This window comes from Deltaproteobacteria bacterium HGW-Deltaproteobacteria-4, assembly GCA_002841765.1.
Lineage (GTDB): Bacteria > Desulfobacterota > Desulfuromonadia > Desulfuromonadales > UBA2197 > UBA2197.
This window is the reverse complement of sequence record PHAV01000002.1, coordinates 172,239-229,909: the sequence shown is the minus strand read 5'-3', so window position 1 is coordinate 229,909 and position 57,671 is coordinate 172,239. Positions and strand designations below refer to the sequence as shown.

Below are 57,671 nucleotides of genomic sequence, written 5' to 3'. Positions count from 1 at the left end.
CGATAAACATGGAGATAGGCCTCAGCAACCGATTTAAGGGAGTACTCTTCTGTAATTCTTGTACATCCGTCTTTGCCCAGTCTGCTGGCGCGTTCATTATCAACCAGAAGCTCCCCAATGGCGTCGCTGAGTGATTCTGGTTGTTCGGGATCGACCAGAACACCAACACCAGGTAACACATCTTCAATCGCACCACAGCGGGTAGCAATGCAGGGGAGTCCAGTGGCCATCGCCTCCAAAAGAGCGTGGGCGTCATGTTCCACATGCCAAGGGAGGATGCGCGGCGGCATGACGAAAAGATCGAGCCCCTTGAGAAATTGAGCTACTTCTGCGTGAGGGATGGGAGGAAGCAAATACAGCCAAGGGGTATGTCTTGCCCGTGCGGCCAGCTCTTCACGCATCGGCCCGTCCCCGAGCAGTGCCAATCGATAATCCCTCTGGGATCGGGACCTCAGGAGTTCAACGGCAGTGACAAGATCAGAAACTCCCTTATAATCGACCAAGCGGCCGCAATAGCCAATCAACGCCGCCCCGCGTTCAAGAGAGAAGTGAGAGAGAGATTTTTTCCGCGCTACATCGTCCCAGGGGGAAAAGAGCTCGGTATCGACTCCAAGGTGGGTACAATAAGTCATCCTTTCGGGATCAGCACCGAACCGATCCCGATAAATCTCAGCCACGCCCCGATTCACGGTGATAAAGCGATCAACATGAGGGACTAACTGCCTAGTGACAAAGTCCTTGATTGCATCGCCCAGCATCCCCCTGCTGGTATAAGTATTTTGTTTGACGGTACAAACTATCTTTGCCTGTGCCGACCAGAGTCGGGCATATAGAAACGATTGCAAAAAAAACGGTGTAAAGGGATCCCCCTCGATATGCACCACGTCAGGTTGGAATTTTCGTAGCCCAAGGGTCAGCGATTTAAAGATATAGGCAGCCTCAGGAAATTTTGGTGGGACCAACTTGTCATAAAGACGGATTCTCCATCCCTGCCCTAAAATGGCATTTTCAGCTACATCGTAGTTAAAAATCATCCCTCTGCTGGTGCGAGGTGAAGCCACCTCCACAGTGACATGCTGACTCAAGCTTGTTAGCTGTTTCTGGTTTTCTTCGGCCAAGTATGAATGACCGATGAGCAGAACCTTCATCGGCCCCCATCCTTTTCTTTTGCAATATCAGTGCACACCTCCAGTAAATCCCTCAGACGGTCGTTGTAGCTGTACCCTGAAGTTAGGCACCTCTGGCGTCCCGCAGCAGCGATGGCGCGACGCTGCTCCTCATTTTTAAGATAGTAATGAATCTTTTCGAGTAGTTCTCGATCATCTCCGAAGTACGCGGCCTCTTTCCCCTCTTTGAAAAGGTTTTGCTGAGCTACGGTCCTTTCCGCTAGGAGAAAAGCACCGTAGGCCGGAATTTCCATAGATCGGGTAGTCTCAACGTCCCGATTCACCTTGCGCAGAAAACCGAGGAGAATCTTCGAAGCGCAAACGACCTTACCGTAATCCTCACCGTACGCCGGCCTTTTTTCAAGCCTCAGTCGGGGATGAGGATTAATGAATTTGTGCCAATTGTTCCCCCATACCCGGACCTCCACCCCAGCATCAGCCAGATAATTCAACGTCTGCGCCCGGTCGTATTCATACCCGCCGACAAAAGACACCTCACTTCCGTACGCTTCCCGTTCCTGGGTGGAACAAGTTATCGGCCGATGCACACAGGGGGAATAGGCGTTGCCGGTGAGTTCCACTCGACGAGCACCACAGGCCAATAATTCGTCAATGTTGTAGGTCTTGGTGGTGAAGTGGATATCATAAAGGGGCAGACACTTAAGATAATACCGGGACTGATTCGCAGGGTTCATCATGTCGTCGAGGCTGTAGCAGACCAATACCGTCCTGGGGCACACCTGTTTCAACCGCTCAAGGGTCGATGGACGCAGTGTCAGCCCCTTCTCGATAAAAATTATGTCCGGTTGAACGCTTATTGCCATTTCCAGCAGCGTCCTATTCTCGGCGCATTGCTCCGCAGGACACCCGATTCGCCGGCGCAGTGCACGATAAACTCTTCTGGGCAGACTAAGCCTCTCTCCCATACGACTATAATAAACGATATCGACATTGTGGCCAAGATCCCGGAACGCCTGTATGCGCTGCCAGGATGTGGCAATATCCTGAGGGCCAAAGTGAATAATATTCATGAAATTACCGCGACAGAACAGCATCCAGCACAGGCTGGAACTGGGATTCATAACTAAGTGCTGAGGCAAAATGTTCTTTTGCCCGGCTAGCAATTGCCTCTCTCAGACTTGCATCCTTTAAAAGTAGATTGAGACCCGCGGCAAGGGCTTGTGGTGAACTGTTGTCAACAAGAAGCCCCACCCCGTGATCTTCGATATAGCGTCGATAAGCCTCCGAGACGGGAACCACCACCGGCAAACCACAGGCCATGTATTCGGCAAGTTTATTCGAGGCACCAGCTAAATAGAGGATATTGAGACAAGGGTCATCATCAATTGTCGCCATGACCCCAAGACCGATGTCACATGCCATGGTGAAGCTGGGTAAATCAAGATACGGGATGGTCGACTTGATGAGAATCCGGCTTTCCACACCGATAGAGCGGGCCAGTGCCAGGGCATCATTAGGAAAGGTGGGTTGTAATTCCGCACCTCCGACCAAGAGAAGGCCAGCAGGAACCTCCCAGTGGGGCATCGATTCAATGACTCGACGCAGCCCCCTCATCCAGTTCAGGCCTCCCTGGTAGACGACAACCTGTTCGCAACGATTCCTGAATTCGACAATCTCATGATCTAGTTCAGCACCAACTGTCCAACTGCGGCGCGGGCCATTCCCCACAACCAAAGGGGGGATTGCAAGACCTGCGACTTTTCTGAAAAGATCCGCTCGTTCTTTTTGCGGAAAGACAACCAGATCCGCGCGCTTGGCAGTCCATTTTTCCACCCATTTCAAAAAGGGATAGAAACCGAATTTTTTCGAGACGGGTGTCATGTCGTGGTTGTGATAAAGCCAACGCGCCCCCGATAACTGCGCAGCCAAATATCCGGGCAACACACCGGTCATATTGTAAGAAAAGATCCAGGAATATTGTGCTGCCCTTGCAGCGAAAATGACCTGTGCGCAAAATTTGACAAAATCGATCCGAAAATGGATTCCCTTGCGTAGATTTCCCAAGTATTTGATCGTCACCCCCGGTGCTGGTGCTATTTGATCCCCGGTTCGGTAGTGAACCCCAAAGATATCAACTTCGTAGCCATGTTCCGCCAGAATTGCCGCAGCATTCATGGTCGGCGGGTAGATCATGGGATCGCTAAACAGGACAAAGGCTATTTTTTTCTTTTGTACCAGCATTACTTAGATTCACATTTCAGTTGGTGAAGCTGTTTGCTTTTTCGCCTTTTTGCCTTACAAAAAAACCAATTGCCCAAGGCTACGGCAAGTGACTCTTTCCTCTCGACCCCCATCATGCGACACAACATCCGGTGGGACAGAGAACCGACGACCGCCTTGGTCCCCGCAAACTGTTGTGACCTTTCAAGACAATCCCGGGCCAAAGAGCGATCAGTCACAAAATTATTCCGCGCCAGTTTGTGGTAAGCCTGCCCGAGAGGAGCCGCGTAACGCTCGAAAATTCCCACCTCTTTCATCCTGGTAGTCACCTTTTCCAATACCCGCACCCGCGATCGAAAAGCCCGAAGTGATCCGAGGGTGCTGCTCACCGAAACCCGTGTCGTGCCATGATGACGATACCAGGCCATCCCCTTTGCTGTGAGGTGAATTTTTGCCCCGTTCAGCAAAGCTCGCAATATCAAATCGCCGTCCTGGTTGGCGGCCAGTTCTTCATCCCAACCACCGGTGGCCTCGTAGACCTTCCTAGACCACAGCAGTGCACAGGGGGGAAGGTACCAGCCAGACAGCCAGCCAAGGAAGAAGTCTCCCTCGGGGGGAGTAGCCGAAAGGCCGGAGGGTAACCGAACCCAGCTATTACCTTGCTGCTCCAGACGCTGCCAAGGACAGGCAGCAATACCGCCCTTATTGTCAAAAATTTGGACAAGGTGCTCCAGCGCATCGGGGGCGAGCACGTCATCGGCATCGAGAAACATGAGATAGTCACCGGTCGCCAGCCCCGCCCCCCGGTTGCGGGCAGCGCACCCACCACGATTTTCCTGTTGCACGGCTTGAACAGAGTCGCCAAAGGAGGTGATCACCTCCCAGCTACCGTCGGAAGAGCCGTCGTCAATAACGATGATCTCAACGTTGCCGTAGTTTTGTGACAAGACCGATTGTATGGTCTCTGCGACATAATCGACCGCGTTATAACAGGGGATGACGACCGATACTTTTGCGCTACTCATCAACACCCCTTTTCTGGTTGTGTCGAGTGAAAAACGACTTCTCTGAGTATGGCGTGAATCGCCGCAACCCGTTGCTCTATTCGAAAATTCTCGGCAACACGCAACCGTCCGACGGCCCCCATTTTTTCAGCTAACTCGTGATCGATTAATAACCGAATAATGCGTTCGGCCATTGCCTCAAAGTCATATTCTGGAACCAGGAAGCCAGTTTTTCCATCGAGAACATTCTCGGGGATACCGTCATGGAAAGTTGAAACCACCGGCAAGCCGCAGGCCGCCGCCTCCAGCATCGAGACCGAAAACCCCTCCTGGTCTCCTTGCGAGTCGGTAACGCAGTGTTGAGCATAGATGCGGTGTTGCTGCAACTCTTCAAGAACAGAATCATGCGCAAGAGGTCCAGCCATTCGTACTGAGGCACCAAGACCAAGAATCGCCACCCGATCCTCCAGCTGCGACCGTAGCGGACCGTCGCCAATAAACGTTAAAGTCGCTTCGGGAATGTGTTTGGAGACGATGGAGAAGGCATGAAGCAGGGCAATCGGTTGCTTCTTCTCGACCAGTCTGCCGACGTGGATGACCGAAAATGGCAAACCCCGGCGCTGTTCCCATTGCGGCTCCGGGATGCGATTAAAGTCAACTCCAAGGCTGACATGACGGATTTTCTCCGGCGGGCATCCCGCCAATACGAGACGCCGCCCGATATGATGCGAAGCGACGATCACCGCCAAAGCATCACAAAAAACATTGCGTACTTCGGCTTGGTAATCAGTGGAAGCCAGCAACTTTGAAGCATCACGGCCGTGGAAGTGAACGACAAAAGGTACACCGAGTTCAACCAATGCTTCGCGGGCGAGAATAGCATTATTGCCGTGATCGATATAGGCGACTTCAGCCCCGAAGCTCTGTAGAGCTGGCAATAAAATTTTTCTGGCGGAACGCCGACCTAGCCTTGCCTCTAAACCACTACCGCCAAGCAACCTCTCACAACGGCCAAGCCAACGCGTTGAGAATTGGCCTTTATGGCAAAAGGGGGTTTCACAAAGATCGAACCCACCGTATGGTGTTGCGAAGGACTTGTCGGTGAAGACTCTTCCAACTATTCCCTCTTGGCCGAGACCTGTCACCAAATCAGTGACAAAAGTTTCTGAAAGTTGACCGTAATTTTCAACAATATAGGCAAGTTTCATGATTTGACCGTAACTAAGTCTTGATGGACCTGTAATAGTGACTGATACCATTCTTGTCTATCTGGCAATTTAGTCAACTGATTCCGCCACTCATCAAGTATTCTGGGATTTTCGACAATTTCTTGTAAAATTTTTGCCAAGACAATTGCATCACCGCTGGGAAAGATGCGACCGCTGATCCCGTCGCAAATCAAATGGCGGTTGCCGACCGAATCGGAAACGATAGTCGGAACTCCCTGAGCCAACGCTTCAAGGTGAACGCGAGGGCTATTGTCGTGACATATGGAGGGAATCACCATAACATCCAACTGTGCGATCTGCGCGGCTAAGCGGGCACCAGCGAGATCATTGAAGAGCCTTACTCTTCCTGCATCCACGGCTTCATCGCCGAACAAGGCTTTTACCGACTGTAAATCAGCCCCTTTGGCAATCAGCCATACTTCAACATCATTTTCGCCAAAAGTTCGGCATGCGTCGCTGAGTACTTCAATCCCTTTTTCTGCCGACCAGCGACCAACATAACCAATCCGTATAGGACGATCCGTCCCCGGGACCCCGCTGGCTTTCGGATAATGAACGAGTTTTTCTTCGCCTATGAATTGCTGGACAAAGTAGCAACGCTCTTCAGGGATGCCGCACGATGCGAGAATTCCAGGAGCCAACGGTGTTTGCACGATATAGCGATTCACAACAGAGCGCAGATGTTCCATAAAAATGAAAGATTCCTTGACGGCGCGATCGAGCTGGAAATTGATATGTCTTTCCCGACCCAAAAGAAGCCCGGTTCCAGGAAAAGCTGTCAACGAACTAAAAAAGCGAAGTCTCGAACCGGCTGTTTGCTTAATACATTTATGACATAATTGTGGTTGTGGCCCGTTACAGACAGACCCGTCGGAATGTTGCAGATACTTTTTCAGGCAAAGCATGGCGTAATCATGCACCATCAACACTACAGGTATTTTTCTCTCTGCTGCCTCAAAAATAAACTCACCCATCCGCATGAAAACACCGACATGCAAGACATCTGGTTTCCAACTCTCAAAAATCGTGGCCGCCAGTCTACGGTTGTGCACGTCTGGGAATCGACCATCGAGAAGTCTTTGGAATCCCTTCGCTTGTGGTGGTAGCTGCACTTTAGTGACAGTGTAACCGTCGACCTCAATTGTTCCTGCTTCCTCTTCACCAGAAATAACCCGAACCTCATGTCCGCCTTCGACCAAGGCTTTGGCGAAGGTCTGAACATGTTGTGCCGAACCATGAAAACTTGGAGGAGCACAGTAACGTGAAACTATAAGAATTTTCATAAAAAATATTCCATTAACACTTTATATGCGTCGATTTGCCGTACAATTTAACCTGCATGAGCTCTAAAATTTCCAGATAAATTTTAATTCGGAACAGATGTAGGGTGCCGACGTACAGCACTCCTCCCAACAATATTTGCGTGATTAGAATCAGCCAAACAGCATTGTCCGTGAAGATGAGTTTCGGCAATATCCAGACCGGACCCGCCATGATCAAAGAACAAGTAAAGGCTGGAGCCAATGTTTTAAGGTACTCGTTAAAACCCATCCCAATGAGGCGACCGGCTATGCGGATAGTGGGATAGACGTTCACCAGTGTCACCAAACCGTAGCAAAGAGCTACCCCAAAGGCTCCCCACCGCAGACCGAGTACAATGCCAGCGACAACTGTCATTTTAAGGATCAATCCGAGACGAAAATGGAGACCCGATTCACCTTGTGAAAGAAAGATGTTTGCGGTCAACGAACCAGCTGCCGTCGTCAGACCAAGCAGGCAAAGGGCACGCACGATCGGCACCATCTCCATCCAGCGGGCGCCGAGTAAGGTCAAAACAAAGTTGTCTGCTGTCGCAAAGAGACCTACCGTCAGTGGAAAGGTAACCAACGCTATGGCACCGATTGTCTTAAGAAAGATCTTTTTGACCCTTTCTTTGTCATGCTGTATCCCGGCAATGGCTGGAAAGAAAACTCTGGAAACAATCCGAGAGACACTGTTAATTCTGAAAACAAGAAAGGAATAAGCGCGGGAGTAAAGTCCGAGGACTTCTGAACCAAAAAATTTTCCGATAAGAAGATTATCGATATTGCGCGTCCAGTAATCGAGAGTATGGGTGCCGATAACATACCCTCCAAAACGCATCAGGCCACGAATCGAAGCAAAACTAAAACAAAATCGGGGACGCCAGGTGCTACGTTGCCAGAGGATTATGTTGCTGACAACAGAAATGATCAAAGTTTGCCAAACGATGCTCCAGTAACTGTACCCCTGATAGGCTAAGAAGAGGACAATGCCACCAGATATTAGAGTCGATGCAACTTCTGAGATTGCTAATGTCTGAAAGTCGAGTGCCTTGGTGGCGAGTATCCGTTGAACAATGGTTAACGCATTGATAATAAAATTTAACGCGACAACTATCGTGATGCCCAACAAGAGAGGTTCATTATAAAAATCGGCAACCAAAGGGGCAGCCAACACAAAGACAGCTGTGAGTACCACACCAAGGAACAGGTTAAGCCAAAAGACCGAGGATAACTGTTCGTCGTCTATCTTCTGTTGATGAATCAAAGCGGCGCCAAGCCCCATTTCGGCAAAGATGCCGACGAAGCCTGAAATTGCCGTTACCATCGCCACTAATCCAAACTCACGGGGCGACAACAACCTAGTGAGCAGGATCATGATTAATAATGAAACAACTTGTGTAACCCCTTGACTCATGAAGTTCCAGGAGAGACTGGAGACAATTTTATTTTTAAGATTAGACACTTGACCTCAAAAAAAGATAACTTTTATACTGCGACATTCACCTGATCTTAGATTTGCTGCTGATTGTCCAGAATATAAGGAGTGATGGAGATTTAATCAAAAACGTATTTTACAATCCCGCTTGCAGTGAGTCTTCACTTTTTTCACAAACAACAAAAGGACTATCTTGAAAATAAAACAAACCCCGTCTAATAAGACGGGGTTTGTTCATGAACAACTATATAACAGACTTAACAACTACCAGCTACAATTATTACTGCCAGTGGTGAAACCACTTTGTGTGAAGTTCGTTGCGGTCACCGATACGCGGAACTGATAGTTACCAGGTGCTGGCAGTGTGATGGTTGGTTCGCGTCCGCTGTTATTAGAGCCGATACTCGACCAGGTCAAACCGTCGGTACTGTATTCGACAAGATAAATAGCACCCGGCGTCGGTGAGGTAGCGGCCAGAACCGTGACCTTCCCGATCGTTGTAGTTAAAGGCACAGACAGTGTCGCTGGTGCCGTTGCAGGTACAATCACCCAATTGCAGTTATTGTTACCGGCAGTGTAAGTGCTTTGTGCATATCCTGCGGCTGTCACCGAAACACGGAACTGGTAGTTGCCAGGGGCAGGCAGGGTGATAGTTGGTTGGCGTCCGCTGTTATTTGAGCCGATACTCGACCAGGTCAAACCGTCGGTACTGTATTCGACAAGATAAATCGCGCCCGGCGTTGGCGAGGTTGCGGCCAGTACCGTAACCTTTCCATCGGTTGGCGCTACGGGTACAGACAGGCTTGTTGGCGCCGCTGCCTGGACTACACCTGACCAATAACAGTTGTTACCGCCCATTGTGAACGTACTTTGTGAAAAGGCTGCTGATGTTACTGAAACCCGGAACTGGTAGTTGCCAGAAGCCGGCAGGGTTATGGTTGGGTTAATATTTGTACCGCTATAGCCAGTACTCCAAGTCGAACCGTCAACACTGTATTCGAACAAATAAATAGCACTAGGTGTCGCAGAGATTGACGCCAACAATGCAACTGTTCCGTTGGTTGATATTGCAGGGACACTTAAAGACGACGGTGCTGTAGCAGGAGGTGCTACCCAGCTGCAGTTGTTGCTACCAAGGGTGTAACTGCTCTTCGTAAAATTGCTTGCTGTCACTGAAACCCGGAACTGATAGTTGCCAGGTGCCGGCAGTGTGATGGTTGGCCCGCGATTAGTGCTATTGGAGCCGATACTCCAGGTCGATCCGTTAGTGCTGTATTCGACAAGATAAATAGCACCCGGCGTCGGTGAGGTTGCGGCCAGGACCGTGACCTTCCCATTCGTTGAAGTCAGGGGTACAGATAGCGTTGAAGGTGCAGTTGCTGGCACGACTACCCAGTTGCAGTTATTAGTGCCAGATGTGTAATCGCTCTGCGTAAAATTGGTTGCTGTCACTGAAACCCGGAACTGGTAGTTGCCGGGTGCCGGCAATGTGATTGTTGGCCCGCGATTAGTACTATTAGAGCCAATACTCCATGTCGCCCCGTTAGTACTATATTCGAAAAGATAAATTGCACCGGGCGTCGGCGAGGTCGCAGCCAGAACAGCAACCTTGCTGTTGGTTGGAGCTACGGGAACAGATAATGTCACCGGTGCCGTTGCTTGGACAACAACCCAATTACAATTATTACTTCCAGCGGTGTATTTGCTCTGCTGATAGCCTGTAGCTGTCACCGAAACCCGGAACTGGTAGTTATTCGGAGCCGGTAAGGTGATGATTGGCTCGCGATTGGTGCTATTAGAGGCTACAGTCCAAGTCGAACCGTCAGTGCTGTATTCGAAGAGATATATTGCACCAGGTGTTGGCGAGGTTGCTGCCAGAACGGTGGCCTTCCCGTTAGTTGGGATCGCAGGTACGCTGAGTAATGCAGGAGCTTGAGCACCGACAAATATACCATTCCCATCAACAGTCCAATTACTAGCTACCATTGGGGCTTTCACAGCCGAGACGCGATAGTAATATGTCCCGCCAGACTTTCCCATAATATCAAATGATGTCGTTGCCCAATTAGATGGCAGATGTGACGTCACGACATCAAAAGTATTTGTCGTAGACTCTTCCAGCACATAAGTCACTTCACTCGTCGCCGAGGCTCCCCACGATACTGTATAAGTCCCGGTCGGACTAGTGGTTGGCACAGAAATCAAACCAGGAGCAGCAACCTGCGTGTTCAATGACAACGACAACACCGCCGAAGTCGCTGACATGCCATTGCTGTAAAGAGCCACAGCCGTCACACCCTTTGCACCACCCGTCGCCGGTACCCAGGCCAAGCTGTACGGTGCAGTGTCATCAAAGCCAATGGGTGTGCCATTTTCATAGTAGGCAACAGCGACAACTGTCGGTACAGGAAAAACCCCGACAACGGCTGCCGGTGTGACATTCAAGGTGATGGTGCCACCAAGATCATAGATTGCGCTGCTTGTGGTCAGGACCGGTGCATCGACCCCGGCAATTGCAATCGCCACATCAGATGAAGGCGATACTGCGCCACCAACATAAGTCGTGGTCGCGGTCAGGAGGTGGGCGCCACTGGTCGGGTTGTAAGCGACGGTATAAGGTGCGCCATCGCTGTCCGTACCGATCAGGACACCGTTTTCGTAAAACGCCATGCTGGCGACAACATAACCAGTCGGGGTGGTCGCAGTCCCGACAATGGCCGTCAACTGGCCGGGATTGAAGTTTGCGCCGTTGACAGGGTCAGTTATGGCCGTGATCAGAATAGCGCAGGGGTTATTACCAGCGGTCCAGGTACTGGGGACGGTGGCGACGGCGATGGTTTGGACACGATAAAAGTAAAGACCACCGGTCTTGCCGGTAATCGCTTTTGAGGTGGTGGTGAGTCCGGAAGCGACGACGGTGGCGTTAGTAAAATTGCTATCCGTCGCTTCTTCGAGGGTGTAGGTCGCGCCGACGATGGTTGCCGGAGCCCAGGAGATGGTGTAGCTGCCGGTCGAACTGTACGCCGGAACAGTGATGGTTGCCGGAGCATCAGCATTCGGTGCCGGCCCGACACTTAAAGTTGTATCAGCCGTAGCAAACGCACCACCTGAATCCGTCACTTTAAAGGTGATCGGATAATCGCCCGAGCCAAGTAAAGGCTGGATAACGGAATACCTGATCGTCCGATTGGGCGAATATTCAAATGTTCCATCACCATCAATATCCCAGGCATAGGTGAAAGCGGTGTTGCAGGGATCGAGAGCATCAGCACCGGAACCTGTAAGAGCAACGGTCCCATTAAAATTGAGCGTGTACGGTCCACCGGCATCGGCGGTCGGGGGATGATTGACAATTTCTACATCTTGGGTCACCGATGCGACTTCACCGCTGGTGCCGGTGACTTTCAGGGTGACAGGGTAAATCCCGGCCGGAAGGACGGGGAGGTCAGGATTTTGCGTGGTGTAAGTCACGCCGTTGACCAGCCATTCCCAGGCCGTAGCGGTGCCACCGGTGCTGGCGTCATAAAGGGTGCTGGTATCACAAACGCCGATTTCAACGCCGTTATTGACGGTGAAATCAGCAGCCAGACCACTGGTGTTGACATCGACTGTCAGTGTATCAAAAGCCTCAAGGCCTTTCTCTGTCGGTGTATCGGTCGTGGCTCTCGCCTTTAAATCGAAAGACCCTTGCTGCATCCCTGTTAAAGTGACCGTGTAAGGAGCGTCAAGATCAGTGCCGATCAGGGTGTCGCCGTTGAAGAACTCCACCTTGGTGACGCTCTGGAGCAAGGGCTGTGTGACGGTCGCCGTCAGGGTGAATGTGGCCGGGGCAATAAAGCCGCCATCAACAGTAAGGGAGACCGGACTCACCCAGGAGAAGGTCGAGCCGCTGGCGTTGAAAGCTTCGATGACATAATCGTCAGCAATGGAGCCGTCTTTATCGTTATAGGTGGTCTGGTTGGCAAGAGCTGCGCCGACCTTGGTGTAAGGGCCGGTAGCGCCGGCGGAGCGCCAGATTTTGAAACCGATTTCGTTGTCAGGATTGCCGAAACCGCTATTATTTTCATAATCAACCGGGGTCGGATCCATCCAGGTGACATCGACACCCTGCGGAGCAGTGCCAGGGGCCGGGGAGCTGAAATCACTCACTTTGGCGGTAGCGACATTCAGCACGATCGGCCGCATCATATCCATCTCTTCATGGCTGAGGATGTGGCAATGCCAGACATACTCCCAACCGAAGTTGTACAGGACATTGGTGACCGCTTCGTTTCTCGCTTCGCCGGTTTGCCAGTCGACGCTGTTGAAGCCCATCGGTGAATCGATCGGGATGGCTGGATTGAGCGGGCGCAGACTGTTGGTGATGCCGAAGGGGAGTGCCGGAGCACGGGGCCGTACGGCAACGATGGTGTCCATGAGCGGGCTGACTTTGATGGTGTCTTTCCAGCCAAGCTCGTTCTCTTCGGGGAGGGCAATCTGGCCATCCCAGCCGACGCGATTGATCAACTGCACGTCGAAGATATGGAAGTGAATCGGGTGGGTATCGACCCCGTTGTGCGAAATCTTCCAGATCTGGGTGCCATCGGCCAGGGTGGTGGTGCCGGGGACAATACTGACATCCAGCTCTGTCGAGTTTTCGATGACTTCGGTCGGAATATCCGAGAAGCCATAAAGGATCAGCAGGGCATTGAGGGTGGTGGGGTTGGGCAACTGCATGGCGAGGTTACCGCTCATCCGACCGTAGATCGGGTCGAAAGAAGCGCCCATTTCATCATGAATCCCTTTGGGCTCCTGAATGGCGACAACATGCTGCGGGTTGTCAACGGTGTTATTGACCGTCACGAAATTAAGCATCTGGTCGTTAATCTGGGAGACCCCTTCCCAGGGGAAGTTGGTCGGGAAGTAGGAATCAGGATACACATCCTGATAAGCCGCTTGACCGACAATGATCGGCTCTTGGGCCCGGGAGAAGAGACTTTCGGTTTCCGGATCAGTGGGGACAAACACTTCATGCAGGGCAACCGGGTCGAATTCGTAGGGTTCATCGACAGCCTCCAAGCCGGAGGTGCCGCCGGTGACGACGATCTGCATGACCGTCCGGGTATTCGGGGCATAACCGGGCAGAATGCCGTGGCCGCCTTCCCATTCACCGGTGATCGGATTGTAGACTCCGCCGGCACCGTAACCGCCGCCGGAACGCAGATCTTCTGCGCCGGTGAAGTAATCGTAGCTGGCCACGCGAGCTGGCCACGCGGCCGGTGCATCGTTGTAAAGGATGAGGGTTTTGCCGGCATACGCGCTGAAGTCAACGATAACGTCGGCACGCTCGGCCGGGCCGAGGGCCAGACCGGTTTTGTCAACCACGCCGACCCAGAAAGCGGTGGGATCGCTCATCCAGGTGACCGGCTGCGCCTCGCGGATGGTCGGTTTCGGCAGGAAACCGCCTTCGGTCCCGATCTGCAGAAAGCTCGGACCCTTGGTCGCGGGGTCGGGGACGCCGCCGTCGCGGCCGTCAACCGGCCAGTTTTCCGGCCAATTGTTCTGCTTGGCGAGATCAATGGAGGCCGGCAGGATTTTGACTTCGGTTCTGTTGGAACGACCGGGCAGATAACTCGGGGAAGTCGGGTCGAGGCGTGGATCGGGGCTGATATTGTTCGGGTCAGAGTCGGCTTCATAGAATGAGAGATTCCAGAAGCGGTCGCTGGCCGCATTAAGAATGCGGAAACGATAAGCCCGGGGATCGACCGTCAGGGTCGGGAAAGCTGTCCCGTTCACGACGACGCTATCCTGAAAAGCTTCCATCCCCATCGAGGTGTTGGGAGTGCCGGGGATCTGTTCCGGCTGGCCGGGAGTTTGGCAGTCGGCAAGGATATAGGGGACTGTGCTGCTGCAATCCGGATCGTAATAGGGGTTGGCAACCGGTCCTTTTTCCACGGCTGTCGCCGGGTAGAACCAGGGGCCATACATCCAGCGCCCGAAAGGATTGACGCCGCCGAAGCCGGCGATCGAGGTTTGGGCAGGCATATAGACATGCGGCAGCCAGAGGTCGCCTTCGACCGGCTCGCGGACTTTGGTCACCGGGTCAACGGCGCCGCTGCCCCAGTTCCAGAGGGGATCGTATTTGCGAATCTCGGACGCATCGACAAAAGTTTTATCCTGCAGCACCAGAGGGATCTGGTCTTCGGGGATAAGACCATCGTTAATCAACTCCTGTTCATACTCATCGGTGATCAGGTATCCGGCGGCTCCACCGACATAAACGTTGAGGCGGGTAATGCCGAAGGAATGGTCATGATAGAACATCAACCGGGCGCTTTGCTGGTTGGTGAAGTAATAGGTCGATGCGCCGTCCCCCGGATCGGGCATATCCGGAACATTCTGCAGACTTACCCCTTTAACGAAGGGGGTATTCTCATCGGCGGGAGTAATCCACTGATGCGGCGTCCCGTCACTGATCCAGGGAGTGCGTCCGCCATGCATATGGATGTTACCGCGATTCTGCGGATACGTAGCGCAGCCATTCGGTTCGACATCGTTGTTGCAAGGCTCACCTAAACCGCGACTGACCCCCATATAAGCCGGGCCGGTCCCGGCGCCCATGACCGAGGTGTCAACCGGGATAAAGAGATCGCCGCCGGCTCCGGTATTCGGGAGACGGTTGGTGAACTTGATGCGGACCGGACGGTCTCTTTCGGAGACGATCACCGGACCGAGATAAAGAACCGGCATGGGATCATTACACTCGACGCCAGTCTCGTTCCCACAGGCCGTGTTGCTTCCCCCATTGACGTTGGCCTGCACGTAACCACGGAGCTTGGTCCCTGATTTGGGGAGGTCGGAGTGCATTTGCTGATTGTATTCGACGAGATCGATCTCGTAATAGTCCGAGCCCGGATAAGTCACGGTATCCGGGACCGCAACCGGCAGATATTTGCCGAGATTGTTGGCATTGTCCGGGCCAAGACCCGGCAGGGTATCGACAAATTTCGCCAAAGGGGGACTGTTCGCCCAGTTGGCGGTGGTGTAGTAGTCGGGAACGGACGGTTTGCCATTGGCGTCAAAGGGGCCGGTGGGGATGGCTTTGAAATCAAGCACTTCGATCCCTTTGGCCGGAGCGCCATCCTTCGACTTGGCGACCGCCTTTTTGGCTTCATAGACCTGTATGCGCAAAGCCTTGAGGGCCGCCGCTGCCTGGGCCCGCTCTTCATCGGTGACGCGCTGCTCCATCTGGCTATAAACCTGAGCGGTTTTCGCAGCGAGAATCGGATCCTCGACTGTGTCAGCCGCAAACGCCAGCCCCCCTCCAAGGGTTGTCAGGGCGGTGAACAGCCCCAGCCTCCAAAAAACTTTCGACACTTGTTTCTTCATTAAAATACCTCCCAAATCTTTGTTGTTTCTAAAAATCTTTGGCTATCGACGACAGTGTCAACAGACCAGTTTTGCGCCATTTATAACTATTCAGGACGACTTTGTCCCATAAGTGGTCTTTGTGTTGTTCCTGCGCGTTTTTTACTTAATGCATCACCCACTCACTACGGGGGATTAACTGCGGATCCGCTCCTGCGCCGAGCTGCAGGATGTAACATCCCTTAGAGGTGTAGCGTTGTCCGGGACCAAAACTGAGACGTTCATAATCAAAGACGATTTGATCCATCTGCATGCTCATGACATCCAGTAAATAATCGCGAAAAAGGTTGTCGTAAAGGAGTTTTAACCCCTGCAGAGCGGACTGCTGCAGCATGGTCTCGGTGCGACTGGTGATCCTGCGGTCACCGAAATCTTTGGCGGTGGTCAGAGTCGGAACCTTGGCGTCAAAACTCTCTTTGGAACCGACAAAAGGGGTCAACCGAAACGGAAAGGTAATAAAGACCCGGCTCCGGATTGATTCGGCGATCAAGGAGGTTTCTTTGCCGAGGAAGGTCGATGAAACAAAGATCTGCGCTCCGGCCGCCAGCTTGGAGACGATGGCCGGCAGCGCCGGGACCAGATCGCCGTCGCCCCAGAGGAGCAGGACATCGGCTTTATTCTTTTTCAACAGGGCCGCCAAAAACTTTTGGTCAAGGAGCTGTTCTTTACTGAGGAGGAGAGTCTTGGCCGCCGGGCGCTGCAAGTTGCTCCAGGTATTGTCAAATCCGGCGGACAGAGCCTTGCCGGCGAGGGAATCCTGCACCAGCTGCAGAATTTTGTCATCTTCGGAGAAGTCTTCGCTATTCTTCAGGTAAAGGGCCGCCCCCTCCCCTTCCTGATAAAAACCTTTGTTGAAATAGACGGTGTACCAATCCGTTTCGGAGACCACCGGGTAATTGGTGATCGGGTAGAGACAAGGCAAACGCTGCGCTTCGCAAAATTCGTGGATCGGGCGCCAATCGCTATTGGATATCCCGCCAAGGATGGCAAAGACCGGTCCCTTGTCGTAATAGGCCTGCAACTGGTCCGGCCAGGTCTCCGGCGGCCCCTTGAGCTCCCAGACGGTCAGCGACGCCGGACGGAAGGCATACTTCATATCGTTCGTCGGGGTATAACCGAACTTGATGAAATCGTCATACATCCGGACCTGCTGATTTCTTGCGGCGACAAAGCGCTCGAGGGGGACGAGCAAGGCCTGACGGTCTTCGGCGCTGACATCGTCGGTGATAATCGTCGCAAAAGAAAAAGAAGACCCGGTCACTCCGGGTGAATCGTTCGCCGAGAGCTCTTCGAGATAGCGGATCAAAATATCCATATCGCGCTCAGACAGCAGATAACGCGGCATGACCGGATTGAACTCCTGGCCGCCCGGGTCGATGCCATTCCACAGAGCAATCGCCAGACTCTCTTTGCTATAAGCGCCGCGATGCGGGATGGTCTTGGCATAAACATAACGGCCGGCCTGGTCAATGACGTCATCAAAGGAGGGGGGCCGCCGATAGGGTTGATAAAGCCGGCGCCCGGTGGTCGGCGGGGTGACGACACCCCCTTCATAAGATCCCAGTCCGGCGCGCAGATGGCAGCTGGAGCACGAAAAAGCCGTGCTGTCGACGGGAATATCGCCACGAATGAAGGCTTCCATCGGTTCACCGGAAGGGAGAAGGCCATACCGGTACATCTGTTCGCCGAGACGCATGATCTCGGCATTGCTGAGCTTGGTCGTCATCCCCTGGTCCTCGGCCTGAGCGCGCGGTCCGAAGGAGATGAAAAACCAGACAAGCAAGAATATCCCGATGCGGGTCATTTCCCTGTCACCTGTTGATACTCGTCTATAAACTCTTTGCCGCTCATGATGCCGAAGAGACGCACCCAGCTGCCGTCCTTGGGGGAACGGATGAGGTTGATCGGATAGTGCGACATCTTGTCGGGAATATAGGCATCAAAGGCCCGCATCACCGTATTGATGTCCGCACGACTGCCGGTCAGGAAATCCCAGCCCGGCTTGGCGCGATAACGCTGCAGATATTCTTTCAAGATCTTGGGGTTATCATTTTCCGGGTCGATCGTGATCGAGACCAGCTTCACCTTGCCGCCGCTGGCCGTGACTTTCTTTTGCAGATTGAGAAAACCGACAGAGAGAACCGGACAGATGGTGGTACAGGTGCCATAGATAAAGTCGACAACAACGGGATGGTCGGCTTCAAGGAGGGACTTCAGCTGAACTTTTTTGCCATCCTGATTGGTCAGGGTCACATCCGGAATCGTATATTTCTCTACCGAACGTTTATATCTGGTGTCAGCTGCGTGACAGAGGCTGGACGGCAGCAAGCCGCCAAGGAGGGCAAGGAGGATAAAACCCCGCAAGAATAGTGAACGCATGAAACCTCCCTGAATTAAAATAATTCAATGCAATAAAAAGTCAATCAGCACTAAACTGCCCAACCGGCAGAAATTAGCTCACAACGCGACGGGTAGATTCCCCAGTCAAAAGTAGGGGATTTACTTAATCAAACTATGGGGGGAAAGAGCAGTTTTATGCAAGGGGGGGAGGAGTTCAGGATGTTTGGCGGGGCAAAACAATTTTTTCTAACTTAGCAATATTGCTAATGTAGACTATATGACTTATATTTTAATTTGAAAAAAATAATTTAGAAAATCCTTTACTTTTCCCCTTACAGCAACTAAAGCCAATAAATATATAAGATTATGAATACTTAGGTTTAAATCAAGAGACGCAGACTCCCGAATCTATGAAAATCTGAACCAGTACCATGGGACGCTGATCAAAACTGATAACTTCCGATTGGTCTAAACATTTAACTCTATGCTTAATCATGCCTCTTCAGATGTTATCTGCGCCCTGTTAATCTCTTGTCTGCTTGTCTGGTTTACAGCCGCCAAAAACGGATCCCCGCCCCTTGCACTGCGACCGGATCACAAATCGACTTGACATCGATGAGGACGGGATTTTCTTTCATCAGTTTCTTGAGCTGTTCGACCGAAAGAGCGCGATACTCCTGGTGCGCCACCGCCACGACGACGGCGGCAGCCGGTTGCAGTTCTGCAAAGGGAACGAGGAGGACATTGTATTCGTGGAGAGCCTCAGCGACGTCACCGTGGGGGTCATGCACCTGGACAGTAATCCCGTAATCCTCCAATTCGTGAATAATGTCGATGACCCGCGAATTACGCAGATCCGGGCAATCCTCTTTGAAGGTCAGGCCGAGGACGGTGACAACGGCTTTGCCGGGACAGTGTCCGACCAGACTCATCTCCTTGACGGTGCGCTGGGCAATAAACTTGCCCATGCCGTCGTTGATGCGACGGCCGGCAAGGATGACCTGGGGGATGTAGCCGATCTTTTCGGCTTTATGGGTGAGATAATAAGGGTCGACGCCGATACAGTGGCCACCGACCAGCCCCGGTGAAAATTTGAGGAAATTCCACTTGGTGCCAGCGGCTTCAAGGACATCGCGGGTATCAATCCCCATGCGGTCGAAGATGATCGCCAGTTCGTTCATCAGGGCGATATTGAGATCGCGCTGGGTATTTTCGATCACTTTGGAGGCCTCGGCGGCTTTGATCGACGGGGCGCGGTGGATGCCGGCGGTAACGACCGAACCGTAAACTTCGGCAACGATATCGAGAGTGGCGGCATCCTGACCGGACACGACCTTGGTGATTTTGGTGAAGGTGTGTTCCTTGTCACCGGGATTGATCCGTTCCGGTGAATAGCCGACGGTGAAGTCGCGGCCGCAACACAGTCCCGAGAACCGCTCCAGTACCGGCACGCATTCGTCTTCAGTGACGCCGGGGTAGACGGTCGATTCATAAACCACAATATCCCCCTTCTTCAGGGCTTTGCCGACAGTCTCGGAGGCGCGCAGCATCGGCGTCAGATCAGGTTGTTTGGCATCGTCAACCGGTGTAGGGACAGCGACAATATGAAAATCCGCCAGGGAAAGTTCGCTGATTTGATTGGTAAAGAGGATATCGGCGGCCGCCAAGTCGTCGGCGGTGACTTCATCGGTGCGGTCGTGTCCGGCTTTGAGCTCGGCGATGCGGGTGGGGTTGATATCAAAACCGACGGTTTTGCGGCATTTGCCAAAGGCGACGGCGACCGGGAGGCCGACGTAACCAAGACCGACGACTGAAATAATCCGTTCTTTCATTGAGTCATTCCTCCACGTAAATGATCTGCTTTGCGAGCTCTACATATAATCTTAGCGGTTGAAAGCAAGGTCTGAATCAATTTTGTCGCGGTGAGATTCTGTGAAAATCTGTAGGGACGAAAACTATATCTTGTTTTTGGTTGCCTTAAGTCCCCCCCCTTCCTTCCAAGGAGGGGTTAGGGGTGGTTGCTTTGATATTCATCAATCTTAAGGATAAAACGAAGACAACACCAAAAATCTTACCCCCCCCAGCCCCTCCTTAAAAAAGGAGGGGAGCTAAAACCTTGCGAGAAACCCGATCTTGAAGGTTGTCTGCTCTAACCGCGGAAGACGCGCTGCCACCAGGCCTTCTGCTTACGTTTGCGGGACAGCTCGGCCTGGGATTCTTCATCCTCGGCGTAGTAGTCGTAGGTGGAATAATTCCGCCCGTAGTAGCCGTAGCGCTCCATGCTGGTATTGGATTTGTCGTTGATCACGATCCCCCCTACCGGCGCCTGAACGTTGGCAAGCATCTCGACCATGCGCTGAGCAGCTTTGACCGGCACCCGCTCGGTTTCAAGGACAACCAGTACCAGATCGCAGCGATTAGTGAGAAGAGGCGCATCGGTGACCGCCAGAACCGGCGGGGCGTCGATGATAATATGGTCATATTGCGCGCGCAGGGCGGTGAGGAGCTCGGCCATCTTCTCTGAGCCGAGAAGCTCGGCCGGGTTGGGGGGAGTGGTTCCGGCGGTAATCAGGCTGAGGTTGGGGATGCCGGTGTTGTGGAGGACACTGACGGCCGCGACGTCTCCCGCCAGCAATTCGGCAAGGCCGGGGATCTTGCTGTGCTTGAACTTGCTGTGCAGTGACGGCCGGCGCAGATCACCGTCGATCACCAGCACCCGGGCCCCGGTCTGGGACATGGTGATGGCGAGGTTGGCGGCGATGGTCGACTTTCCTTCGCCAGGGAAGGTGCTGGTGATGATCAGTACCTGTTTCTCGCGATTGATGGCCGAAAAGTGGAGACTGGTCCGCAGGGAGCGAAAGGCCTCGGCGATGGCCGACTTGGGGCGAAAATGGGTGATCATTGAGGCTTGCGGATCGGATTTCTCTTCTTCGTCGCTGCTTATGCAGGGGATCACCGCCAGGATCGGGGCGCCGATCACCCGCTGCGCCTCTTCTCCCCCCTTGATCGTGTCATCCAGGTATTCGATGAAGAAGGCGAGTCCGGCTCCGAGCATCAGTCCGGCCAGGAGACCGAGGAGGAGATTCTTTTGCTTCTGGGGTTTGATCGGTGCGGACGGGGTGATAGCAGGATCGACCACTGAAATGTTGCTGATCGTGGCGGCCTTGGTAATGCGCGCCTCCTCATGCTTCTGGAGCAGAAAAGTATAGATATCAGCGTTGACCTTGGTGACGCGCAGCAACCTGCCCAGCTCACGCTCCGCCTCGGGGAGCTTGCGAAACGCCCCCTCATAGCGCCCCAACTCCTGCTGCAGGGCACTTTCCTGCCGGCTGATTCCTTTGAGGGTCGCTTCATAAGTAGACAACAGCTTGTTCTGCACTTCGTCGATCTGCGATTTCAGCGCCTTGACCTGGGGATGGCCTTCGGAGAGTTCACTGAGGAGGGATTGCCGCTGCACATCGAGTTCAGCGAGGCGGGCGGTGAGCCCGTCGGTGCCGATGCCATCCTGAAGAGTTGCCGAAGGCGTATGGACCTCTCCCTTTTGCATGGCCTGACGCAGCAAGGCGGTGGTAAATTCAAGCTGTTTCTTCTGCAGCCCCAGAGCACTCAATTGAGTATCAAGCTCGGCCAATCGCCTGACCAGGTCGGAATTGGCAGCATCGAGTGTGACCGCGCTGCTGTTGCTCTTGAAAGTCTGCAGATTCTTTTCGGCGCTGTCGAGATCATTCTGGGTCGAATCGAGCTGGCTGGCGATAAATTCGAGGGTTTTGCTCGCTTCCTGGCTTTTGAAATCGACGTTGTACTCTTGATAGACCTGAGCCAGGGTATTGACGACATCGCGGGCGCGACGCGGATCGGTACTCTTATAGGAAAGGCGGATGATGCCGGTTTTTTTACCGACCTCCATGACCAGGATGCCACTTTTGAGCCGGTTGGCAACATCATGAAGCTCCCCAGGGGACAGAGCAACGGCGCCAGGGGGCTGCAAGCGGAGGATGACCTGCTCAGCCATGGTGCGCGATTTGATAATTTCGATCTCGGTATCGACGGGATTCTGGGCGTTCCCTCCCAATTCTGCGAGCAGGCTTCCCTGCCCTCCCGGTGTCTGAACCTGCAGGGTAGTAAAGGCTTCAAAGACCGGCTTGACGGTAAAGGTGTAGAGTGCCACCCCGAAAAAGACCGCCAGAAAAGCGAAAAGGAAGATCTTCCGGCGGGACATGAGGACGTTGAGATAGTCAGTGAGATGGACTTCGTCCGGCTGCTGCGGTTGGGGCGAAAACGTGGTCATGGTCATCCTTTATACAGACATAGCAAAGTTCGAAGTGCTCACTCTGAACCGCTGTTCAATATCTCACGACTTAATCCGACAGGAACTTAATACTCACAAAGGGCTGCAGGAGTGCACTGACGGCAGTCAGCGACGGCAGGATCTCCCGAATTGCATCATTCCAGTCTCCCAGCCGGGTCCGCGGCAGGTAAATGATATCGCCATTGGCAAGCATGAAGGGTGGAGCCAGTCCACGCAAGATGCGATCAAAATCGATGATCAGCAGCTCCCCGCGGGTGGGTGACAGGGAACGGATGATGCGCACATTGGTGAAGTCATAGCCGGTGCTGAGCGGCGTGCTGGCGGCAATCGCCTGGGCCAGGGAGAGCTGGCCATTGATCATGCTCACCTGCCCGGCCTTGTTGACCGCCCCGAAAATGAAGACCTGCTCGACGCTATTGTCCGGCAGATAGATGGCATCGCCGGGGTGCAGCCAGATATTCTGGCTCTGGTCACCGTTGGCCAGCAATTCATAAATATCGACCGGCTGAACCTTGCCATTGCGGCTCAAGCGGGCGCTGCGTAAAGCGGCACCGTTGCCGATACCGTCGGCCAGAGCGATCCCCTGTAAAAGAGTGAGGGGACGATCCATGTAGACGATCCCCGATTTATTGAAGTTGCCGAAGAGGTAAAGGGGGCGACTACGGTGCTCGAGCACATTGACACTGATCCAGGGCTCTTTGAGAAGGGGCAGATAAGCGCGGCGCAGCTGCTCCTCAGCCTGGGTCACAGAGAGACCGGTCACGGTGATGCTTCCCACCAGCGGCAGCCGCACACTGCCGGTCTCATCGACCCGGCTGCCGCCCGGACCTGTTGCCGTGGCAGTGCTGCCGAGCTCGGGACGACCGTAAACCGTAATGGCGAGCAGGTCACCAGGGCCAATCAGATAAGCAGAGGGTGGCGTCGGTTCCGGCGCAAGAGCGGGAATGGTATCGACCTGTCGTTCCACCACCGCTGAAGACTGGGGCTGCAGGTCGATCGTCTTGACAGTGCCGGGCGCCAGCTCGCGGTAAGTGGGGGCACAGCCGACAACCGTCCACAACAGGAGCCCGACCAGAAGAGTAGTTTTGCTGATGTGATGCATGCGGGACATAAATTTACCTTTATTTATCATTAGATAGCTTAATGCAGGGAGGAGTACAGCTGACGACAGTCATTCAAAATCACTGCGGCCTGCTCCGGCGCATGCAGGTCACTGCCGTAGCGATCATAAACCCCGAGATTCTTGAGCGTTTGCGCTGCAACCTGCACCCGTCGGCCATAGCAGCCCTTGAAGCTGCCAAGGTTCCCCTGAAAAGAGCAGCCGAGTTCCCGCAGATAATCGAGCAGGGGGTTACCGGACACACCGGGCAGAGTAGCTTCGGGGTTGTCACGGCGGCCACCGCTGAAGAAATTTTTAAAAGAACCAAGGAGCTGATTGCCGGCAGAGTGCTGCATCGGTGGTTCGAGCAACTGACAGCGCTCGGGATGGGCAATCACCGGCCTGAAACCGCGTTGCACGACCCCATAAAGAACCTGCCGGACCAGGTCTGCGCTGATCCTGGGAAGGATCTCCACCAGAACAAGGCGGCTATCACCCAAAGGGAGAGGAGAATCGAGAGAGGAAAGGAAAAATTCATCCAGACAGTATTCGCATCCCGGCTGCAGAAGGAGCGGGATCTCCCTTTCGCGGAGCTGGTCCTGCAAGGCGACAACCCCCTGCTGCACCTGATCATTATCGGCTTCGTAGCAGCCTGGCATCCGGTGCGGCGTACAATAAACGGTCTGGAAGCCGGCCGCCGTCAGAGCCGCGGCCATGCTCAGCGCTTGTTCAATATTCGCCGCTCCGTCGTCGAGTCCGGGGAGGATGTGGCAGTGCCAGTCGATCATTGTCGTCATTCCCTGAACCGCCGGGCAATTCCCGGCCGTCCTTAGCTAACCATTCCTCCAGAAGCGAACCTGCCGGCCCCTTCACAGCATCGATAAACCGGAGGATAATCACCGCCTCTGGACATCTTCAGCTAAAAAGCCAAGCTAGTTTTATTGCATTTTCTCGCGAGGAAAAGCAAGGATCTTTTCCTGCTCGACCCCCGGAAAAGAGCGCGCCCCCCTCCGTACCGGGAGTGGTGAGGATTTTTTCAACCTCAACTTTGCGTAACAAAAGCCACCGCCGCCTGGATCAACTCGTGCAGCGCGGCTTTGGACCCGGCCTCGGCATAGACCCGCACCACCGGTTCAGTGCCGGATTTACGAAAAAGGACCCAGCTGCCGTCACTGAGAATAAGCTTGCAGCCGTCGAGCCGCACGACACTGCTGACAGCCTGACCGGCAAAGTGCGCCGGCGGATTGGCGAGTTTGGCCGGTAATCCAGCTTCGAATTCCGGGGCCAGGCGGAGATTTTCCCGACAGGTATAAAACTCGCCGACGCGGGCATAAAGGTCGGCGAGGAGTTCCTGAAGGCTCTTGCCGGTGACCGCCACCATCTCGGCGACGAGGAGACAGGCGAGAATGCCGTCTTTGTCGGGGACATGACCGCGCACCGTTAAGCCGGCACTCTCTTCACCGCCGAGGAGGATACGGTCCTGACTGATATATTCGCCGATAAACTTGAAGCCGACCGGCGTTTCGAGGATTTCGGTGCCGTGATAACGGGCGACCGCATCGATAAAGTGGGAAGTGGCGACCGAGCGGGCGGCATTCCCGCTCTTCCCTTTCACACGCAGCAGGTAGTCGTACAGGAGGGCGAGGATGTAGTTCGGCTCGATGAAAGTGCCATCAGCATCGATGATGCCGTAGCGATCGGCATCGCCATCTGTCGCCAGGCCGAGGGTGATATCGTCCCGGCCGCGGACCAAGGCGATGAAGTCGGCAATATTCTCTTCCGCCGGTTCGGGGGGGAGACCGCCAAAGTAAGGATCGGGATGAGCGTTGATAACGACGGTCTTGACCCCGGCTTCCTGGAGGAGGCGATCGAGATAACCGCGGGCGGTGCCGTACAGGGGATCGACGGCGATGGTGATCTGCGCAGCGGCAATGGCGGCAAAATCGATCATCCGGCGGATCGTGGTAAAATAAGCGGGGAGCGGATCGATGACACTGAAGAGACCGGCCGACTGTGCCTGCTCCAGGGGCATCTCCCGGTAACAGATCTCCAGGAGCATGGCATTAGCGCGTTCTTCGATCGCTTTGGTCGTGGTTGGCAGGGCCGGGCCGCCGGAGGCCGGGCTGAATTTGAGGCCGTTATATTCTGCCGGATTATGGCTGGCGGTAAAGTTGATCCCTCCGGCCGCCTGACGCAGCAGGAGTTCATGGGCAATGACCGGGGTCGGGGTGTCGCGGCCACAAAGGAAGACGGGAATTTTAGCACCGGCCAGAACTTTGGCGGCTTCACGGGCAAAACGATCCCCCATGAAACGGGCGTCATAGCCGATCACCACTCCCCCGGCAGCGCCGTCGACTTCGCGTAATTCATCAGCGATCGCCTGCGTGACGACTTTGACGTTGGCAAAGGTAAAATCGTCGCAGAGAATGCCGCGCCAGCCGGATGTACCGAAAGAAATCCGCATTTGAAACCTCCTTGAATGTCAGTGGATAATTTTTCGTTGACAGAAACAGCGAAAGCGAATAAATTTACACGTTCAGTGATGTTACTTCAAATCGTTACGTCCGACCAATTATAACCGGAAAGAAGGAGAAGATCCATGCAGTGTCAAACTATTCAACCCGGTGCCGAGTGCACCTTCTGGTCCAAGCAGGGCTGCATCTTTGACGGCAACCAGTGCCAGCCGATCGTCGAGCAGTGTGAAGGTTGTGAGCGCATCGTCGACAGCACCATCGGCAAGGTCTGCACCGTTGCTCCCTCCCCGCAGCAAAAGTGGGCCAACGAGCTCTGCAACTTTGCCACCCATCGTCGCACGGAAATCGCGACCTCCGATGCCAAGACCAACCCCCTGAAAGCATCGAAAAAAGCAGCGGCCGGTAAGGGCGGCGGCAAGAAGAAGTAATTCTTCACCACCAAATGATTCAGCAAAGGGCAGACTTCGGTCTGCCCTTTTTTTATGCCTACATCTCCAACTTGAGGCCGTCGATCACCGCTGCCACTTCGGCGCGGATATCGGCGGCAGCCGGGGAACGTTCAAGGCGGAGGAAATCTTCAAAGTAACGCAGTGCCTCGCGGGTCTTTTCGGCATCAAGGCAGATATTCCCCAGAGTCAGATAAGCAAAGGACAGGGCGGGATCATATTCAATCGCCTTCTTGCAGGCTTCTTCCGCTTCAGCGAGGCGGTCGAGATCGTAATAAAGTTCGGCAAGATTATAGTGCGCCTGGGCATCTTCAGGATCGAGTTCGATAACCTGCCGGTAGCACTTTAACGCCGCGTCGTTGTCCCCCTGGGTAAAGAGGGCGTCGCCCAGGGAGTTGAGGGCAAAGACCGATTGCGCATCGATGGCCAGCGCCGCACGATAACAGCGGATCGCGTCCTCGAAACGCTCACGGTTGAAATGGACCAGCCCCATGCTCACCCAGGCATCGGCTTCGTTGGCATCGACGGCGAGAATCTCTTCATAAACCTGCAGAGCCTGCTCCGCTTGATGATTCTCAAAATAGGCATCGCCGAGGGCAAAGAGGAGATCAAGATTGCGCGGCTGGGCAATCCGTCCCTTTTCGAGAACTTCGATCCCCTCCCCGACCCGCCCGGACTCGGCCAGGGCTTCACCGAGAACGCGGTAGAGATCGTCTTCCTGCGGCTGGAGCTGCAGCGCTGACTCCAGGGCACTGGCCGCTGCCGGCAGATTGCCGCTTGCGAGAAACTTGCGGGCCTTCCCTAAACTTTCCTGTAAATCCGACATAAATCCTCCGTTTAATCCATTTTAAAAAGTTGGCTCCCCCTCCTTAAGAAAGGAGGGGAGCTAAATCACCCCTGATCCGCCGCGAGCATCTCCAGGGCCTGGCTCAAGCCCCAGGGGTTGGCGGCGATCGGAAAGATCTCAACCTGCAGCGTGGATCCCAGTTCCTCCGGCGACATATTGTCGAGGAAGACGTCTTCACCGTCCCGCAGCACGACATCGGGAATCAGGAGAATCGGACTCTGCAACTTCCCCTGCAGTCCGGCGACGATATCAGCGCCGGTCAAAAGACCGGTGACCGTGACCTCGCCGCCAAAGAAATGATTTTCGATGCTATGGACAACGATGTTGACGCCGGTTTTGTCGCTGAGGGCGGCGGCGAATTTTTCCATCTCCGGATAGAAAGAAGCGCCGGTGAGGCAATCGACGGTCAAGGGGGGGAGCGGGAGCGGTAGCGCCGCCGCCAGGACTTCGGCAGCATCAGCCCGGAAAAGAGGGATCATGCCGACGCCATTTTCATATTGCGGCAAAGTCTCGTATTCCGTCAACGGCGGAAAATCGACGCCGGCTTTGAGGTAAAGTTCATCGGCGGCAAAGACAAACCGGCTGGCACCGCTGGCAAGGAAATCACCCTGCCAGCCCGCCAGCTGCGCCAGCAAGATACGCGCTTCGTCGCGGTTATGGGTGCGCAGCGTCGGCAGGTGGGCGCGGTGGCCGGTCAGCCCGACGGGGACGAGGGCGAGGGAGCGGATGCCGGGGCGGAGGGCGCCGAGAGCGGCGACGGTCTTTTCGAGAGCAACGCCATCATTGAGACCGGGACAAAGGACGATCTGCGTGTGGATCTCAATGCCGCCGGCGATCAGCCGCTCAAGCAACGGGAAAAGGGGCGGTAGAATCTTGCGGCCGAGGAGGCGGGCGCGCAGCCCTTCATCGCTGGCATGGACGGAAACGTATAACGGTGAGAGCTGATCGGTGAGGATGCGTTGCACCTCTTCTTCACGAATCGTCGACAGGGTGACATAAGCGCCGTACAGGTAGGAGAAGCGATAATCTTCATCTTTAACATACAGGGTGGGACGCAGACCGCGCGGCAACTGCTGGACAAAACAGAAAAGGCAGTTATTGCCGCATTGCGCCGGCTGGGGATGCTCGATCTCCAGCCCCAGCTCCTCGTCGGCATCCTTGTCGAGGGATAGCTCCCACTCTTCACCGTCGGTACGACGGACATCAAGAACGAGTTCCTCCGCCTGGCGGGTCAACCGCACATAATCGAGAAAATCACGCAGGGGCTCGCCGTTGACGGCAAGGAGGGTGTCACCCGGCTGTAAATCGAGCTCTTGTGCGATACTTCCGGCTGCGACGCTTTGGATAGTGAGCATAATGGATGAGAGTGCCTTGAAAAGAAAAGCCCCCGCGGATGAAAACACCAACGGGGAGCTTAACTTTTGAAACAGGTTGCTTGCGGGCCGACTATTCCTTGGCGCCGTGCAGGCGGAAAGTACCGTCGAGCGAGGTGATGGAGGAAATTGCGTGTTTGTAAAGGAGCATATCGCCGGTACTCTCGACCAGAATACAGAAACTGTCGAAGGATTTGATATATCCTTCCAGCTTTTCACTGGACATCATAACGACAACCACACGCACCCGCTCTTTACGGGCCTGATTTAAATACTGGTCCTGGATATTGAACGGTGTCTTGGCCATGTCCACTCCTTTTCATTCCGCATAGAGACGTGTAGCAATGCTTTTGATTTTAGCAAACTCTGCAAGCGAATCAACCATAATTATTGAATTATTTTTTCGGAACCAGGTCATCTGCCTTTTTGCATAACGCCGGCTCTCCTGCTGCGTGTGTTCGACGGCCGACTGCAATGAACTTTCCCCTGCGAGACAAGCGATCGCTTCACGATAGCCGATGGTGCGCAACGCCTTGAGTTCGCGACGAAATCCCTGCTGCAGGAGGGATTGTGCCTCTTCGAGAAGCCCGCATGCAAACATCATCGCTGCCCGCTCGTCAATACGCCGATACAGGAGTGAGCGCTCGACCTCCAGGCCGACGCTGATCACTTCATAAGGTCCATCGCTAAAGGCGTGCCGGCTCTGCAGCGCGGTCAGAGTCTCACCGGTCAGGGCAAAGACCTCAAGAGCGCGGATGATCCGCGGCTGATCACGGGGTTTAAGGCGCTGCGCCGCGACCGGATCGATTGCCTGCAAACGCTGATGCAGCGTCCCCTCCCCTTGCTGCGCTTCCAGCTCCAGTAACTCCTGCCGCAGCAGCGGATCCTCACCCGGGGCGGCAATCAGCCCGCGGGTGAGGGCATCGATATACAGGCCGGTGCCGCCGACCACCACCGCCAACCTGCCGCGCTGGTGGATTGCGGCGATTGCGGCACGTCCTTGAGACATAAAATCAGCAGCACTGAAGGGTTGATCTGGCGCAACAACATCGATCAGGTGGTGAGGGACCAAGGCGCGTTCTTCCGGCGTCGCCTTGGCCGTACCGATGTCCATGCCGCGGTAGATCTGCCGCGAATCAGCAGAGATAATCTCGATCGGCAAGGTAGCGGCCAGTTCCAGGGCGATTCGGGTCTTCCCCGAAGCGGTCGCTCCACAGATGACGAGGAGGGGAATTTTAGCAAGCGCGGCCAATTCAGGCACTCCTGCGGAAGAGCCGGGCAATCTCCGGATCACTGAGCCGCGAATAGACCGGACGGCCGTGCGGACAATGGGCATTGAAATCGATACCATCGAGATCAACGAGGAGGGCGGTCATCTCGACTAGGGACAACTTTTGCCGGGCCCGCACCATGCCGTGACAGGAGATGAGGAGAAGAAAGGAATCGAGGGCATCTTCGATGCGGCGGCTGACGCCGAGCTCACCAAGGTCGCTGGCGAGATCGTGGAGAAGCTGCACAAAATTATCCCGCCCGGCGAGAAGTTGCGGCACCGCCTTGAGAGCGAAGGTCCGGGGGCCGAAGGGCTCCAGCTCGAAACCGAGACGACGCAGGGGCGCCAAATGTTCACTGAGCAGAGCGGTCTCCTTGAAATCGAATTCGACAATCTCCGGAAAGAGGAGTCCCTGCCGGGCGACCGCGCCGCTATGGAATTCGCGGCGCAGGCGCTCAAAGCCGATCCGTTCATGGGCGGCATGCTGATCGATGAGGAGGAGATGCTCGTCATCCTCGGCGACGATATAACTGGCACGAAACTGGCCGATAATCCGTAACGAAGAGAAGTAAGAACCGGCAAAAGGGGCGATGGTCGCTGGTGTCGCCCAGGTCGCCAGCGGTTCACTGACCTGCGGAACATCGGTAGCCTTCGGCGCCACCAAAACGGGCAGCGGCGCCGCAACCGGCGACGTCATCGCCTCCCGATAGCTCCCATAGTTCCCATGACTCCCCTTCACTTCCGGTCGTTGATAATCAAGAATCTCAATCCCCGGACGCAACGCTTCTTTGACCGCCCCGGCAATAAAATCATGCACCAGCGACTGCTGACTGAAGCGGACTTCATGTTTGGTCGGATGGACGTTGACATCGACGGCAGCGCCGGGAATTGACAGAAAGAGGACCGCCACCGGATAGCGCCCGCGCGGGAAGAGGTGGCGCAAGCCGTCAAGGATGGCATGCTGCACGACCCGGTCGCGAACGTAACGGCCGTTGATATAGGTATAGATCGCCGCACTGGAAGAACGATGCAGGTTCGGGTGGGAAATCAGCCCCTGCAGTTCCAGCCCAGCTCCCGGATCAGCCTTGTCGACCTTGACCAGATCAGCGAGAAGGGGCCGGCCGAGGAGGGTGGCAATCCGTTCCGCGAGCTTATGCTGGCGCGGGGCGTTAAGAATCGTGCGCTGGTTGTGGACGAGCTGGAATTGTACCTCGGGAGAACAAAGGGCGAGACGGGTGACGAGTTCAGCGATATGTCCGAACTCGGTCTCCTCCTTGCGCAGAAATTTCCGCCGGGCCGGGGTATTAAAGAAGAGGTCGCGGACTTCGATGGTCGTCCCGGTTGGCAGGCCGATGGCACCGGCCTTTTTCACTGTCCCCGCTTCGACATAAAGCTCCCACCCTTCGGGCGCGGTGGCGGTCTGGCTGCGCACCGTCAACCGTGAAACCGCTGCAATCGACGGCAGGGCCTCGCCGCGAAATCCCAGGGTTTGCAAACGAAAAAGGTCGGCACTGTTGGAAATTTTGCTGGTGGCATGACGCTCCAGACACAGGAAGACATCGTCCTTGCCCATGCCGTCACCATCGTCACTCACCCGGATCAGGCGGCTGCCCCCCCCTTCAATTTCAATGGTAATCTGCGTGGCATGGGCGTCGAGAGAGTTTTCGACCAACTCCTTGACGACCGAGGCCGGCCGCTCGACGACTTCACCGGCAGCGATTTGATTACAAAGATTTTCCGGGAGGAGATGAATTTGTGCGGACATTGAGGATCAACTTTATTGACGTAGGAGCCGGCGCAGGTCGGTTTAACAGAGTGTAACCCGACAAACAAAGATTGTGTGTCGGGTTACGCCCGGGTCAAATCAGCCCTTGAATTCAAGGCGATCGAGCATACTCTCAATATCATCGAGATCGGTAGCTGCCGCCGGGGCTGGCGTTACTGCAAAATTTTCTTCTGCCACTGCGCGTGGCACCGCCTGTTGCAGATTGGGTCGCAACAGACCGAGATCGCCGGCAACACTTTGCACAATCCGCAGATCGACATGATTCAGTTTTCGCAAAAAAGCTTCCAGCAAAGCGTTGTCACAAACCGTGTTAATCAAACGCGGCACCCCGCCGGTGCAGGAGTGAATGGCGAGAATCGACTCCGGCTGAAAGATCATCCGCCGCGATCCGGCAATATGGAGACGATAGCGGACATACGATTCGGTCAAAGTGGCGGTCAAAGACTTCAAGTGATACTTGAGGGCCACGCGCTGCGCCAACGGTTCGTCGAGGCGCAAACAGTCCTCCATCTCGACCAGACCAAAAAAGACAATATTTAATAGCTTCTTGCCGGGAATCTCCAGATTGAGGAGACCACGAAACTCTTCCATCAATGCCCGGCTCTGCAGCATCTGCGCTTCATCGATCAAGACCACTGCCGTCTTGCCGGATTCATGGATCTGCAGCAAGCGATCGTAGAGTTGCCGCAACAGCTCCAGGCGATCCTCTTTCGGGGCTTCAACGCCGAGCTGCAGAGCAATGCGGGTGAGGATCCATTCGGGGGTGACACCGGAGTGGACCATCACCAAAAGGGACGACTGATAGCGATCCTCGCTCAGACGATCGAGCATGCGTCGCGCCAGGGTGGTCTTCCCGGCGCCAACACCGCCGACCAGCACCGCCAGTCCCTTGTTCGAGTCGACCGCATACATCAAGCGGGTCAAGGCCTGACTGTGCTGATCGCTGTTAAAAAAGAAGCGTGCATCCGGTGCATTGGAAAAAGGTTCCCGCTCCATGCCGAAAAAATCGACATAACTCATAAACACCTCGCTTTAAACAAATGAGATCCGATCTTTGCCCGGAGAGACCGATTCAGGTGTATCACCTGCGCTTTTATCTGATTCCACAGCTATCAAAAGACGCAGCGCATCGATTTTTTCGCCGACATTACGGAAGAAAGGGTCCTGCTCAGCCACAGCTTCAAAGCTGCAAAGGGCATCAGCCGGACGACCCCAGACTTCATAAACAAGGCCGAGTTCGTACTGCGTGCTGATCTTGTCGGCCGCCTGCACATCGGGCCGGGCGATAGCGGTGGAAAAGACCGCCTCGGCATCGGCAAAGGAACCCTTCTCCGCATAACAGATGCCGATGAGTATCAGGGAATCGGCCAGCCGTTTCGGGCTGCGCATCGACTTTTTAAATTCTGCGATGGCATCATCCATCAGCCCCATCTCTTTATAAGCAATTCCGAGATCATAGTGCGCTTCGGTATCCTCATGGTCGATCCCGGCATCGCCCACTTTTTGTACTTCCGGCAAGGCACTGTCAAAACGAAAGAGATCGTTCTCGTTGTCACTTGCCGGACCTGCCGTGTCCTGGCTGTCCCAGTCATCGAGAATCTCTGCCGCGAGATCAAAGAAATCATCAGGCAAGGCAGCGCCGGCAGCTTGATCGAGAGGTCCCGGCGCATGCGGACTCTGCTGCGGAGCAGACTCTTGCATCACGCCGGTAAGAAGATCCTCTAAAGCAGCAAGTTCGTCGTCGAGATCGGTCTCTTCTTCCTCCAAAGGTTCAAGTTCAAGGATCTCGTCATCATCCTCTGGCTCGGGCACAGCCTCTTCAAGGATTTCCATCTCGAGATCCTCGATAACGGCATTATCAAGCTCTTCTTCTGCCTCGACGATCTCTTCAAGATCAGCATCAACCTCAGGGAGGAACGTTGTTTCGTCTTCAGCTTCGACAGCCGGCTCGACTTCGACATCGTCAAATTCGCTGAAATCAAAGTCTATATTAATGAGTGAGGGGGCGACATCGTCTTGACTAACCTCCTCAGTGCTAATCCGCTCTTCCGCCTGCTCAAACGTGTCGATATCCTCGAAAGACATCCCTTCGTCCGGGAGTTCAATCGAAACATCTAAAAACTCCGGCTCGACAGCTTCCTCTTCGAGAAGAGACTCTTCCTCCGCAAGGGGTGCCGCTTCACTGCTGTGCGGGGGCAAGGCAAGCAGGTCGTCAATCTCGAATTCATCCTTACCGAAGGAGAATTCTTCGCCAGGCTCCCCCGGGATCGCCTCGGCCGGTAAGGGGGATGAAGCGGCGTCAGCGTTTACACCCGACAGCTCTCCGTCACTGGAGCGGGTGATCGCATTGCTCACCCCTTTGTCCCCGGAAAGTTTCATTTCCAGTTCCCGATGAAGTTCCATGAGGAGTGCGGGATTTTCAGCGTCGAAAAGCGCTTCCTGCTCTTTTAGCGCTTGCTGTGCCCGGCCGTAATCATCCTTTGCCAGAGAGAGGCGGACCAGTCGTTCCGCAGCGGCGACTGTCGGTTGCACCGCCAGCAACTGGTTGAGCAATAGAAGTTCATGCTCAGAGTCGTCGATCTTGCCATACAACCTGGCCAACTCCTGCAAAAGGAGCGGATCTTGCGGAGCGCTCTGCAGCAAGGAGTCAAAGACATAAATCGCCGCGGTAAAGAGTCCACCGGCACTCAGCTTGTTGGCGATGTCAATGTGAAATTCATGATTATCGGGCAGATGGGAAATAATCGCATGGAGAATTTTATGACTTTTCCCGCTATCGCCGGACTTAGCACAAACCTCGCAAGCCTTCAGGATCGTTTCAGTGGCTTTGACGTAATGTTTATCCTTGAGAAAATTCTGCAGAACCCGCAGTTGCAGATTGATATTTTCCGGCTCCAACGCGACCATTTTCTGCATAATGTCGGCGGCGTTGGCAGCCATATTACGTTTTTCGTAATATTCGAGGAGGCTGCGGTACTCGGACATAGCATTGCCGATAAGGCCGAGATTGCAATTGAGCTCGGCCAGGCGCAGATAGACAGTGGGATCGGCCGGATCAATGCGCTGCATCTGTTTATAGACAGCAACGCCCTTGGCAAAGAAGCCCCGCTCGGCATAGCCCTTGGCCAGAGAATCATAAAGGACAAGGGCGTCCTCCTTGAGATTAGCCCGGCACAAAAGATCCGCCAGTTTCTGCTTATGCTGGTCAACTTTCGGCTCCAGCTTCAACAGTTCCTGATAATCTTTGATCGCCTTGTTGATCTGGCCTTTTTCAAGATTTTTTTGTGCTGAAGCAATCAGCTGGTCTTTTGTCGCCACATCTTCCCCAATTAGCAGCTAAAAATTAAGAATGAGCAAGATATCCGACTTACTTCTCAGGAGTCAAGGGCGAAGCAAGTTTACGCGGTTGCGGCGGCTTATTGCACTCTGCCCGCAGCTTCGCCACTTCTTCGGTTGTCAACAAACGATATTCACCACTTTTCAACCGTCCGAGCTCTAAAAAACCGAGGCGGATCCGCATCAAGCGGCTGACCGGATAACCGAGCGCTTCACACATGCGTCGGACCTGCCGGTTGCGCCCTTCATGGATGGTGATTTCAAACCAGCTGTGGCTGCCGCTGCGGCGCAAATGATCGATGCGGGCCGGGGCGGTCATACCGTCATCGAGGAGCATTCCCATCTCCAGTTTCTTTCGCGCCACCGGATCAAGTTCCCCCCGCACCCGCACCAGATAGGTCTTGTCGATTTCGTGGCTGGGATGAGTGAGGCGATAAGCGAGATCGCCGTCGTTGGTGAGGAGGAGGAGCCCTTCGGTGGTTAAATCGAGGCGGCCGACCGGATTGAGGCGGACCGGCAGGTCTTTGACCAGATCGATCACGCAGTCCCGCCCTTGCGGATCCTGACGGGAGGTCACATAACCGGAGGGTTTATTCAGCAGAACATAGTACAAAGTGGTCTGGGTCGACAGCGCTTTGCCATCGACGAGAATCGTATCAGTCTGGGGATCGGCTGATTCCCCGAGTTCAGCCGTGCGGCCATTGACCGTGACCCGCCCGGCCGTGATCCAGGTTTCCGCCTGGCGGCGTGAAGCCAGCCCGGCTGCCGCCATTATTTTTTGTAATCGATCTTTCATAAATCCGTCGTTTCGATGGGGGCGGCTGAGGACTCCTCATCCGCCAGAGGGAGCATCCCCTCAAGAGCATCCGGTGCCAGCTCACTGAAGTCGCGCAGGGTCGGCAGTCCGCTCAGATCGCGGAGACCGAAAAATTCCAAAAAATCACGGGTGGTGCCATAGATCAGCGGTCGGCCGGCAATCTCTTTTTTACCAAGAATCTTGACGAGACGCTTCTCCATCAGCGTCTTGACCACGGTCCCGGATTCGACGCCGCGCAGATACTCGATCTCCGCCCGCGTCACCGGTTGGCGGTAAGCAATGATTGCCAACGTCTCCAGCGCCGCCCGCGAAAAACGGAAGGGGCGATGATGGCCGAGCCGGCGAATCCAATCAGCATACTCCGGACGGGTGCGATATTGATAGCCCTCAGCGACACTGCAAAGGAGAAAACCGTGTGCGGCCCTTTCCGACTCCTGGACCAGTTCGCGCAACAAGGTCGCAATCATCCCGCGTTCCAGACAAAGGAGTTCGCAGAGCTTCTCACTCTTAAGCGGTGCCTCCGAGGCAAAGAGGAGGGCTTCGATAATCGCCTTGACCTCACGCGTATCCAAAGGAGTCCTCACTGACGACAGAGAGATCATCCGTTTCTACCACTGCCGGCGACAGCCAGATCTCGGTATAGCGCTGATTCTGATAGATCTTGATCAGATTCATCTTGACCAGTTCGAGCATCGCCAGGAACATCACGACCACTTCGGAGCGGACCAGCGGCATTGGCACGAGTTCACTGAAGGGGAGCTGCGGCCGCTGCTGCAGGAGGTTGAGGATGGTCTGAATCCGCTCCGTCACCGAAAGATGTTCCGCTGTCACTTCATGAACAAAATCAATTGGGGCCTTCTTCAGCAGGTCGCGAAAAGCTTCGACCAGGGCATACAAGCCGACCGGTTCAAGCTCCAGACTTGCTTCCTCCCCATTCTCTTCGGCCAAAGGTGACGTCAGAAAGACATCGCGATCGAGCTGCGGCAGAGCAGCAAAGGTAAGAGCCGCATCCTTGTAACGCTGGTATTCAAGGAGGCGGCGGATCAGTTCGGCGCGGGGATCGGCCTCTTCCTCGTCAAGCATCTCCTCTTCGTGCACCGGCAGCAGCATCCGCGACTTGATCTGCAGCAGAGTCGCGGCCATGACCAGATATTCGCCGGCGATATCAAGGTTCAGACTCTGCATCGCATCGATGAAGTCGAGATATTGCCTGGTAATCTGGGCAATTTCGATCTCGTAGATATCCATCTCTTCCTTGCGGATGAGGTGAAGGAGGAGATCAAGAGGCCCTTCAAACTTGTCGATGCTGATTTCACAACTCATCTTACAAATGCATCCGCAGGGAGAAGTCGTGCAACTGGTAGATGGTGCGGCCATCAACCGAAAGGAAACCGTTCGCCTTAAGGAGATGTCCGGTCTCATCGATAGCGGTGATAACCGCCTCTATCTGCACAAGTTGGTTCGTCGGGACGATCTGGCCGCGATAATTCCAGCGTTGCTCTTCACCGAGAGCGACGGTTTCAAAGATGCTGTTTTCATCGCCGCCCCAGCGCTCGACCGCTACGACCTTGAGGAGCTGCAAAAACGATTCGAGGCCGAGGGAGCCGGGACAGACCGGATCCTCAAAAAAGTGCGCCTTGAAGAACCATTCTTCGGGATTGACCTGCTTGCTGCCGCGGATAAAGCCGAGACCGGCCGGCCCGCCATCCGTGATAAAGAGGTCAATAGCATCGACCATGCGCAGCATTTCAGCCGGGAACGGCGCGGATGGAGGATAAGGGAAGGAGCGGGCGCGACTGAGTTCCGCCGGGGTCGGCGCACACAGTTTGGCATCGCGCACCCCGACCTGCTGGGCCAGGGATTCCTTGGAGAAGAAACCGAAGACGGTGTCGCCGCTGTAGACCGGCCCCTCACTATCGTTGACGACAAAGTCGTAGCCCTGAATGATCATGCCGCCGCTGCTGGAGATGCGGGTAATCTTGACATTAACCGTCAGTGTCCCGCTGGCCGGCGTCACTGCCCGGTGCTGTATTGCCTTGCCATCGAGATTGCGGAAGGAAAGGTCGATGGGACTGGTCAGCGCCGAACCGAGATAGGCGGCGAGCCAGCCGCAGGGCTGCAGGCCGATCTCCAGCAGGACCGAAAAAGGCATCTGCGGCTGGCGCGACTCGCGGAAATACCAGGCATCAACGGGGACGTCATACTCCGCTTGCACCGTCGCACCCGCCAGCAGTTTCCATGGCTCGCCGCTGACCGCAGTGATCCGGTCAATAAACTGGAAAGGGGGACCAGGGAGACGGGCGATCTTGCGTTCGTGATCAAAGATTTCATAAGGCACGCCAAAGGCCTCGGACGGTTTGCCGATAGCAAAAGCGAGGATGCGCGCGGAGTCGTACAGGACGGGTTTAGTCTGTAGGGGCAATTCATGAATTGCCCTTGCGGTCGTCGGGCGACCCTGCCACATCTTTTCCAGATTGGCGCGATTGAGACCGGCAAGACGCACCGACATGTTGGGAATCTCGACGATCGCTTTGCCGTCGGCGAACATCAGTGCATCGACGATGGCGTACGGTTCAGGACGGTAGCCGAGTTCCTTGATGCTCACCTGATAAGTAACGGTTCTGGTACGCTCTGTCACCTGGCCGCGACACTTGAGACCGCTGTCGACGCCGGGGACCGGTTCGCACCAGGTCTGCCCCTCTTCACCGACCCAACCCATGCGCAGCAGATAGATGCGCAGGGTGTGCATGCAGCATTCGTACATCAGGGTGCCGGGCATGACGCGATCGTCGACAAAGTGGCAGGTTAAAAACCACGCCTGCGGATCGATATCCATCTCGGCGCGGATCTGGCCGAGGCCGTAGCGGCCCCCCTGGGGATTGAGTTCAATAACGCGGTCGACGAGCTTGAGCTTGCCGCCGGGGAGAGTGTAGGGTCGCTGCAATCCGAGGTGCGCAAAGGCGGAACCGAAACAGCCGACGAGATCGCCATTGTACAGGGCCTGCACCTGGCGATCACTGTAGGCCTCGATTGCCAGCGGCACCAGCTCCGACCAGTCTGCCGGGCGAATCCCCGGTTGCGGCTGCAGATCAAGACGGGTATGGACGATCCCCTGCCCGGCTGCCAGCGCTGCCGCAGAAAAGAAACCGGCACAGCCCTTTTGCATCGACAGCAGCGGCTCACCATTGACCGTCCCTTCGAAACTGAAACGGAAGAGATAAGTCTGATCCTGGCGGAAGAACTCATCGATGCGGATATCGTAACGGATGACATCCCCCGGCACCGGCAACGGCCGATGGAAGGTGACCACCGCATCGAGGAGGCGGTAGACCGCCTGTCCCTTGGTGATGAAGTCAATGCCGAGGTAGGCGGAGAGGAAGAGGTCGGCCTGACCGGCCTCGACGGCGACACAGGTGGGGATGCGGCCGCCGTCGAGATACCAGCGGTCAGCGGTGACATCATGCTCGGTAATGACGCGACCGTGCGTCATCGAACGCGCTACCCCTTCGACCGCCATGATCCGGTCAACGAGCATCAGCGGCTCGTCTGGGAGGCGTACCCGGGTCGGATGGCTATCGACGGCGGCAAATTCCGGCCCGAGCATTTTAGCAATGGAGCCGACAGCAAATTCGAGACAAAGGGCGCGATCAAAGGCGATCGGCTCAGCAAATGCGGGCTTCGGCACTACGACCGGCGGTAAAGGTGCCAGAGTCAGACCATGATTGCCACCCAACTGCTGCAGCAGGGTGGTCTGCAAGCTGATATTGGCGCTGAGCGAAGCGGTCATTGCTGCACTGAAGCGGAGGTAAGCGGCATGACTCTCGGCCTGCAGGGTCAGCATCTTTTGCAGATCGGCAAGGAGGGAATCAGGGATTACAGGCTCAACAGTCTGCATACTTCCCATGCTTTCCATCGATCCCATGGGGGGAATGGGAAGTATAGGGGTTATCGGTTCTATGGGTTTGGGGGCAATTATTTTCTTCGGCGGCATTTTTGGCGCAAAGGCGCTGCCGCCGATCGTCGTCATGATCTTGCCTTTACTCCTGACTGGCGCTGCCGCCAGCTCGACATCAGCGTAGAGCGCCGCCAGATTCACCGGCACCCGTTCGCTGATCGCCTGAGCCAGACAGCGCAGGATCAGCGAGGTTGGATCCTGACCGGGATAACAGACTGCCCGGGAAAGATGCGGCCGGCCAGCAAGGATGCGGCCGATCATCCGGCTGCAGGAGTTCCCCGGCCCCATTTCCAGAAAGATCCGGATACCGTCGCTGTAAGCTTGTTCGATGACTTTGGTGTAGTCGACAGTGGTCAGGGCCTGGGCGAGGATTGAATCAGCGACCTTCTCTGCACTCAGATCATAGCGCTGGCCGTAAGCGCTGCTGTAAAAATCGACCCCCGTTGGCGGCGTGGTCGGAAAGAGATGCAGCTGCCGATACGGATCTGCCACCGGGCGGGCGACTTCACAATGCACGGTCGTCACCCCCTGGAGAGGAAAGAGGTGGCAACCGAGGCTGGTGACCAGTTCCTCCAACTGCCGACGATCGCCGCCGATCACACACTCCTCATAAGTATTGATGATCAGGAGATAGACACGCGGGAACTTTTCCAATGCTTTGCTGACAATCGCTGCCGGGGCAGCAACCAGGCCCAGCACCCAATCGACATTCTCCTCGGGCGGAAGGCCCCAGACCTGACGGGCAGCAGTGCAGCGTCCGGCCAGCTCGTCGGTAAAGAGGGGCGACTCCTTGAGGCGCCGCGCCATGCCGTCGCGATCTTTCCAGGCGCCGAGAGAGAAGAGTCCGGCGGATTCGCCGAGGCTGTAGCCGCTGACCGCGTGCGGCTCAATCCCGAAGGAACGCATCAGATCGCTGCAGGCCGTCCCTACCGCCACCTGACCGATGACCAGGGCATTGTGGTCGTTATGCAGGACCGGGGCCAGCTGCGGGCGCCAGAAGGCTTGCGGCAGATACTGACAGGCCAGGAGCTGACTCCCTTCATCCTGGCGGCGGAAGATCTCCGGCCATTGCGCCGAAAGCTCCTGCCCCATACCGGCAAAGTGATTCCCTGAGCCGGGGAAGACAAAGGCGAGCTTGCCGGTCAGCGCCAGCGGCTGCGGACTATAAAAGAGACGGTCCCGCAGTCCGCCGTTCTGTGCAAATGGCTCTTCCGGATTCTCCTCAAGGGCGCGGAGTGCCGAGCTGATCGCTTCGTCCAGTTCGGCAATGTTCGCAGCGACCATGGCGACCGCCAGGCGCTTGCGCTTGCCCGGTGTCGACGGATTCTGTCTCCACCAGCGCGCCGCGATAATTTCGATTCCGACATCATCCACCTGTGCCACAAAGGTACGAAAACGCGAAAGCTCTGCCTGCAATTCCGCTGGCGACTCCCCTTCCATGGCAAAGAGTCCTTCTGTGCGGGGGCCGAGGGGTTGGCGCAGCGCTAGCGGCAGCGGCGCGCGCTGCTTCTCGTCATAACCTTCGAGAAGGACATGAGCGGCACTGCCGTCAACGGCGACAGAACTGACCAGAGCACGCCGCGGTCCCTCGGCGCGGTTGCGCATCCAGAACTGCGCAGCCTGCGGAAGAATGAACTCACGGCGGGCGCGAATCCATTCGTAACGGGGATGATCGACTTGACGCAGAGGGGGGATGATCTGCCGGTGCAGGGCCAGGGTTGCCTTGACCAGAGAAGCCAGGCCCGCCGCAGCGCCGGCATCACCGATATCGCTCTTGACGCTGCCGACATAACAGGGATTTCCATTGGCGGTGGCAGCGAAGAAGGCGCCGAGGGCATTGACCTCGACCGCGTCCTCTGCCGGACAGCCGCTGCCGTGCGTCTCCAGATAAGAGACACTTGCCGGCTGAATATCCACCCCGGTAAAGGTTCGTTCTAAAGCAAGATTATAGGTGTGTGCTGCCGGGGCTGATTGTGCCGCCGCACCACCGGTCGCCGAGCCGATGCCGCGAATAACGGCATAAATGCGGTCACCATCCTGCTGGGCGTCGTCAAGACGCTTGAGAACAATTGCCGCCGCCCCTTCACCGATAATCGTGCCGTCCGCGTCCTTGTCAAAGGGGCGAATCATCCCGGTGGCCGAATAGGGACGGCTGGCGTGCTGCCCAAGGACCGCGCGCAGATCGCCGGCGAGATCGACCGCGCCGACCAGGGCGCGGTTGATCTGCCCCTGCTGCAGGGCACGAATCCCGACCTCGAGGGCGCGCAGCCCCGAGTTCTCCTCACTGCAGAGGGTGAAACTAGGGCCGCCGATACGAAACTCTTTGGCAACGCGACTGGCAACGATGCTGCCAAGGGCGCCCATCGTCCGGTTGGCGGTCAGCGGCGGTCCGACGGCGGTGCGCAGTTCGGCGACCCAGTCGTTCATCTCCGCTGGCGTCAAGTGCAGGTCGAGCTGCTCTGCCCAGAGCTGCGCCTGGCGCTGCAACCCCCAGCGGACGCTGAAGTTGGTGGCATTAAGATCGAGGCCGGCGCCGATAAAGACGCCGGTAAAGTGGAGCTCTTCATTCTGCAGGCCGGCATCCTGCAATGCCGCCCGCGCCACCTGCAGCATCAGCAGCTGGCGCGGCAGCATCTCCTCCTGTTCTTTCGGAGGGATGCGGAACTCGCCGGGGACGGCAGCGACTTCAGGGAGAAAGAAACCGCGGAAGTCAACCTTGTCGAGACCGGCGGCCTGAAACCACTGACTTCTCTCCGCCCCCCACCACGCTGTCGGTGGCGTCGCTTCTACCGGCTGACAACTGCCGAGGACCCGCTGCGAGAAGGCGGGCAGAGAATCCCAGGGACCGAAATGCGCACCCATACCGACGATGGCAATCGGCTGATTCTGTTTGTGGAAAGCCGGATGAAAAGCGACTGTCCCCTTCTTGGCCAGACGAGTCGGCAGCCACTCTTCGACAAGGAGATGAGCATTGATACCGCCGAAACCGAAGGCGCTGACTGCCGCCCGACGCGGTATATCCTTGTCCCGCGCCGGCCAGGGGGTGGCGGTATTGAGGAGTTTAAAGGGACTCTCCGCCAGATTGAGGCCTTTGGCCGGAGTGGTAAAGTTGGCCGTCGGCGGCATGGTCGCCGTCTTGAAAGCGAAGAGGGTTTTGAGCAGGGCGGCCGAACCGGCGGCAGTGAGGAGATGGCCGATATTCGCTTTGACCGAGCCGAGGACACATTGGCCGCGCCGCCAGCCACTGCTTCCCCAGAGTTCCTGTAACGAAGCAAACTCGACAGCATCACCGACCGGGGTGCCGGTGGCGTGGCATTCGATAAGATCGACATCCTCCGGCGCCCAGCCTGCCTGCGCATAAGCCGCCCGCATCGCCCGCAGCTGTCCTTCCGAAGCCGGAGCGAGGAGGCTGCCGCCGAGATCATTGGAAAGACCGATGCCGCGAATCACTGCGTAGATATGATCGCCATCACGCTCGGCATCCTCGGTCCGCTTGAGCAGAAAGATGCCGCAGCCTTCACCGACCACCAGCCCATCTCCTCGGGCATCGAAAGGGGAGCAAGTGCCGCTCGGGGAGAGAGCTTGCAGCTGGGAAAAACCCATCTGCGTATAAAGAGGATCAGGACGGGACAGACCGCCGGTTAACATCGCATCGGCGCGGTGGGCAAGGAGTTCGTCGACCGCCAGTTTGATGGCGTAGAGGGAAGAGGCACAGGCGGCATCGAGGGTGTAAGAGCTGCCGCCGAGGCCAAGGGCACGGGCCAGGAGACCGGCCGGCAACCCGGCGACGTAACGATTAAGGGAATCAATCTCCGGATTTTCGAGCGCAACCTCGGCGCCGAGGAGCTGCGCGGCAAAGGTCCGGCCGAGGGTGTCCCGGGACAGGGCGGAAGACATTTCACTCGGCAGCGCCAGATTGCCGATGATAACCCCGACCCTCTCCCGCTGTAAATTGGTGGTAACGCCATCCGCAAAGGCCTGGCGGCCGCTATGGAGCAAAAGGTGAAAAAGGGGATCGAAGCGCTCAAGAAAACCGGTCGGCAGATCGAGACCGTCGAAGCAGAGTTCGCTGCTCGCCGTCTCGATAAAACAGCCCTTTTGCGCATAGACCTTGTCCGCCGCGCCGCGCGTCGGCGCATAGACCTCCTCGGGATCAAGGAGCCAGCGCCCGGCCGGTGGGAGGCGGGCGGCAGTGACATTCGCGGTGATATTTGTCCAGAAACTCTCCAGGGTCGGGGCCGCCGGGAAGATACCGCCGACCCCGACGATCGCCACCGATTTGCCATGCTTCATGCGCCGGTCGCCCCCTGCAGGGTATTGCGCTGGAAAGTTTCATTCAGGGACGCGTCGATGACGCATTCATAATCTTCCATGCGCGCCAGGAGTTCGCCGGAAAGGGGATGAACAAAATCGATCTCCGCCGTCGCTTTGTGGGGGTTCTGTTTACTGACGCGAATACGAATCTCGGCGCCGCACTCCGGGAATTTCTCGCTGTACTGACGGTAGCGACCGGCAAAGACCGGCAGGGAGGCGGCCTGATAGCGCTCGAAACTCCACAGGATCATCAACTGGAAGCTGGCGTCGATGACCAAGGGATCAGCCAGCCAACTGTTGCGCAGGGGATGGGAAATCCAGTCCGCCGGCTGAGGCGCGGGTCGCGACAGGGCGGTGATCCCTTCGGAGGCACAGCCGATCACCTCGCGCAGACCATGGAAATCGACGCCGTGGAAGAGGCGCTCCGGCCGGTAGATCTCTGCCATTGGATGCGGATACTGGGGGAGCTCCTGCCGCCCGATTGCCGCCTTCCCTTCCGGGAGACGGTTGGCGAGGACGATCTTGGCGCGGGCATGGATGAAATGCTGCCCGTTCGGCGAGGAGCCGGAGAGTTCGACCGGAACGACATGAAAGCCGCCGCTCTTGAAGGCCTTACCGGTCATGACCTGAAGGTTGTGGAGCTGTCCGGTCTCCAAAGTGACCCCCTTGAGGACGCGCAGGTCGTTGAAACCGTGAAAACGCAAACCGGGATTGTTATGGATGGCACCGTGCCCCAGCCATTCGACGATCATCGCCAGGGGAAGAACCGCCTTTTTGTCGATAACATGCGACTTGAGGAACGGGAACTGTTCGATGGAGAGATCCAGATCGAAGGCCTTGGAGACGTAGATATTCTCGCGCGGCGCTTCGACCTCTTCCACCTGTCCGGCAGAGTGGGCTCCAAGGATGACGATCTCGGTAGCACCTCCCGGCGGCGTGGCCAGCTCCTGCAGGAGATAGCGACTGCCGGCGCGCAGCGCAATGACCTCAACCCCTTCTTGCGCAAAGAGTTTCTTCAGAGCCGGGGTAACCATGCCACCATCCCAGGGGCCCCAGTTGAGGGCAACCACCCTGCAGGCGGGACGCAAACGCGCTTCCTGCTGTGCCATCTTATTCAGGACTTCGTTGGCAACGGCATAATCGACCTGACCAACACGGCCGAAGCGACCGGTCGAGGAGGAGAAGAGAGCGATGAACTTCAGCTCGTCCGGCGCGACAGCAGCAAGGAGCGAGCGTAAACCGTCGACCTTGGTGCTGTAGACGGAGGTAAACTGCTCGATGGTCTTGTCCTTGATCAGGCGGTCAGCGAGGACGCCGGCGCCGTGAATCAGTCCCTTGACCGGGCCGTGACTATGGCGCATGTCGTTGATGGCAGCCGCAACGGCTGCACTATCGCGCAGATCAAGGGAAAGGTAGTGAACCTCACTCCCGGCGGTCCGCATCCGTTGCAGATTCGTGGTAATTTCACGCTGGCCGAGGAGGATCTGATAGCGTTCCTCCACCTCTTTCGGTTTAAGCGGCGTTTCGGCATGGCTGATCAGGGCTCTTTTAATCTCGGCTTCAATACTCAGTCCCTGCAGCCAGGCGGGTTCTGCCTGTGGCGCCGGGCTGCGGCCGAGAAGGAGGAGTGTTGCCTGGGTGGCGACGGCGAGATCGATCGCCACTTCGGCAGTCACCCCGCGCGCCCCGCCGCTGATCACGACGAGATCCCCCGACTGCAACGGCGGTAATCCTTCAACCTCGGTGAGGGGGGCCGTGGAGAGCTTCAGGCTGTGCAGCCCCTGAACGGAGATCCCGACTTCGCCCGGCCCGACCAGGAGGAGTTCACTGACAATCGCCTTGGCGGCCAGGACTGCCGGCAGATCAGCCGCGAGATCGAGGGCCTTGCAGCGGACCTGCGGCCATTCGTGACCGGCAGTCTTGCAGAGACCGGCGAGACCACCGGAGAGGGGATCGGCCAAGTCCTCGCCCGGCAGCAGACCGAAGTAGCCGTTGAGGCGCGAGACGGTGAGGAGTGCTGCCCCGGCGCTAACTGACTGGAGGGGGCGCGCCGCCGCCTGCACCAGCTCGAAGGCCTGGCGCAAAAAGAGATCGTCCGCACCGGTCACCGGCGTGAGCAGAATCAGTCCGCCGAGTTGGGGCGGCAGGGGCTGGCCCATGCCCAGCAAGCGGGGGGTATAGCCAAGGGTGGTCAACTCGTGAGCAATGGCAGCGGCGAGTTCAGAGCCGTCATCAATGACACCCACCAGTGCCGCGGACGACAAAGGCAGCGCCTCGCGTTTACTGCTGGCCGGGAGCGGCACCGCCTTAAGGACCTGGCGCGAAACTCCTTCCCCACTCACTTCCGCGGTGACAACCGGCGCTGGTGCAACCGGCGCCGCCGGGGCGCCGGCCACACTGGCGAGGAAGTCGACGATCTGGCCGACGGTCTGCAGCGTGCCGAGGTGCTCGGGACGGATCGCCGGGGCGGCCGGGAGGCGCTCCTGCAGAGCCGAGAGGATCTCCACCCGCTTGATCGAATCGATGCCGAGATCGGCATCAAGAGCCATATCTAGTTCGAGCATCTCCAAAGGATAACCGGTCTTGTCGGCGATGACCGCAAGGAGGGTCTGCGCCACAGTCGTCCGGTCGATCTGTTCACTCTTGAGCGCGGTCGACGTCGGGGCCGGAGTGGTGTTGGTCGCGACCAGATAATTGACGATCTGGCCGAGAGTCTGCAAGCTGCCAAGCTGCTCGGGGCGCACCGCCGGAGCGTTCGGCAGTTCACTCTGCAACGCCGCAAAGATCTCGACACGTTTGATCGAATCGATACCGAGGTCGGCATCAAGGGCCATATCGAGTTCGAGCATCTCCAGCGGATAGCCGGTCTTCTCGGCGATCACGTTCAGGAGAGTCTGGGTAACCAGTTCGCGATCCGCTGTGGCAGGTGCGGCCGTAGCGGAAACCGGTGCAGTCGCCGGCGCACTGCCGACGCTGCCGAGATGCGCAACAATCTGCCCGAGGGTCTGCAGGGTGCCGAGTTGTTCGGGGCGAATGAGTGGAGCCTGCGGCAGTTGCTCCTGCAGGGCCGAGAGGATTTCGACGCGTTTGATCGAGTCGATGCCGAGATCGGCATCGAGCGCCATGTCAAGTTCCAGCATCTCCAGGGGATAGCCGGTCTTCTCGGCAATAACGGCGAGGAGGGTCTGCGCCACAAACTCCGACTCCGGGGCAAGGGACGGAGCTGCACTCGTCGTTGCGGTAACCGGGCCGAGACCGGCAAGGAGATGGTCAATGATCTGGCCAAGGGTCTGCAGAGTGCCAAGGTGCTCGGGACGGATCGCCGGCGCTTCCGGCAGTTGCTCATGCAGGGCGGAGAGGATTTCGACGCGTTTGATCGAATCGATGCCGAGATCGGCATCAAGCGCCATATCAAGTTCGAGCATCTCCAGGGGATAGCCGGTCTTCTCGGCGACAATGCCGAGGAGGACGGTGTTGACCCGATCGGAGGAGGTTGTGGTAGAGACGTGTGGCGTCGTCAAGACAGGAAGAACATGGGATTCATGGGAAGCAGGGGCATTATAAGTCCCAGAATTCTCATGCTTCCCATCGACTGATGCCACGACCGGAGCTGTAACGCTGGCAACCTGAGCAACTACCGCTGCCGGTGCCCCGCCGTAAAGCATGTGGCGCTGCTGTTCGATCAGGGTCAAAAAGGAGCGGGTCGCTGCTTCCTGACCACTCAAAAACTGTTGATGCAAACGGGAAGTCTGTTCCTGCAGTGACTGCAAGGCCTGCATACTCTGTTGAGTCAAACGCAGGGCATCCTGCAGTGCCGCCGGGGCCGGGGCCGCTGCCATAGTAGATGTGGTGGGGGAAGCCGCAAGCGGCACTGCCGCGGCACTCAGCGGTACAGTCGCAGCCGGGGGAAGGGTTTGCGGCGCCCGGGCCGGACGTTTCGCCGGGAGATTAAAGTAATTGGCGCCGCAGAGCGGGACGACCATCCCCTTCTTCTTCATCACTCTGCTCCGCTCCGACGCATAATCGCCATCCCAGCGACTGAGGTCGATACCATAGCCGAGGACCGCCAACTGACTGAGGGTGCGGGCGAGATCGTGAATTGCCGAGCGTTGTCCACCAGAGGAATCGAGGGCCAAGGCCTGATGTTCGCGACCTGCGAGTATCGCCTTGACCATGCCGGTCAGCCGGGCGCCGGGGCCGACCTCGACAAAGGTGCGGATTCCGCTGACATAAAGGCACTCGATCTCGCTGACAAACTCAACCGGACTGGCGAGCTGGGTGGACAGGAGCTGGCGGGCGTCATCGGCGCTTGCCGGATACGCCTGACCGCTGCTGTTGGCAAAGACTTCAGTTCTACCCGTCTGAAAATCCGTGTCCGTCAATGCCTCAGCAAAAGGGGCGCTGGCAGCGGCAACCAGGGGGCTGTGAAAAGCGGCAGCGACGGTCAGCTCTTTGTAACGCAGACCACGGGCTTCGAGAAGTTTAACCGCCTTGGCAATCTCTGCTGTTGCCCCGGAGAGGACGCCCTGTTCCGGAGTATTACGGTTGGCGAGAACGAGATCGAGACTCTCCTCAGCCAACAGCTTTTCGACCTCGGCCAATGGGGCGGAGACCGCCAGCATCGTGCCGCGATCACCTTCGCCGGCGGCCATGAGCTCGCCGCGGCGGCGGGAAAGACGATGCAGGGCGCTTTCGTCGAAGTAACCGCCGGCACACAGGGCGGTCAATTCGCCGTAACTGTGGCCGGCAAAAGCATCGGCCTGCAGGGCAAAAGAATTCAGCACCTTGAGGGCGCCGAGGTTGACGGCACCAAGGGCCGGCTGGGCGACTTCGGTGGCCTGCAGCCGGGTTACGTCGGCCTGGCGGCTGACATCGTCAAAGCTGCCGCGCGGATAGATCGCTTCGGCAAGGCGACCGCTGGCGCCGACCGCAGCAGCAAAGGACTGATCGGCGGCCTGAAGCGTGGCGAAGAAGGCAGGGAATTGCAGCGCCAACTCCGCCAGCATGCCGGGATATTGCGCTCCCTGACCGGGAAAGAGGATCGCGAGCTTGCCGGCAGCCCCGCCGCTCGCAAAGTAAACACCGTCCGGGGTCTGCCAGAAGCTCTGCGTTCCTGATTTCGCCAGCATGCTCAATGCGCTCTTGATCTGCGCCGGGGGGTTGCTCTTCCCTTTTTCCATCACCAGGGACAAACGACAAGCCATTTGCGGATCGAATTGCAGGCGGCTCGCACTGGCGGCGAGACGCAGCTCCGGCCAGGCGGCTTCGGCCGGGAAGGCGCGCAGGAAACTTTCCAGTTCGGCGCCATCAGGGGCGCTGAAGGCGGCAATCTGCACCTCGCCGCTTTCATCGACAACGACTTTCTCCGCTTGATACTCTTCAAGAAGACAATGGAAATTGCTGCCGCCAAAACCGAGAGCACTGACGCCGGCACGGCGCGGGTGATCAGGAGTGGCGATCCAGGGACGGGCCGCAGTGTCGAGATAAAAGGGACTGCCATTACCGACGACAACATCCTGAGGTTTCTGCACCTTGAGAGTCGGCGGCAGAATCTTGTGGTACAGGGCGAGAGTCGCCTTGATCAGCCCGGCTGAACCGGCGGCTGCCTTGGTATGACCGATCTGCGATTTGACCGAGCCGAGAGAGCACCAGGGGCGTTCGCCTTCACCAAAGACCTGACGCAGCGCCTTGACCTCGACGGCATCGCCGACCTTGGTGCCGGTACCGTGCGCTTCGATCAGTTCGATCGTCTCCGGGGTGACATCTCCCTGCTGGTAGGCACGACGCAGCGCTTTCTCCTGTCCGGCAGCGCTCGGTTCGTAAATCGCTGAACCGCGACCGTCACTGGAGGTACCGATGCCACGGATAACAGCATAGATGCGGTCACCATCTCGTTCGGCGTCGGCAAGACGTTTGAGGACGACGACCCCCAGACCTTCGCCGAGGGTGGTGCCGTCGCCATTGGCATCGAAAGGCCGGGCATGGCCGGTCGGAGAAAGGGCAGGCGTCTTGCTGAAGCAGGTGTACATGAAGATATCATTGAAGGTATCGACACCGCCGGTGACGACCATGTCGGCCTTGCCGGCGCTAAGTTCGAGAGCGGCAAGATTAAGAGCGCTCAGGGAGCTGCCGCAAGCGGCATCGACGACGCAGTTGGTGCCGCCGAAGTTGAAGTGCTTGCTGATGCGGCCGGCAACGACATTGCCGAGAAGGCCGGGGAAGGAGTTCTCCTGCCAGGGAACGTAGGAATCGCTGATGCGCGCAATCGCATCGGCAGCGATGTCGTCGGCAACGCCCGCCTCCTTGAGGGCGGTACGCCAGCGCGGATGGCCGAGCCGGGCACCGAGGGGGATAACGAGTTCGAGGCTGCCGGTAACACCGAGGATGACGCTGACCTTCTCGCGATCAAACTCCTTGTCTGCGCTATAGCCGGCGTCTACCAGAGCTTGTTCGACGGCGAGCAGGCCGAGGAGCTGGGCCGTATCGACCGCTTCCAGGGCATTGGGGAGGATGCCGTACTCCATCGGATGAAAATCGACCGGCGGCAGGAAACCACCCATCTTGGCGTAGACCTGATCCGGGGCTTTGGGGTCGGGATTAAAGTAATCCTCAGGGCGCCAGTGACTGGCCGGGACTTCGGTGATGGCATCCCGGCCCTGGCGAATATTGCTCCAGAAAGCGACCTTATCTTCGGCTTGCGGAAAGATGCAGCCGATACCGACTATGGCGATGGGAGCCATCGTTTCCGACGCCTGCCCGGTCTTTTCTGCGCTCTTTTTCAATGGAGGTACTCCTTGATCTGTGCAATCTCCAACGGTTCGGAGAGTTTATCCGCGGCAGCAAGATGAATTCCCTGCAGCGCCAATTGATGGGTCCGCAACAGAACCGCGGCGCCAAAAAGGATATTCAAAGCCACAGCCACAACCTGTCGGCGCGCGACATTTTCGAGAAAAGAACCTTTACTCCACTCGTTGAACGCACCCATCGCCGGGCCGCACCAGATCTGATAATCGACACGACGCGATGATTCGCCGGAGCTGGCCCAGACCGGGGACTGGCCGAGATACCAACGAAAAACCAGAGCGAGTTGATGTTTGGGATCAGCTAGCGCCCGCTCGACCTGACGGGGATCACGGCGCGCAAAGTAGGTACGGGTCGCTTCCCAGATCTCGGCAAGGGGAGCGCGAAAAATCGTTTTTTCCAGTTTAGCACGTTCTTCCGACGGCAGGGCGTCGAGACCGGAATAAGAGCGATAAAGCTCGTAAAGTTTGGCTGCCCGCATCGAGAACATCGTGCCGCGCTTGAGGACCTGAACGTTGACCCCCATCTCGAACATATCGCCGGAGGGAGCCATGGTGATGTCCGCCTGCCGGGTCTCGGCGAGGAGTTGGCGAACCTCGTCGCAGGTGCCGGCTTCGCTACAGGCCTGATTGACGGAGCCGGTAACGAGATAGGCCGCCCCCAGACTGAGGGCCGCCGCCGCCGAAGCGGGGGTAGCGATGCCGCCGCCGAGTCCGACACGCAGGGGCTGCTCGTAATTGTACTGCGCCTGGAACTGCGCTCGCTGACTGAGAATCGTCGGCAGCAGAGACAAAGCCGGACGATTGTCGGTATGTCCGCCGGAATCAGCCTCGGCCGTGACATCCTGCGCCATCGGGATCTGCGTCGACCACTCGGCCTGCTGCGCTGTGAGCTCACCGGCTTCGACCAGAACGCGTAGAAATTTCTCCGGTGGTGGCGCAAAAAAACGGGCCGAGACCTCTTCGCGGGAAATCTTGGCGATGATCCGGTTCGGGGTGATAATCCGCCCGTCGTCCTGCCGATAGATCCCGTACGTGCGATAACGCACCAGCGGCAGAGTCAGAGCAAGAAAGGCGGAAGCTTCGATCAGTTTGATCCCCTGGCGCAGATAAAGCTCGACAAGGGCATTCTCCAGTTCCGGTTCCTGCGGGCTATGAATGAGATTGCAGCCAAAAGGAAAGTCGCCGGCACCCTTGAGTTCGTGAATGGCCGCTTCGACCGTCGCCAGGGGCAAGCCGGCCGCACCGAAAAAACCGAGCATGCCGGCTTCGCCAAAGGCCTTGACCATGGCTACCGAACTGATCCCTTTGGCCATCGACCCGCCGATATACGGGAAAAGGAGGTGGTGATCACGGCAGAAGCTGGCATCGCCGAGGGCAGAGAGGGGCGCAGGTGCAACCATGGCAGTGAAGGGCAGAAGATTCTCCTGCTTGAGGCCGTTGGTTCCGGTCGCTCCCGGCAACAGGACCGATTTCCCACCCAGTTCAGCGACGAAGAGTGGCTGATTGATCCGCCGCAACAGTTCCAGAGGTGGAACACTCTCAGCGCCTGCCGGTGAAAAGAGGCCAAGAAGGACTTTATTCTTCTGAGCAAAAATCATTAATATTCTTCCCTACAGGGCTTCCAGAACCCGCTGGATTTCGTCAACGATCACTTTCGGAGTCGAGGCGCCGGCGGTCAGGCCGATGCGCTGATATTTTTTCAATTCATCAAGGGGGAGATCCTCGGCTGTCTCGATATGCAGCGCCGGCGTCCCCTGGGAAAGGACAACCTGCGCCAGACGCCGGGTGTTGCTGCTTTCATAGCCGCCGGCAACAACAACAAAATCGACCTCGCGGGCGATACGCACCGCTTCGTCCTGACGTTCGCGGGTGGCGTCGCAGATGGTGTCGAGAACGATAAGATCGAGATCGGTACGGCCCTTGAGCTCGGCACTGATCTCTTTGAAGATTGCTTTGTCCTGCGTTGTCTGCGCTGCCAGACAATAACTGTGCACCGGATCGAGCAATAAGGAAAGACACGCCTCGCGGCTGTCGAAGACAAAAGCCCCGGCCGCGGCATAACTGAGGAGGCACTTCACTTCCGGATGGGTTGCTTCACCGTACAGGAGGAGAACCCGTCCGGACGCTGTATGCTTTTCAATAAGGAGGCAGGCCGCCTTGACCTTGGGACAGGTGGCATCGACAATCTGTACCCCACGCTGACTGAGCTCCTTCTCCACCTCTTTGGTGACGCCATGCGCGCGAATGACCGCCGTAGCCCCGGCCGGAATCTCCGCCGGCGACTGGACGGTAATGACGCCCTTGTCGGCGTAGGCCCGTACCACCTGCGGATTATGGATGATCGAGCCGAGGATAAAGAGGGAGTCGGGTTGCGGCATCCGGGCAATCAGGGCGTCGAGTTTACTCAGCGCCAGATTGACCCCCATACACATTCCCGCCCGCTCGGCCCTGATAATCTTCATCGCCTACCTTTCGTTTCGCAGAGAAAAGCGTAAAAGCGGTATTAATACAACGGCCCTCGCTACCGAGTCAAGGCACTCCAGATCCAGCTTGCATCAGATCCACTGCCGCTTTCTGAAAAACCTGAATGGCTGCCCTTGCCCTGTTGAATAGTTCTCTGCACCTGTTTATTGGCCTTTGACCATGCGCGCAAAGAGGTCACAGCCCGGCGTGATCCGTATATTGCTGGCTTCGGCCGCTGCTTCCGAGTAGCCATCCGCAGGACAGGCGGGCGGAAAGGCGCCGGCGGAATCGTAAAGGAGATAAGGGACGGGATCGCTGGTGTGAGTCATCTTCGCCACCGGAGTCGGATGATCGGGGAGGACAAGGACGCGGTGCGGACCGAGAGCGGCGATGCCGTCAAGGACCGTGCCGACCACGAGTTTATCGAAATCCTCGATCGCCTTGAGTTTATGCGCCAAATTCCCGGCATGGGACGCTTCGTCCGGGGCTTCGACATGAACGTACACAAAATCACGGGTCTTGAGCGCTTCCAGGGCGGCTTCGGCCTTGCCGCGGTAGTTGGTGTCGATGTAACCGGTAGCGCCGGGGACATTGATGATGTCGAGGCCGGCGCAGACACCGATCCCCTTGAGGAGATCGACGGCGGAGATCACCGCGCCGCGCAGACCATAACGCGCCGCCATCGTCTCCATGTGCGGCTTGCGCCCCTGTCCCCAAAGCCAGATGGAGTTGGCAGGGTTGTCGCCGCGCTCTTCGCGGGTGAGATTGATTGGATGGCGTTTCAGCAGAAGCTGCGACGAAGTAATGAGATTGATCAACTCACTGGCGCCGTCCCCTGTAGGGAGGTAGCTATCGATACTCTGATTGGTGATGTCGTGCGGCGGGGTGCAGGTCATCTTCTCCTTCCCCCCCTTCCAGACTAACAGGTGACGATAAGAAACGCCGGCATGGAAACTGAACTCGCTGCCGCCGAGCTCAGCCTGCAAGGTGGCGATGATTTCGGCGGCTTCCGGCGTCGAGATGTGGCCGGCGGAAAAGTCGTTCATGTAGATCCGGCCGGCATGGGGCTGAAGATGGACAAGATTGAGGCGGAAGGAGACATCCTCTGGTCCAAGCTCTACCCCCATACTCGCGGCTTCCAAGGGAGAGCGGCCGGTATAGCAGGTGGTAGGGTCGTAACCGAAGACCGAGAGGTTGGCGACATCGCTCCCTGGTGCGTAACCGGCGGGGACAGTATCAGCCAGACCCTGTTCGCAAATGCGGGCGAGGCCATCCATGCGCGGCGTCTGCGCATGCTGCAAGGGGGTCTTGTTGTCGAGTTCAGCCAGGGGTTCGTCGGCCATGCCATCGCCGAGCAAAATAATATATTTCATAACATCCTCTGTACATCCGCCGGACTTCAACCGCGCGGGTGATATTTCTGGTGGATTTTCCGTAACCCGTCACGGGTGACGTGCGTATAAATCTGCGTTGTGGCGATATCCGCATGGCCGAGCATCGCCTGCACCGCCCGCAAATCCGCGCCATTTTCCAACAGATGGGTGGCAAAGGAGTGGCGCAGTGTATGCGGAGTAATCTTCTTGGCGATACCAGCCTCCAAGGCGCGGCGCCTGATGATCTTCCAGAAACCCTGTCGTGTCAACCCTCCTCCATCCCGATTGAGAAAGAGAACCGGGACGATTTTGTCGGTCCGGTCGAGACGGGGCCGTCCGTACTTGCGATAGTCATCAACTGCTGCCAGAGCCGTATCGTTGAGGGGGATCACCCGCTCCTTGCGGCGTTTACCAAAAACAATGAGATAGCCGGCCTCGAAACGGAAATCTTCAACCCGCAGGGCGATCAACTCCGAAACGCGCAGGCCGGTGGCATACAAAACTTCGAGCATCGCCCGGTCGCGCAGACTGTAGGGGTCGTCTCCGTTCGGGGCGCGCAGCAGTGCTTCGACCTCGACAAGACTCAAAGAGTGCGGCAGGGCGGCGGCAATGCGCGGCGCACTGACCTGCAACGTCGGATTTTCGAGCGTGACCCCATCGCTACAAAGGAATTTATGAAAACTCCGCACTGCCACCAGCGCACGGGCACGACTGCGCGCCGAGAGGCCCGCCTCCTTCAACCTGGCAAGATAAAGGAGGATCAGCGCCGGTCGGATCTCGGACAAGTTGTCAACGTCACTGGCAGCCAGATGCGCCAGGTAACGCCCGAGGTCGCGGCTGTAGGCTTCCAGCGTATGCTTGGAACTCCCCTTCTCCACGGTCAGATAATGCAGAAACTGATCGAGATAAAGATCCAGCGGTTCGGCGCGGTTCAAATATCTTCCCCGATCCGCTCGATCAACTGCTGCCGGATGGTCGCCAGGCGCTCTTCGTCGCGGATCTTCTGTCCGAAGATATCCTTGACATAAAAGGTATCGGCCGCCTGATCGACCTTGGTCGAAATCCGCGACACACCGATGTAAAGGCCGAGATCCTTGAGGGTGCGGGTCATCTGATAAAGGAGGCCGACCTGGTCGTGGGAGAAGATATCGATGACGGTATATTCGCTGGAGACCGTATTGTCGATCTCGACCCGGGTCGGATAGCGGGGACGGGCCTTGGGGGTGAGAAAATCAGGGCGTTTCTGCTTGCGTACCAGTTCATCAACTCGCACCCGCCCTTCGATAACGGCACAGAGATCGCTCTCCACCCGCTCCCATTTACGCGGATCGGTGACCATCTCGCCGGCAGGAGAGCGCACCTGGAGGATATCGAGAGCAACGCCGTTCGACAGGGTGTTGATCTCGGCGCCGAGGATGTTCAGGCTGTTCGCCGCCATCACCCCAGTGATCAGGGAGAAGAGACCGGGCGCATCGAGGGTGGTCACCATTATCTCGCTGAACTCCCCGTCGCTGTCCTGACGGACAAAGATCTGCACGGTCTTCTCGCCGCGCTTCAGGACAATGCGGAGATGCTCGGCAATCTCGCTGGAGCGATGGGCGAGGAGATAACGCGTCGACAATGATTTAACATACTCGCGGAGAATGCGCGGCTCGAACTCGTCTTCGAGGAGTTCAAAGATCTTGCGCGTGCGGTTACGAACCTTCTCCGAACTCCGCTCACTGTGAAAGTCACCGCGTTCGAGGACATCGTAGACCTTCTCGTAAAGCTCCTGGAGAAGCCGTCCTTTCCATTCCGACCAGATATCCGGACCGACCGCCTTAAGATCGGCAAAGGTAAGGAGGTAAAGCATGCGCAGATTTTCGCTCATCTCCATGGTCTGGGCGACCTGATCGATGAGCTTGTCATCAGAGAGATCGCGACGCTGCGAAGTATTGGCGAGGACGAGATGCTGGCGAACAAGAAATTGGAGACGCTGGCTGTCCTCGCGGGATAGGCCGAGACGACGGGCAATGGTCGGTACCATGTCCGCCCCCTTGTTGCTGTGATCTTTTCCTTCCCCCTTGCCGATATCGTGCAGAAGGACGCCGAGCAGGAGGAGTTCGCGCTTCTCAATCTCCCCTGCCACCTGGGTCAGGACCGGTTTTTTGGCTGCATAATCGCCGCGCCAGACCTTACAGATCTCCTCAACGGCAAAGAGAGTATGCACATCAACCGTGTAGATATGGTAGGCGTCGTGCTGCACCTTGCAGAAGATATGGGCAAATTCGGGGATAAAGTGATTAAGAAATTGCAGATGGTGCATCTCGCGCAGGGTCTCGACAACGCCGGAGGGGCTGCGGAGAATTTCAAGGAAACCATCTGCCATAATTTTGGAACGCCGCACCTTGTCGTTGATCCGATGCAAATTGGCACGAATCAACCCTTTAAGCGGAACGCTGAGCTTGACGTTATGTCGCTGCGCCAACAGAAAGGCGCGCATCATAAGCGCCGGTTCGCGTTCAAAGAGATCATCGCTGGTCAGCGAGAGTTCACCGCGCAGGACATAAAATCCTTCTTCGACAACGCGGCGGCGCAGGTAGCCAAGGATGCCGAAAGACTTATCCCCCTGCTGCAAGGTTTTGTTAATCAGCGAGGTGGCGATATGTTCGACCCGCACCGCATGGGCGTAATAGTCCTGCATGAACTGCTCGACCGCCTGCCCCTTACGACTATCCTGATAGCCGAGAAAAGCAGCGATCTGTTCCTGCTTTTCAAAGTCGAGCTGATCGGTTTTGCGCGCCGCAAGGTAATGGAGTTCGTTGCGAATCCGCCACAGGTAATCGAGCGCCGCTTCGAACTCGGCGCCATCCTGATCGGTCATCACCCCCTTGACCACCAACTCCTGCAGTACCCGGCATTTGTATTTGACCTGCGCCACCCACAGGGCGGTATGGAGAT

At 56.7% G+C, this 57,671-nt stretch carries 33 protein-coding genes (2 of these 33 cut by a window edge); 1 reads left to right on the top strand and 32 read right to left on the bottom strand.

The features are described 5' to 3' along the window. From CVU69_02355 to CVU69_02285, 15 genes are all read right to left on the bottom strand, one after another. A protein-coding gene (locus tag CVU69_02355; GenBank protein PKN13535.1) for a hypothetical protein crosses the window boundary here: on the bottom strand, positions 1–1,148 show its 5' portion. 16 nt of this gene lie to the left of the window's left edge; 1,148 of the gene's 1,164 nt are visible here — the first part of the coding sequence; it begins with the start codon at positions 1,146–1,148; the stop codon falls past the left edge of the window. Then, positions 1,145–2,248 carry a hypothetical protein gene (locus CVU69_02350; protein PKN13534.1) on the bottom strand — a complete coding sequence of 368 codons (1,104 nt, stop codon included), beginning with the start codon at positions 2,246–2,248 and terminating at the stop codon, positions 1,145–1,147. Before CVU69_02350 ends, CVU69_02355 begins: the two co-directional genes overlap by 4 nt. Next, a complete protein-coding gene (locus CVU69_02345) occupies positions 2,202–3,368 on the bottom strand; it encodes a hypothetical protein (protein ID PKN13533.1) in 1,167 nt (388 codons plus the stop codon). The genes CVU69_02350 and CVU69_02345 overlap by 47 nt, the downstream gene beginning before the upstream one ends. Next, complete coding sequence (locus CVU69_02340) at positions 3,368–4,372, bottom strand: hypothetical protein (GenBank protein ID PKN13532.1); 1,005 nt, start codon at positions 4,370–4,372, stop codon at positions 3,368–3,370. The genes CVU69_02345 and CVU69_02340 overlap by 1 nt, the downstream gene beginning before the upstream one ends. Beyond that, positions 4,372–5,610, bottom strand: coding sequence for a hypothetical protein (locus CVU69_02335; GenBank protein PKN13531.1), 1,239 nt, complete (start codon positions 5,608–5,610; stop codon positions 4,372–4,374). Before CVU69_02335 ends, CVU69_02340 begins: the two co-directional genes overlap by 1 nt. Continuing rightward, complete coding sequence (locus CVU69_02330) at positions 5,556–6,863, bottom strand: hypothetical protein (protein ID PKN13530.1); 1,308 nt, start codon at positions 6,861–6,863, stop codon at positions 5,556–5,558. Before CVU69_02330 ends, CVU69_02335 begins: the two co-directional genes overlap by 55 nt. Before the next feature lie 13 nt (positions 6,864–6,876). Continuing rightward, on the bottom strand, positions 6,877–8,298 hold the full coding sequence (locus CVU69_02325) for a colanic acid exporter (protein ID PKN13529.1): 1,422 nt from the start codon (positions 8,296–8,298) through the stop codon (positions 6,877–6,879). A 285-nt stretch (positions 8,299–8,583) separates the two neighbouring features. After that, positions 8,584–15,687 (bottom strand): hypothetical protein, encoded by a 7,104-nt coding sequence (locus CVU69_02320; protein ID PKN13528.1) that lies wholly within the window; start codon positions 15,685–15,687, stop codon positions 8,584–8,586. A 145-nt stretch (positions 15,688–15,832) separates the two neighbouring features. Further along, positions 15,833–17,530, bottom strand: a complete 1,698-nt coding sequence (locus CVU69_02315; GenBank protein ID PKN13527.1) for an amino acid ABC transporter substrate-binding protein — start codon at positions 17,528–17,530, stop codon at positions 15,833–15,835. Further along, positions 17,527–18,105 carry an SCO family protein gene (locus tag CVU69_02310; GenBank protein ID PKN13526.1) on the bottom strand — a complete coding sequence of 193 codons (579 nt, stop codon included), beginning with the start codon at positions 18,103–18,105 and terminating at the stop codon, positions 17,527–17,529. Before CVU69_02310 ends, CVU69_02315 begins: the two co-directional genes overlap by 4 nt. A 509-nt stretch (positions 18,106–18,614) precedes the next feature. Next, a complete protein-coding gene (locus tag CVU69_02305) occupies positions 18,615–19,898 on the bottom strand; it encodes a nucleotide sugar dehydrogenase (GenBank protein PKN13525.1) in 1,284 nt (427 codons plus the stop codon). A gap of 317 nt (positions 19,899–20,215) precedes the next feature. Beyond that, entirely contained in the window at positions 20,216–22,360 is a 2,145-nt protein-coding gene (locus tag CVU69_02300) for a protein tyrosine kinase (protein PKN13524.1), read from the bottom strand. A gap of 64 nt (positions 22,361–22,424) precedes the next feature. Continuing rightward, positions 22,425–23,477, bottom strand: a complete 1,053-nt coding sequence (locus CVU69_02295) for a sugar transporter (protein PKN13593.1) — start codon at positions 23,475–23,477, stop codon at positions 22,425–22,427. A 38-nt stretch (positions 23,478–23,515) separates the two neighbouring features. Next, positions 23,516–24,262 carry a phosphoesterase gene (locus CVU69_02290; GenBank protein ID PKN13523.1) on the bottom strand — a complete coding sequence of 249 codons (747 nt, stop codon included), beginning with the start codon at positions 24,260–24,262 and terminating at the stop codon, positions 23,516–23,518. Between the two features lie 254 nt (positions 24,263–24,516). Continuing rightward, entirely contained in the window at positions 24,517–25,938 is a 1,422-nt protein-coding gene (locus tag CVU69_02285) for a phosphoglucomutase (GenBank protein ID PKN13522.1), read from the bottom strand. A 135-nt stretch (positions 25,939–26,073) separates the two neighbouring features. Here CVU69_02285 and CVU69_02280 point away from each other — a divergent pair, with 135 nt between their 5' ends. Then, entirely contained in the window at positions 26,074–26,376 is a 303-nt protein-coding gene (locus tag CVU69_02280) for a hypothetical protein (protein PKN13521.1), read from the top strand. A 58-nt stretch (positions 26,377–26,434) separates the two neighbouring features. Here CVU69_02280 and CVU69_02275 read toward each other — a convergent pair whose 3' ends face one another. The 17 genes from CVU69_02275 to glnD form a co-directional block, all read right to left on the bottom strand. Next, positions 26,435–27,220, bottom strand: a complete 786-nt coding sequence (locus CVU69_02275) for a hypothetical protein (GenBank protein PKN13520.1) — start codon at positions 27,218–27,220, stop codon at positions 26,435–26,437. A gap of 65 nt (positions 27,221–27,285) precedes the next feature. Continuing rightward, positions 27,286–28,596, bottom strand: coding sequence for a DUF512 domain-containing protein (locus CVU69_02270; GenBank protein PKN13519.1), 1,311 nt, complete (start codon positions 28,594–28,596; stop codon positions 27,286–27,288). A 91-nt stretch (positions 28,597–28,687) separates the two neighbouring features. Then, positions 28,688–28,921: an RNA chaperone Hfq gene (hfq, locus tag CVU69_02265; protein ID PKN13518.1), complete on the bottom strand. Its 234-nt coding sequence runs from the start codon at positions 28,919–28,921 to the stop codon at positions 28,688–28,690. A gap of 12 nt (positions 28,922–28,933) precedes the next feature. Then, the gene (locus tag CVU69_02260) at positions 28,934–29,950 is read right to left on the bottom strand and encodes a tRNA (adenosine(37)-N6)-dimethylallyltransferase MiaA (protein PKN13517.1); all 1,017 of its coding nucleotides are present in this window, start codon (positions 29,948–29,950) and stop codon (positions 28,934–28,936) included. Next, positions 29,868–31,649, bottom strand: coding sequence for a DNA mismatch repair protein MutL (locus CVU69_02255; GenBank protein ID PKN13516.1), 1,782 nt, complete (start codon positions 31,647–31,649; stop codon positions 29,868–29,870). The genes CVU69_02260 and CVU69_02255 overlap by 83 nt, the downstream gene beginning before the upstream one ends. Before the next feature lie 99 nt (positions 31,650–31,748). Further along, on the bottom strand, positions 31,749–32,690 hold the full coding sequence (locus CVU69_02250) for an AAA family ATPase (GenBank protein ID PKN13515.1): 942 nt from the start codon (positions 32,688–32,690) through the stop codon (positions 31,749–31,751). Positions 32,691–32,702: 12 nt separating this feature from the next. Further along, entirely contained in the window at positions 32,703–34,988 is a 2,286-nt protein-coding gene (locus CVU69_02245; protein PKN13514.1) for a hypothetical protein, read from the bottom strand. 49 nt (positions 34,989–35,037) lie between these two features. After that, positions 35,038–35,802: a pseudouridine synthase gene (locus CVU69_02240; protein ID PKN13513.1), complete on the bottom strand. Its 765-nt coding sequence runs from the start codon at positions 35,800–35,802 to the stop codon at positions 35,038–35,040. Further along, positions 35,799–36,395, bottom strand: a complete 597-nt coding sequence (gene scpB / locus CVU69_02235; protein PKN13512.1) for an SMC-Scp complex subunit ScpB — start codon at positions 36,393–36,395, stop codon at positions 35,799–35,801. The genes CVU69_02240 and scpB overlap by 4 nt, the downstream gene beginning before the upstream one ends. After that, the gene (locus tag CVU69_02230; GenBank protein ID PKN13511.1) at positions 36,382–37,146 is read right to left on the bottom strand and encodes a segregation/condensation protein A; all 765 of its coding nucleotides are present in this window, start codon (positions 37,144–37,146) and stop codon (positions 36,382–36,384) included. Before CVU69_02230 ends, scpB begins: the two co-directional genes overlap by 14 nt. A gap of 1 nt (position 37,147) precedes the next feature. Next, entirely contained in the window at positions 37,148–44,071 is a 6,924-nt protein-coding gene (locus CVU69_02225) for a type I polyketide synthase (GenBank protein ID PKN13510.1), read from the bottom strand. Next, a complete protein-coding gene (locus tag CVU69_02220; GenBank protein ID PKN13592.1) occupies positions 44,068–50,832 on the bottom strand; it encodes a beta-ketoacyl synthase in 6,765 nt (2,254 codons plus the stop codon). The genes CVU69_02225 and CVU69_02220 overlap by 4 nt, the downstream gene beginning before the upstream one ends. A 38-nt stretch (positions 50,833–50,870) precedes the next feature. Then, positions 50,871–52,493, bottom strand: coding sequence for a 2-nitropropane dioxygenase (locus CVU69_02215; protein ID PKN13509.1), 1,623 nt, complete (start codon positions 52,491–52,493; stop codon positions 50,871–50,873). 12 nt (positions 52,494–52,505) lie between these two features. Then, positions 52,506–53,357: a 4-hydroxy-3-methylbut-2-enyl diphosphate reductase gene (gene ispH / locus CVU69_02210; protein ID PKN13508.1), complete on the bottom strand. Its 852-nt coding sequence runs from the start codon at positions 53,355–53,357 to the stop codon at positions 52,506–52,508. A gap of 165 nt (positions 53,358–53,522) precedes the next feature. Next, entirely contained in the window at positions 53,523–54,731 is a 1,209-nt protein-coding gene (locus tag CVU69_02205; GenBank protein ID PKN13507.1) for a cofactor-independent phosphoglycerate mutase, read from the bottom strand. 26 nt (positions 54,732–54,757) lie between these two features. Continuing rightward, entirely contained in the window at positions 54,758–55,648 is an 891-nt protein-coding gene (locus CVU69_02200) for a site-specific tyrosine recombinase XerD (protein ID PKN13591.1), read from the bottom strand. A gap of 14 nt (positions 55,649–55,662) precedes the next feature. Continuing rightward, positions 55,663–57,671, bottom strand: partial view of a [protein-PII] uridylyltransferase gene (glnD, locus tag CVU69_02195; protein ID PKN13506.1) — the 3' portion only. The gene runs 694 nt beyond the window's last position; the window shows 2,009 of its 2,703 coding nt (coding positions 695–2,703); its start codon lies beyond the right edge, outside the window; its stop codon occupies positions 55,663–55,665.

What these genes read in the sequence shown, in the direction of transcription:
- CVU69_02335 (PKN13531.1), bottom strand. Translation starts at nt 5,610, where the DNA reads ATGGTATCAGTCACTATTACAGGTCCATCAAGACTTAGTTACGGTCAA.
- CVU69_02215 (PKN13509.1), bottom strand. Translation starts at nt 52,493, where the DNA reads ATGATTTTTGCTCAGAAGAATAAAGTCCTTCTTGGCCTCTTTTCACCG.
- ispH (PKN13508.1), bottom strand. Translation starts at nt 53,357, where the DNA reads ATGAAGATTATCAGGGCCGAGCGGGCGGGAATGTGTATGGGGGTCAAT.
- CVU69_02285 (PKN13522.1), bottom strand. Translation starts at nt 25,938, where the DNA reads ATGCGGATTTCTTTCGGTACATCCGGCTGGCGCGGCATTCTCTGCGAC.
- CVU69_02270 (PKN13519.1), bottom strand. Translation starts at nt 28,596, where the DNA reads ATGCTCACTATCCAAAGCGTCGCAGCCGGAAGTATCGCACAAGAGCTC.
- CVU69_02315 (PKN13527.1), bottom strand. Translation starts at nt 17,530, where the DNA reads ATGACCCGCATCGGGATATTCTTGCTTGTCTGGTTTTTCATCTCCTTC.
- CVU69_02255 (PKN13516.1), bottom strand. Translation starts at nt 31,649, where the DNA reads ATGTCCGCACAAATTCATCTCCTCCCGGAAAATCTTTGTAATCAAATC.
- CVU69_02325 (PKN13529.1), bottom strand. Translation starts at nt 8,298, where the DNA reads ATGAGTCAAGGGGTTACACAAGTTGTTTCATTATTAATCATGATCCTG.
- CVU69_02290 (PKN13523.1), bottom strand. Translation starts at nt 24,262, where the DNA reads ATGATCGACTGGCACTGCCACATCCTCCCCGGACTCGACGACGGAGCG.
- CVU69_02240 (PKN13513.1), bottom strand. Translation starts at nt 35,802, where the DNA reads ATGAAAGATCGATTACAAAAAATAATGGCGGCAGCCGGGCTGGCTTCA.
- CVU69_02225 (PKN13510.1), bottom strand. Translation starts at nt 44,071, where the DNA reads ATGAAGCATGGCAAATCGGTGGCGATCGTCGGGGTCGGCGGTATCTTC.
- hfq (PKN13518.1), bottom strand. Translation starts at nt 28,921, where the DNA reads ATGGCCAAGACACCGTTCAATATCCAGGACCAGTATTTAAATCAGGCC.
- CVU69_02300 (PKN13524.1), bottom strand. Translation starts at nt 22,360, where the DNA reads ATGACCATGACCACGTTTTCGCCCCAACCGCAGCAGCCGGACGAAGTC.
- CVU69_02230 (PKN13511.1), bottom strand. Translation starts at nt 37,146, where the DNA reads ATGAGTTGTGAAATCAGCATCGACAAGTTTGAAGGGCCTCTTGATCTC.
- CVU69_02340 (PKN13532.1), bottom strand. Translation starts at nt 4,372, where the DNA reads ATGAGTAGCGCAAAAGTATCGGTCGTCATCCCCTGTTATAACGCGGTC.
- CVU69_02295 (PKN13593.1), bottom strand. Translation starts at nt 23,477, where the DNA reads ATGCATCACATCAGCAAAACTACTCTTCTGGTCGGGCTCCTGTTGTGG.
- CVU69_02330 (PKN13530.1), bottom strand. Translation starts at nt 6,863, where the DNA reads ATGAAAATTCTTATAGTTTCACGTTACTGTGCTCCTCCAAGTTTTCAT.
- CVU69_02305 (PKN13525.1), bottom strand. Translation starts at nt 19,898, where the DNA reads ATGAAAGAACGGATTATTTCAGTCGTCGGTCTTGGTTACGTCGGCCTC.
- CVU69_02220 (PKN13592.1), bottom strand. Translation starts at nt 50,832, where the DNA reads ATGGCTCCCATCGCCATAGTCGGTATCGGCTGCATCTTTCCGCAAGCC.
- CVU69_02310 (PKN13526.1), bottom strand. Translation starts at nt 18,105, where the DNA reads ATGCGTTCACTATTCTTGCGGGGTTTTATCCTCCTTGCCCTCCTTGGC.
- CVU69_02275 (PKN13520.1), bottom strand. Translation starts at nt 27,220, where the DNA reads ATGTCGGATTTACAGGAAAGTTTAGGGAAGGCCCGCAAGTTTCTCGCA.
- CVU69_02205 (PKN13507.1), bottom strand. Translation starts at nt 54,731, where the DNA reads ATGAAATATATTATTTTGCTCGGCGATGGCATGGCCGACGAACCCCTG.
- CVU69_02280 (PKN13521.1), top strand. Translation starts at nt 26,074, where the DNA reads ATGCAGTGTCAAACTATTCAACCCGGTGCCGAGTGCACCTTCTGGTCC.
- CVU69_02350 (PKN13534.1), bottom strand. Translation starts at nt 2,248, where the DNA reads ATGAATCCCAGTTCCAGCCTGTGCTGGATGCTGTTCTGTCGCGGTAAT.
- CVU69_02250 (PKN13515.1), bottom strand. Translation starts at nt 32,690, where the DNA reads ATGAGTTATGTCGATTTTTTCGGCATGGAGCGGGAACCTTTTTCCAAT.
- CVU69_02260 (PKN13517.1), bottom strand. Translation starts at nt 29,950, where the DNA reads ATGCCCATTGTCCGCACGGCCGTCCGGTCTATTCGCGGCTCAGTGATC.
- CVU69_02345 (PKN13533.1), bottom strand. Translation starts at nt 3,368, where the DNA reads ATGCTGGTACAAAAGAAAAAAATAGCCTTTGTCCTGTTTAGCGATCCC.
- CVU69_02320 (PKN13528.1), bottom strand. Translation starts at nt 15,687, where the DNA reads ATGAAGAAACAAGTGTCGAAAGTTTTTTGGAGGCTGGGGCTGTTCACC.